This window comes from Neobacillus sp. NPDC093127 (assembly GCF_044754175.1).
Classification (GTDB): Bacteria; Bacillota; Bacilli; order Bacillales; family Cytobacillaceae; genus Neobacillus.
This window is the reverse complement of the sequence record NZ_JBIVOP010000025.1, coordinates 1-57,241: the sequence shown is the minus strand read 5'-3', so window position 1 is coordinate 57,241 and position 57,241 is coordinate 1. Positions and strand designations below refer to the sequence as shown.

60 protein-coding genes, 3 pseudogenes and 1 riboswitch (1 of these 64 cut by a window edge) are annotated in these 57,241 nt (G+C 39.2%); of the genes and pseudogenes, 38 read left to right on the top strand and 25 right to left on the bottom strand.

The features are described 5' to 3' along the window. Positions 1–79: the 5' end (the start) of a DUF6530 family protein gene (locus tag ACIQCO_RS24290; protein ID WP_400433918.1), read on the bottom strand. Its footprint begins 401 nt before the window's first position; only the first 79 of its 480 coding nucleotides appear in the window; its start codon is at positions 77–79; its stop codon lies off the left edge, out of view. 148 nt (positions 80–227) lie between these two features. On the opposite strand from ACIQCO_RS24290, the pseudogene ACIQCO_RS24285 reads away from it, so the two are divergent. The 3 genes and pseudogenes from ACIQCO_RS24285 to ACIQCO_RS24275 form a co-directional block, all read left to right on the top strand. Then, positions 228–386: pseudogene (locus ACIQCO_RS24285) on the top strand (PhnA domain-containing protein); the annotation flags it as partial. A 137-nt stretch (positions 387–523) separates the two neighbouring features. Then, on the top strand, positions 524–1,750 hold the full coding sequence (locus ACIQCO_RS24280; RefSeq protein ID WP_400433915.1) for an RNA-guided endonuclease TnpB family protein: 1,227 nt from the start codon (positions 524–526) through the stop codon (positions 1,748–1,750). A 209-nt stretch (positions 1,751–1,959) separates the two neighbouring features. Beyond that, a pseudogene (locus ACIQCO_RS24275) lies at positions 1,960–2,022 on the top strand (PhnA domain-containing protein); the annotation flags it as partial. 73 nt (positions 2,023–2,095) lie between these two features. Here the strand turns inward: ACIQCO_RS24275 and ACIQCO_RS24270 are convergent. The 3 genes from ACIQCO_RS24270 to ACIQCO_RS24260 all read right to left on the bottom strand — a co-directional run bounded on the left by ACIQCO_RS24270 (position 2,096) and on the right by ACIQCO_RS24260 (position 3,050). After that, complete coding sequence (locus ACIQCO_RS24270) at positions 2,096–2,386, bottom strand: hypothetical protein (protein WP_400433912.1); 291 nt, start codon at positions 2,384–2,386, stop codon at positions 2,096–2,098. 109 nt (positions 2,387–2,495) lie between these two features. Continuing rightward, complete coding sequence (locus ACIQCO_RS24265) at positions 2,496–2,789, bottom strand: RNA polymerase alpha subunit C-terminal domain-containing protein (RefSeq protein ID WP_400433910.1); 294 nt, start codon at positions 2,787–2,789, stop codon at positions 2,496–2,498. A gap of 78 nt (positions 2,790–2,867) precedes the next feature. Next, the gene (locus tag ACIQCO_RS24260) at positions 2,868–3,050 is read right to left on the bottom strand and encodes an SE1832 family protein (RefSeq protein ID WP_400433907.1); all 183 of its coding nucleotides are present in this window, start codon (positions 3,048–3,050) and stop codon (positions 2,868–2,870) included. Positions 3,051–3,200: 150 nt separating this feature from the next. Between ACIQCO_RS24260 and ACIQCO_RS24255 the strand changes: the two genes are divergently transcribed. Next, entirely contained in the window at positions 3,201–3,641 is a 441-nt protein-coding gene (locus ACIQCO_RS24255) for a YaiI/YqxD family protein (RefSeq protein ID WP_400433904.1), read from the top strand. Positions 3,642–3,711: 70 nt separating this feature from the next. Here ACIQCO_RS24255 and ACIQCO_RS24250 read toward each other — a convergent pair whose 3' ends face one another. Next, on the bottom strand, positions 3,712–4,152 hold the full coding sequence (locus ACIQCO_RS24250; RefSeq protein WP_400433901.1) for a YtoQ family protein: 441 nt from the start codon (positions 4,150–4,152) through the stop codon (positions 3,712–3,714). 199 nt (positions 4,153–4,351) lie between these two features. Here ACIQCO_RS24250 and hprK point away from each other — a divergent pair, with 199 nt between their 5' ends. After that, positions 4,352–5,287 (top strand): HPr(Ser) kinase/phosphatase, encoded by a 936-nt coding sequence (gene hprK, locus ACIQCO_RS24245; RefSeq protein WP_400433898.1) that lies wholly within the window; start codon positions 4,352–4,354, stop codon positions 5,285–5,287. Between the two features lie 111 nt (positions 5,288–5,398). Here the strand turns inward: hprK and ACIQCO_RS24240 are convergent, their stop codons facing one another. Genes ACIQCO_RS24240 through ACIQCO_RS24230 form a run of 3 tightly spaced genes read right to left on the bottom strand, consistent with a single transcriptional unit; the run spans position 5,399 to position 8,949 of the window. Beyond that, complete coding sequence (locus tag ACIQCO_RS24240; protein WP_400433895.1) at positions 5,399–7,273, bottom strand: PTS fructose transporter subunit IIABC; 1,875 nt, start codon at positions 7,271–7,273, stop codon at positions 5,399–5,401. A gap of 15 nt (positions 7,274–7,288) precedes the next feature. Continuing rightward, a complete protein-coding gene (gene pfkB / locus ACIQCO_RS24235; RefSeq protein ID WP_400433893.1) occupies positions 7,289–8,203 on the bottom strand; it encodes a 1-phosphofructokinase in 915 nt (304 codons plus the stop codon). Further along, a complete protein-coding gene (locus tag ACIQCO_RS24230; RefSeq protein ID WP_400433890.1) occupies positions 8,200–8,949 on the bottom strand; it encodes a DeoR/GlpR family DNA-binding transcription regulator in 750 nt (249 codons plus the stop codon). The genes pfkB and ACIQCO_RS24230 overlap by 4 nt, the downstream gene beginning before the upstream one ends. A gap of 524 nt (positions 8,950–9,473) precedes the next feature. Between ACIQCO_RS24230 and ACIQCO_RS24225 the strand changes: the two genes are divergently transcribed. Both ACIQCO_RS24225 and ACIQCO_RS24220 read left to right on the top strand, forming a co-directional pair. Further along, complete coding sequence (locus ACIQCO_RS24225) at positions 9,474–9,665, top strand: hypothetical protein (protein ID WP_160725156.1); 192 nt, start codon at positions 9,474–9,476, stop codon at positions 9,663–9,665. A gap of 170 nt (positions 9,666–9,835) precedes the next feature. Continuing rightward, complete coding sequence (locus ACIQCO_RS24220; protein ID WP_400433887.1) at positions 9,836–10,708, top strand: alpha/beta hydrolase; 873 nt, start codon at positions 9,836–9,838, stop codon at positions 10,706–10,708. Positions 10,709–10,871: 163 nt separating this feature from the next. Here ACIQCO_RS24220 and ACIQCO_RS24215 read toward each other — a convergent pair whose 3' ends face one another. Next, positions 10,872–12,173, bottom strand: a complete 1,302-nt coding sequence (locus ACIQCO_RS24215) for an NCS2 family permease (protein ID WP_400433885.1) — start codon at positions 12,171–12,173, stop codon at positions 10,872–10,874. Between the two features lie 100 nt (positions 12,174–12,273). Between ACIQCO_RS24215 and ACIQCO_RS24210 the strand changes: the two genes are divergently transcribed. The 4 genes from ACIQCO_RS24210 to ACIQCO_RS24195 all read left to right on the top strand — a co-directional run bounded on the left by ACIQCO_RS24210 (position 12,274) and on the right by ACIQCO_RS24195 (position 16,369). Further along, positions 12,274–12,402: a hypothetical protein gene (locus ACIQCO_RS24210; RefSeq protein ID WP_400433883.1), complete on the top strand. Its 129-nt coding sequence runs from the start codon at positions 12,274–12,276 to the stop codon at positions 12,400–12,402. Between the two features lie 183 nt (positions 12,403–12,585). Then, positions 12,586–13,791: a hypothetical protein gene (locus ACIQCO_RS24205; protein ID WP_400433880.1), complete on the top strand. Its 1,206-nt coding sequence runs from the start codon at positions 12,586–12,588 to the stop codon at positions 13,789–13,791. Between the two features lie 171 nt (positions 13,792–13,962). Further along, complete coding sequence (locus tag ACIQCO_RS24200; protein ID WP_400433877.1) at positions 13,963–15,201, top strand: Zn-dependent hydrolase; 1,239 nt, start codon at positions 13,963–13,965, stop codon at positions 15,199–15,201. Next, the gene (locus ACIQCO_RS24195) at positions 15,194–16,369 is read left to right on the top strand and encodes an amidohydrolase (RefSeq protein ID WP_400433874.1); all 1,176 of its coding nucleotides are present in this window, start codon (positions 15,194–15,196) and stop codon (positions 16,367–16,369) included. The genes ACIQCO_RS24200 and ACIQCO_RS24195 overlap by 8 nt, the downstream gene beginning before the upstream one ends. Positions 16,370–16,454: 85 nt before the next feature. Here the strand turns inward: ACIQCO_RS24195 and ACIQCO_RS24190 are convergent, their stop codons facing one another. Next, the gene (locus ACIQCO_RS24190) at positions 16,455–17,576 is read right to left on the bottom strand and encodes a 5-methyltetrahydropteroyltriglutamate--homocysteine S-methyltransferase (RefSeq protein WP_400433871.1); all 1,122 of its coding nucleotides are present in this window, start codon (positions 17,574–17,576) and stop codon (positions 16,455–16,457) included. A gap of 275 nt (positions 17,577–17,851) precedes the next feature. After that, positions 17,852–17,953: riboswitch (SAM riboswitch) on the bottom strand. A 171-nt stretch (positions 17,954–18,124) separates the two neighbouring features. Between ACIQCO_RS24190 and ACIQCO_RS24185 the strand changes: the two genes are divergently transcribed. Both ACIQCO_RS24185 and ACIQCO_RS24180 read left to right on the top strand, forming a co-directional pair. Next, positions 18,125–18,412 (top strand): transposase, encoded by a 288-nt coding sequence (locus ACIQCO_RS24185; RefSeq protein ID WP_400433869.1) that lies wholly within the window; start codon positions 18,125–18,127, stop codon positions 18,410–18,412. A 230-nt stretch (positions 18,413–18,642) separates the two neighbouring features. Then, entirely contained in the window at positions 18,643–18,891 is a 249-nt protein-coding gene (locus tag ACIQCO_RS24180; RefSeq protein ID WP_400433866.1) for a hypothetical protein, read from the top strand. Between the two features lie 74 nt (positions 18,892–18,965). Here ACIQCO_RS24180 and ACIQCO_RS24175 read toward each other — a convergent pair whose 3' ends face one another. After that, complete coding sequence (locus tag ACIQCO_RS24175; protein ID WP_400433863.1) at positions 18,966–19,250, bottom strand: hypothetical protein; 285 nt, start codon at positions 19,248–19,250, stop codon at positions 18,966–18,968. 3 nt (positions 19,251–19,253) lie between these two features. Beyond that, positions 19,254–19,454, bottom strand: coding sequence for a hypothetical protein (locus tag ACIQCO_RS24170; RefSeq protein WP_400433860.1), 201 nt, complete (start codon positions 19,452–19,454; stop codon positions 19,254–19,256). 373 nt (positions 19,455–19,827) lie between these two features. Between ACIQCO_RS24170 and ACIQCO_RS24165 the strand changes: the two genes are divergently transcribed. Next, on the top strand, positions 19,828–20,328 hold the full coding sequence (locus tag ACIQCO_RS24165) for a hypothetical protein (protein ID WP_400433857.1): 501 nt from the start codon (positions 19,828–19,830) through the stop codon (positions 20,326–20,328). Between the two features lie 4 nt (positions 20,329–20,332). Here ACIQCO_RS24165 and ACIQCO_RS24160 read toward each other — a convergent pair whose 3' ends face one another. Continuing rightward, positions 20,333–20,716: a hypothetical protein gene (locus ACIQCO_RS24160; RefSeq protein WP_400433854.1), complete on the bottom strand. Its 384-nt coding sequence runs from the start codon at positions 20,714–20,716 to the stop codon at positions 20,333–20,335. A 309-nt stretch (positions 20,717–21,025) separates the two neighbouring features. Here ACIQCO_RS24160 and ACIQCO_RS24155 point away from each other — a divergent pair, with 309 nt between their 5' ends. The 3 genes from ACIQCO_RS24155 to ACIQCO_RS24145 all read left to right on the top strand — a co-directional run bounded on the left by ACIQCO_RS24155 (position 21,026) and on the right by ACIQCO_RS24145 (position 23,909). After that, positions 21,026–23,032 (top strand): catalase, encoded by a 2,007-nt coding sequence (locus ACIQCO_RS24155; protein WP_400433851.1) that lies wholly within the window; start codon positions 21,026–21,028, stop codon positions 23,030–23,032. Positions 23,033–23,229: 197 nt separating this feature from the next. Beyond that, positions 23,230–23,439, top strand: a complete 210-nt coding sequence (locus ACIQCO_RS24150) for a helix-turn-helix transcriptional regulator (RefSeq protein WP_400433849.1) — start codon at positions 23,230–23,232, stop codon at positions 23,437–23,439. Further along, positions 23,436–23,909, top strand: coding sequence for a hypothetical protein (locus ACIQCO_RS24145; RefSeq protein ID WP_400433846.1), 474 nt, complete (start codon positions 23,436–23,438; stop codon positions 23,907–23,909). The genes ACIQCO_RS24150 and ACIQCO_RS24145 overlap by 4 nt, the downstream gene beginning before the upstream one ends. Positions 23,910–23,991: 82 nt before the next feature. Here the strand turns inward: ACIQCO_RS24145 and ACIQCO_RS24140 are convergent, their stop codons facing one another. The 6 genes and pseudogenes from ACIQCO_RS24140 to ACIQCO_RS24115 all read right to left on the bottom strand — a co-directional run bounded on the left by ACIQCO_RS24140 (position 23,992) and on the right by ACIQCO_RS24115 (position 30,065). After that, a complete protein-coding gene (locus ACIQCO_RS24140) occupies positions 23,992–24,789 on the bottom strand; it encodes an AIM24 family protein (RefSeq protein WP_400433844.1) in 798 nt (265 codons plus the stop codon). A 643-nt stretch (positions 24,790–25,432) separates the two neighbouring features. Next, complete coding sequence (locus ACIQCO_RS24135; RefSeq protein WP_400433841.1) at positions 25,433–26,140, bottom strand: ABC transporter ATP-binding protein; 708 nt, start codon at positions 26,138–26,140, stop codon at positions 25,433–25,435. Beyond that, complete coding sequence (locus tag ACIQCO_RS24130) at positions 26,133–26,912, bottom strand: ABC transporter ATP-binding protein (RefSeq protein ID WP_400433838.1); 780 nt, start codon at positions 26,910–26,912, stop codon at positions 26,133–26,135. Before ACIQCO_RS24130 ends, ACIQCO_RS24135 begins: the two co-directional genes overlap by 8 nt. 1 nt (position 26,913) lies before the next feature. Beyond that, positions 26,914–27,849: a branched-chain amino acid ABC transporter permease gene (locus ACIQCO_RS24125; protein ID WP_400433835.1), complete on the bottom strand. Its 936-nt coding sequence runs from the start codon at positions 27,847–27,849 to the stop codon at positions 26,914–26,916. A gap of 10 nt (positions 27,850–27,859) precedes the next feature. Then, positions 27,860–28,739: pseudogene (locus tag ACIQCO_RS24120) on the bottom strand (branched-chain amino acid ABC transporter permease). Between the two features lie 153 nt (positions 28,740–28,892). Then, positions 28,893–30,065 carry an ABC transporter substrate-binding protein gene (locus tag ACIQCO_RS24115; RefSeq protein WP_400433832.1) on the bottom strand — a complete coding sequence of 391 codons (1,173 nt, stop codon included), beginning with the start codon at positions 30,063–30,065 and terminating at the stop codon, positions 28,893–28,895. Between the two features lie 660 nt (positions 30,066–30,725). On the opposite strand from ACIQCO_RS24115, the gene ACIQCO_RS24110 reads away from it, so the two are divergent. The 6 genes from ACIQCO_RS24110 to nadA all read left to right on the top strand — a co-directional run bounded on the left by ACIQCO_RS24110 (position 30,726) and on the right by nadA (position 37,107). Next, positions 30,726–31,418: a GntR family transcriptional regulator gene (locus ACIQCO_RS24110; protein ID WP_400433829.1), complete on the top strand. Its 693-nt coding sequence runs from the start codon at positions 30,726–30,728 to the stop codon at positions 31,416–31,418. Positions 31,419–31,590: 172 nt separating this feature from the next. Further along, positions 31,591–32,616, top strand: a complete 1,026-nt coding sequence (locus ACIQCO_RS24105) for a zinc-dependent alcohol dehydrogenase (protein WP_400433826.1) — start codon at positions 31,591–31,593, stop codon at positions 32,614–32,616. A 13-nt stretch (positions 32,617–32,629) separates the two neighbouring features. Further along, positions 32,630–33,379, top strand: coding sequence for an SDR family oxidoreductase (locus tag ACIQCO_RS24100; RefSeq protein ID WP_400433823.1), 750 nt, complete (start codon positions 32,630–32,632; stop codon positions 33,377–33,379). 372 nt (positions 33,380–33,751) lie between these two features. Next, positions 33,752–35,332: an L-aspartate oxidase gene (gene nadB, locus ACIQCO_RS24095; RefSeq protein ID WP_400433820.1), complete on the top strand. Its 1,581-nt coding sequence runs from the start codon at positions 33,752–33,754 to the stop codon at positions 35,330–35,332. Then, positions 35,301–36,146, top strand: coding sequence for a carboxylating nicotinate-nucleotide diphosphorylase (gene nadC, locus ACIQCO_RS24090; RefSeq protein WP_400433817.1), 846 nt, complete (start codon positions 35,301–35,303; stop codon positions 36,144–36,146). Before nadB ends, nadC begins: the two co-directional genes overlap by 32 nt. A gap of 1 nt (position 36,147) precedes the next feature. After that, positions 36,148–37,107, top strand: coding sequence for a quinolinate synthase NadA (gene nadA / locus ACIQCO_RS24085; RefSeq protein WP_400433814.1), 960 nt, complete (start codon positions 36,148–36,150; stop codon positions 37,105–37,107). A gap of 75 nt (positions 37,108–37,182) precedes the next feature. Here nadA and ACIQCO_RS24080 read toward each other — a convergent pair whose 3' ends face one another. Then, positions 37,183–37,971 carry a nucleotidyltransferase domain-containing protein gene (locus ACIQCO_RS24080; protein WP_400433812.1) on the bottom strand — a complete coding sequence of 263 codons (789 nt, stop codon included), beginning with the start codon at positions 37,969–37,971 and terminating at the stop codon, positions 37,183–37,185. Between the two features lie 412 nt (positions 37,972–38,383). Here ACIQCO_RS24080 and ACIQCO_RS24075 point away from each other — a divergent pair, with 412 nt between their 5' ends. Further along, a complete protein-coding gene (locus ACIQCO_RS24075) occupies positions 38,384–38,920 on the top strand; it encodes a CueP family metal-binding protein (protein WP_400433809.1) in 537 nt (178 codons plus the stop codon). 155 nt (positions 38,921–39,075) lie between these two features. Here ACIQCO_RS24075 and ACIQCO_RS24070 read toward each other — a convergent pair whose 3' ends face one another. After that, positions 39,076–39,618, bottom strand: a complete 543-nt coding sequence (locus ACIQCO_RS24070) for an NADPH-dependent FMN reductase (protein ID WP_400433806.1) — start codon at positions 39,616–39,618, stop codon at positions 39,076–39,078. A 586-nt stretch (positions 39,619–40,204) separates the two neighbouring features. Further along, positions 40,205–41,101, bottom strand: coding sequence for an RCC1 domain-containing protein (locus ACIQCO_RS24065; RefSeq protein ID WP_400433803.1), 897 nt, complete (start codon positions 41,099–41,101; stop codon positions 40,205–40,207). A gap of 249 nt (positions 41,102–41,350) precedes the next feature. Between ACIQCO_RS24065 and ACIQCO_RS24060 the strand changes: the two genes are divergently transcribed. Further along, positions 41,351–42,025 carry a uracil-DNA glycosylase gene (locus ACIQCO_RS24060; RefSeq protein WP_400433971.1) on the top strand — a complete coding sequence of 225 codons (675 nt, stop codon included), beginning with the start codon at positions 41,351–41,353 and terminating at the stop codon, positions 42,023–42,025. 447 nt (positions 42,026–42,472) lie between these two features. Here ACIQCO_RS24060 and ACIQCO_RS24055 read toward each other — a convergent pair whose 3' ends face one another. Then, the gene (locus ACIQCO_RS24055; protein WP_400433800.1) at positions 42,473–43,417 is read right to left on the bottom strand and encodes a hypothetical protein; all 945 of its coding nucleotides are present in this window, start codon (positions 43,415–43,417) and stop codon (positions 42,473–42,475) included. 598 nt (positions 43,418–44,015) lie between these two features. Here ACIQCO_RS24055 and ACIQCO_RS24050 point away from each other — a divergent pair. From ACIQCO_RS24050 to ACIQCO_RS24025, 6 genes are all read left to right on the top strand, one after another. Next, complete coding sequence (locus tag ACIQCO_RS24050; protein ID WP_400433797.1) at positions 44,016–44,339, top strand: hypothetical protein; 324 nt, start codon at positions 44,016–44,018, stop codon at positions 44,337–44,339. Between the two features lie 71 nt (positions 44,340–44,410). Beyond that, entirely contained in the window at positions 44,411–44,611 is a 201-nt protein-coding gene (locus tag ACIQCO_RS24045; RefSeq protein WP_400433794.1) for a hypothetical protein, read from the top strand. Between the two features lie 3 nt (positions 44,612–44,614). After that, positions 44,615–44,935, top strand: coding sequence for an HNH endonuclease (locus tag ACIQCO_RS24040; protein WP_400433968.1), 321 nt, complete (start codon positions 44,615–44,617; stop codon positions 44,933–44,935). A gap of 49 nt (positions 44,936–44,984) precedes the next feature. Continuing rightward, positions 44,985–45,398, top strand: a complete 414-nt coding sequence (locus ACIQCO_RS24035; RefSeq protein ID WP_400433792.1) for a hypothetical protein — start codon at positions 44,985–44,987, stop codon at positions 45,396–45,398. A gap of 2 nt (positions 45,399–45,400) precedes the next feature. After that, complete coding sequence (locus ACIQCO_RS24030) at positions 45,401–46,630, top strand: hypothetical protein (protein ID WP_400433789.1); 1,230 nt, start codon at positions 45,401–45,403, stop codon at positions 46,628–46,630. 456 nt (positions 46,631–47,086) lie between these two features. Further along, positions 47,087–48,208 (top strand): NADH-dependent flavin oxidoreductase, encoded by a 1,122-nt coding sequence (locus ACIQCO_RS24025; RefSeq protein ID WP_400433786.1) that lies wholly within the window; start codon positions 47,087–47,089, stop codon positions 48,206–48,208. A 141-nt stretch (positions 48,209–48,349) separates the two neighbouring features. Here the strand turns inward: ACIQCO_RS24025 and ACIQCO_RS24020 are convergent, their stop codons facing one another. Further along, positions 48,350–48,850, bottom strand: coding sequence for a hypothetical protein (locus tag ACIQCO_RS24020; protein WP_400433783.1), 501 nt, complete (start codon positions 48,848–48,850; stop codon positions 48,350–48,352). A gap of 222 nt (positions 48,851–49,072) precedes the next feature. Here ACIQCO_RS24020 and ACIQCO_RS24015 point away from each other — a divergent pair, with 222 nt between their 5' ends. The 4 genes from ACIQCO_RS24015 to ACIQCO_RS24000 all read left to right on the top strand — a co-directional run bounded on the left by ACIQCO_RS24015 (position 49,073) and on the right by ACIQCO_RS24000 (position 52,773). After that, on the top strand, positions 49,073–49,840 hold the full coding sequence (locus tag ACIQCO_RS24015) for a DUF5995 family protein (protein WP_400433780.1): 768 nt from the start codon (positions 49,073–49,075) through the stop codon (positions 49,838–49,840). Positions 49,841–49,910: 70 nt separating this feature from the next. Next, positions 49,911–51,653, top strand: coding sequence for a hypothetical protein (locus ACIQCO_RS24010; protein ID WP_400433777.1), 1,743 nt, complete (start codon positions 49,911–49,913; stop codon positions 51,651–51,653). A gap of 223 nt (positions 51,654–51,876) precedes the next feature. Beyond that, on the top strand, positions 51,877–52,512 hold the full coding sequence (locus ACIQCO_RS24005; RefSeq protein WP_400433774.1) for a hypothetical protein: 636 nt from the start codon (positions 51,877–51,879) through the stop codon (positions 52,510–52,512). Positions 52,513–52,518: 6 nt separating this feature from the next. Further along, complete coding sequence (locus ACIQCO_RS24000) at positions 52,519–52,773, top strand: zinc ribbon domain-containing protein (RefSeq protein ID WP_400433772.1); 255 nt, start codon at positions 52,519–52,521, stop codon at positions 52,771–52,773. Positions 52,774–52,990: 217 nt separating this feature from the next. On the opposite strand, the gene ACIQCO_RS23995 is transcribed toward ACIQCO_RS24000, so the two are convergent. Next, positions 52,991–54,229, bottom strand: coding sequence for an MFS transporter (locus ACIQCO_RS23995; RefSeq protein ID WP_400433769.1), 1,239 nt, complete (start codon positions 54,227–54,229; stop codon positions 52,991–52,993). A gap of 552 nt (positions 54,230–54,781) precedes the next feature. On the opposite strand from ACIQCO_RS23995, the gene ACIQCO_RS23990 reads away from it, so the two are divergent. From ACIQCO_RS23990 to ACIQCO_RS23980, 3 genes are all read left to right on the top strand, one after another. After that, the gene (locus ACIQCO_RS23990; RefSeq protein ID WP_400433766.1) at positions 54,782–55,975 is read left to right on the top strand and encodes a glycosyltransferase; all 1,194 of its coding nucleotides are present in this window, start codon (positions 54,782–54,784) and stop codon (positions 55,973–55,975) included. 235 nt (positions 55,976–56,210) lie between these two features. Next, positions 56,211–56,432 (top strand): hypothetical protein, encoded by a 222-nt coding sequence (locus tag ACIQCO_RS23985; protein ID WP_400433763.1) that lies wholly within the window; start codon positions 56,211–56,213, stop codon positions 56,430–56,432. A gap of 432 nt (positions 56,433–56,864) precedes the next feature. Beyond that, positions 56,865–57,241: IS110 family transposase (locus ACIQCO_RS23980; protein WP_400433760.1), on the top strand; the 377-nt coding region annotated here is incomplete at its 3' end.

Here is a 57,241-nt window from a genome sequence, read left to right as displayed (position 1 = left end):
AAGCATTTCTGCCGTCCACATTTTCATAATTATCGGAAACAATAACTGGTTTATGTTTTAAAGTAGTTGGAATCTTCATTATTTAGCTCCTTGTCATATTTACTGATTTAGTAAATTAGTAAATTACTAATCAAAATTTATCACTTTCAAATAAAAATGTCAATTTTCGGAAAGGCTCCACGTCCTAGTTTTTGGAATATTCATCTAATTTTTTTAAAAAGAACTTAGAAACTGAATATAATGAAGATCAAAAAGTATTCAAAGATGCAAATGGAAATGTTTTAACCGATGGGGATTCTGTGTCAGTAATCAAGGATCTAAAAGTGAAAGGCAGCTCATCCGTTTTAAAAGTAGGTACGAAAGTTATAAATATCCGTTTAGTTGATAATTAGTGCCCGCACACTCGTGACTTCAGTCGTGAGTTAGGGCAAAATTTTTTTGAATTAAAAGGTGAATTACAGGACAAGTGTTCGGTTTTCTGGTAAAATATTCTTATCAAATAGATTTCGGAGGTGAACCAAAAATGGCTAGAAAATCAACCAAACAAAAGAATGAAGAATTAGCGAAAGAAGGAAAAGTTCTACGTCATTATGGACTCAAACTCCGAATGAAACCAAATGAAAAACAAAAAGAACAAATCCATCAAACCGTTGGATGTTCACGTTTTACGTTTAACTTCTATCTCGGCGAACGAAAAGAAGTTTATCAACTAACTCATGAAACCTTAAATGTGGGAGAATTTAAAAAATCGTTTAATGTTTTGAAAGAACATTCCATGTTTTCATGGTTAAAAAAGGTGGATAAATTTGCCTTGGAGACTGCTATGGAAGCAGTAGAAGATGCATTTCAACGGTATTTCAAAGGCCAAAATGGATTTCCTAAATTTAAATCGAAGCATAAATCGGAACAATGTTACACCACGAAAGAAACGAATGGAAACATCAAATTAGATATCGGTAAACAAACGATTCAATTGCCTAAATTGGGTCAAGTCAAAGTTCGTCTTTCTAAGAGACATCATCAGTTGTTTAAAAATGGGTTGGACGGAAAAATTAAAACAGCCACAATTAAATATCATAGTAGTGGACAGTATACGGTTTCTTTAAAAATGGAAGAAGTGATCGATTTACATGAAATAGTAGATTTTTCTACTGTTTCGGAAGATAAGATCATTGGTTTAGATTTAGGATTAAACCATTTTTACATCGATTCCAATGGCAAAAAAGTAGACAATCCAAAGTTTTTAAAAACTAAACTAAAGAAATTAGCCAAGTTACAACGACAGTTGAAAAATAAGAAGATTGGCAGCTCCAATTTTAAAAAATTACAACAAAAAATAAGCAAATTACATCTACATATTGCCAACATGAGAAAGGACTTTTTACATAAAGAATCTCGTAAACTAGTGAACGAAAACCAAGTCATAGTTTTGGAAGATTTGAATGTAAAAGGAATGATTAAAAACAAAAGGTTGGCAAGAAGTATTGCCGATGTAAGCTGGTCCAAGTTCAAAACGTTTGTCTCTTATAAAGCTGCTTGGGAAAACAAAAAGGTCATTCTCATTGACCGTTTCTTTGCTTCTTCCAAGCATTGCAATGGTTGTAAAGAGAAAAATACCCTTTTATCTCTTTCTGACAGAGAATGGGTTTGTCCAAAATGTGGGACCACACATGACCGTGATATTAATGCAGCGAAGAACATTAAAGAAGAAGGAATTCGCATTTTACGAACACCTTTATTAGTCATATAGTTTCATCTTTACCGCAGGAACTGCGGGGTGTGCCTGTCAGTATCGAAGATACTGTTTGTCGAGCTTTTGGACAATGGAGAGAGTGTAAGACGCTTCACAGTGAAGTGCAGTTCTCAATGAAGCAGGAATCCCACTCGCTTGGTAGTCTTTAAAAGGGTTTTAGTGTCCAAAAGGACATTAGAATCCTGCGACTTTAGTCGTGGGAGGTTCAATGCAAAATAGAAGGTTTTGGTGCAATTAAATTAAAATCTGAATTTGTTAAAAAGGTTTAAATGATGTAGTGCATGAGCGGTGCCTGATCCCCAATGCAATAAAGTATTAACGCAACGGGGGCAGGCACTTTTTTCAATATAACTTCACGAATTTTTGATGTTCCTGAATAACAAGACGGATAAATTTTTCTTTCTCATCTTCTTTGCTTTTGAGAATCTTTACATTTTCAGGCTTGCTTAAGAAACGTTTAACCTTCCTATTATGCCAAATGATATAATTATATCGATAATCATTATTCATTTGGGAAAACCATTCCTCTCCCATTAACTGATTAATATTTTTTTCAAGTTTAGACTTTGAGGTAGGAATAATCGATTGCAAAAGACTACTAAGTAACTCAACAATAAAATCACTAATCAGCATCACTACTACCCCTTCTCATTACACTTTCCTGGGAGACTGGAAAGGAACATTGTATTGTGTTAAAGAAGTAAAATCTTTGCTGTGGGAACCACAGCATTAAGGCAGGGTTTTAGCTTCTGAATGATAATCCATTTTCCTGCAAAGCAGATCTAAGTTTAGGTAACGAAGCAGGTCCCAAGCCATGAAATTGCAAAATATCTTTTTCGCTATATTTTGATAGCTTCTGTAAAGAAGTGATTCCATTGTTTTCTAATGCTCGTCTTGCTGGTGCCGAGAGTAATGAAAGAAATCCATGATTTGGTTTGCGCTCTTGCTCACAAGATGGACAGGTTGGACAATCGCTGCTTTTATAATAGTTGTGTCCATTGTTGCAAGTTCTTAAATCTTTTTCCGAAGTTGCCATTGAAATATCCCCTTTTCTTAAGAAATTGGCAAATACTTAATTTACGGCTCTCCATAACTTATCTCAGCCTTTTTAAGGTTACAATTCCTTTTTTCGCAAAGTTTCGTTAAGTGAATGGAGTTCAGTCTCGATGTCTGCTAATTGTTTTTCTAGAGGAGATAGATTCCCTTTTACATTTTCCAATTTTTCTAAGTCATTCTGCAAGCGAACATATTCATATTTCAATTCGCGAATTTTATATTCAATTTCTTTTTTCTCCATCTTCATTCTCCCTCGTCACTTTTGTAAGTTAAAATGATTATAACATTTAAAATAACGAGCAAAAACACTACACTTAGGGTCAGTTTTGACTTATGTAAAATTTTTCAATAGTATCATTAACAATTCCATGTATTTATAGGAGAGATAAAAATGAAAATTTATGTTGATGCAGATGCTTGTCCGGTAAAAGATATTATTATCTCAGAAGGAACGAATGCGGCAATTCCTGTCATCCTTGTTACGAGCTTTTCACATTTTTCCAGTGCTGAACAACCGTCAGGAGTGGAAACCATTTATGTTGATTCTGGTGCAGACGCTGCGGATTATCGGATTATGAAGTTAGCAATAAGAGGAGATATCATTGTTACGCAAGATTATGGACTTGCTTCGCTAGGTTTAGCAAAAGGGTGCAGGGTCCTCCATCATAAAGGCTTTACCTATACAAATGAAAACATTGATCAATTATTACAAACACGTTATTTAAGTGCCATGGCTCGAAAAAGCGGGAAGCGTACAAAGGGGCCAAAGCCTTTTACATCAGAAGATAGGGAGCAATTTAGGGAGCTTTTTAAAAAAGCCATTTCTCACTAAACATAATACGATGTGAAAAATTAGAGGAACAGATGGGCTATAACCAAAGGTGGCCTAGCCCCATGGATTCCTATTTAAAAATATAACTTATTACCTCTATTGCTTGCTCAACCGTTTCTACAGTTACATTTGCTTTATTAGAAAGTTCTTTTAACGGATGAATTAACGATTTCGGCCTTATGATAATAGTGGGTTTATTCATTGCGATTGCTGTGCTGGTGTCCATTGCAGTATTCCATTGTTTATACTTCTCGCCAAATAAGGCGATAACTATATCTGATTTCTGCATTAATACCTGTGTTCTGAAATTGTTTATATCGGAAGCTGCATCATCCTTATATAGATTTCCAGGCTGTGTTCCCAGAATTTCTTCGCCGATGTTGTCTGAACGTTCGTGGTTTGTTTGAGGTGCGACAAATACTAACGGCAGATTTTTTTCCTTTGCCTTTTTCTCCACTTCGTCTCGCCAATTATCATGAATCTGTCCAGCCAAATAAACGGTTAACTCCATCATAACCCCTCCAATATTTATTTGTTCTACCCCTATACTAATAAAATTATTAAAATTTTCAAAGGAATTGTACTTTTACATAGGGTTAAACTTGGAACCTCGTCGAATATGAAACCCATGATTATTTTTAACGTAATGACGATTTCGATGTTCTTAAGTATAATTCAAATATAAGGACTATTCTGGAGGTGAATATAGGGTGAAAAAAATAACAGTCGAAAACGTAGTTCGGAAGTTTTCATTGAAAGTAGTGGCCGGTAAAAGTCAACTGCAGAAAATAATAACGCAATCACGGGTACATCGTCCGGGCCTAGAATTTGTTGGCCATTTTGATTTTTTTCCGACAGAACGAGTTCAAATTTTAGGAAAAAAGGAAATTACCTATTTACATAAGTTAAGTCATGAGGAACGGAAAATACGAATCGGAAATATCGTCCATTATCATCCGCCATGTTTTATCGTAACGGCTGGGGAAGAAGGACTTACCTATTTAACTCACCATTGTGTAGAACAGGGTATCCCTTTGTTAGTAACAAGCAAGCCTGAGTCCACTTCAGATTTTATCACAAAATTGGATGCGTATTTGGTGAAGGAATTAGCACCAGAAATTGCTGTCCATGGAGTTTGTATGAATGTGTCCGGCATAGGGATCCTGCTTCGCGGTCATTCAGGGGTAGGGAAAAGCGAGACGGCTCATACGTTAATTCGCCGCGGACACCGGCTGGTAGCTGATGATATTGTTGTCCTAAAGAAGCTCAGCCCGCAAACCATTCTTGGTACGCATGATGGAAAAACAAAGGAGTTTTTGGCTCTTCGCAGTATTGGGCTGTTGAATGTGGTTCGCTTGTATGGTCGTAAGGCTTTTCAAGATGAATCACGAATTGCATTAGATATTAATTTGACGAAATGGGAAAAAGATGCCTTGTATAATGATTTGGATCAGGAACTTCAATATATCGAATATATGGGTGTTAAGATTCCATCCATGGAAATCCAACTCCAGCCAGGTCGTGATGTGGCGGGGTTAATTGAGGCAGCTGCTAATAACTGGTATTTGAAGCAGCAAGGATACAGTGCAGCAGAAGAGTTCATGAGCAGGATTGAGGCCGATATTACAAATTCCGGTACGGAATAACGATTAATGAAATTAGCTAGACTTACTAATTTAGAGTTCTCCTATTCTAACCGTAAGCGGGGTAAAAGCCCAATCCCCCATTTTAATCACAGGGAGATTGGGCTTTTTTAGTTAATTCGCGGGTACGGGCTTTTTCAAGATTCCCATTAATACGGCAGAAACAATCGCTCCAATTACAACTGCCAGCAGATACAGAAACCAATTGCCATCAACGAGGGGAATAACGAATACTCCTCCGTGCGGGGCACGAAGTCCAATACTAAACATCATCGATAACGCGCCGGTAACTGCTGAACCAGCCATAATAGAAGGGATCACTCGCAGTGGATCCGCTGCAGCAAATGGAATCGCTCCTTCTGTGATAAACGATAATCCCATAATATAGTTTACTTTTCCTGCTTCACGATCTTGTTGGCTAAACTTTTTCTTGAATAAGGTAGTTGCGATGGCAATTCCTAATGGAGGAACCATTCCAGCTGCCATGATTGCAGCCATTGGTTCGTAGACCCCATTTGCTAATAGACCAGTACCAAACACATAAGCAGCCTTGTTTACAGGGCCACCCATGTCAAAAGCCATCATTAGCCCTAAAATAATTCCTAGTAAAATAGCATTGCCAGTTCCTAGACCTGATAACCACTCAGAAATGGCTGTATTTAACGCGCCAACTGGCTTATTTATGACAAATAACATAATAAAACCGGTTAATGCAATTCCTAATAAAGGATAGATTAAGATCGTTTTAATTCCTTCAAGCGAAGATGGCAAACTAGCAAACAACTTTTTCAAGCCAACTACTAAATAACCTGCTAAGAAGCCTGCCACAAGTCCACCTAAGAAACCTGCTCCGCCGCTTGACGCCAACATCCCTCCGACCATACCTGCAGCGAAACCTGGGCGGTCAGCAATACTCATGGCGATAAATCCTGCTAATACTGGAACCATTAATCCGAACGCATTTCCGCCGCCAATCGTCATTAACGCTTCAGCAATCGGATGAAAGCTTGGATCATCGGGATTAGAGGCATTGAAGCCAAACATGAAACTGATTGCAATTAAGATACCCCCGCCGACAACGAAAGGAAGCATGTTAGAAACACCGCTCATTAAGTGCTTATAAATGGTTGCTCCGATGCCCCTTCCTGATTGTTGACTTTCTTGACTAGACTTCCCACTTCCACGGTACACGGGAGCATCTAGCTTTAATGCTCTCTCAATTAATTGCTGTGGTTTGCGGATTCCGTCTGCAACGGCTGCCTCAATGACATGTTTTCCATTAAAACGGTTCATTTCAACATTCGTATCCGCTGCAACAATGACTGCGACAGCGTTTTCAATTTCTTCTGCCGTGAGGACATTTTTGGCACCGCCCGACCCGTTTGTCTCAACCTTAATATCAACACCCATTTCTGCTGCTTTTGCTTTTAATGCGTCTGCAGACATATACGTATGGGCGATCCCCGTTGGGCAAGCGGTTACGGCGACAATAAATTGTTTCTTTCCAGCCATTGACTGCTCAACTGGTTGTTCGTCTATGTCATGACGGTCAATGATACTTAGGACATCATTGGCTGATTTAGCTGCTAAAAGCTGGTTACGTACATCGTCCTTCATTAAAATAGAAGAGAGGCGAGCAAGTGCTTCTAAATGTGTATTGTTTGCTCCTTCTGTAGCTGCAATCATAAAGAAAAGATGAGCAGGTTGACCGTCGAGCGACTCAAAGTTTACGCCGCCGGTCGACCTCCCAAAAGCAATTGCCGCCTGCTTGACCGCGGTTGTTTTTGCATGGGGAATCGCAATTCCATCTCCAATCCCCGTTGTACTTTGTGCTTCTCTTTTAAAAATCTCCTTTTTAAAATCGAACCTGTTTGTTAGTTTGCCGGCGGCGTCTAATACATGTACTAACTCTTCAATGGCATCTGATTTTTGAACACCTTTTAATGAAAGATTAATCGTGTCCTTGGTCAATAGCTCCGTTATTCTCATCTTCATTCTCCTTTTTTATGAATGCATTTTAATGGTTACCTGTGGAAGTAAGCTTTCCACTTTTTCACGGGTACATAAGCCAATAGAAAAAGCAGTAGCACTACCGGCTGCAACACTGAAACGAAAAGCCTCTTCAATCGATTTTGTTCTTGCATAAGTTGCGATAAATCCAGCTACAAGAGAATCTCCTGCACCGACAGAACTTATCACTTTCCCTTTAGGGACAGTGGCGATTAAAGTGATTTCGTTATTGATGAGTACGGCACCTTTTTCAGCAAGAGAAACAATCACATTTTGAACACCTTGGTTAATGAGCTCTTTTCCATACGGGATTACCTCTTCACAGGTAGTAATAACGGTATTGAATAAATCTCCAAGCTCATGGTGATTCGGTTTAATCAGGAATGGTTTTAACGGGATCACTTTCCTTAATAAATCCCCCTCGGCATCAACGACAAATTTTGTTCCGTTTTCATTGCATATTTTCACAAGCTCTTCATAGGTATGATCGGGCATAGAAGCTGGGATACTCCCTGCTAATACGAGAATATCCTTACTTGTAAGCCCGCGGATTTTACTCTTCAATGCTTCGTAGTTTTCCTTAGTAATGCTGGGTCCTTGTGCGTTTATTTCTGTTTCTGTTTCAGATTTAAGCTTTACATTTATTCGTGTATCTTCTTTAATTCGGACAAACTCTGCCTGGATATCTAGTGATTTTAAGAATCCTTCAATATAGTCGCCGGTAAACCCCCCTAAAAATCCAAGTGCTTTACTGTCAACGTCCAATCTTTTTAATACCTGGGATACATTAATCCCTTTTCCACCAGGAAATTTAGCTTCATTGTTTGTTCGGTTTAATTCGCCCAAGGCTACTTGATCAAGTTCTATCATGTAATCAAGAGAAGGGTTTAAAGTTAATGTATAGATCATGAGGTCACAACCCTTATCTTTGTTTTATTAATAAATTGCTCTTCGATATCAAGGTCAATTTCATTTGTTATGATGGTTGCTAAATGTAGATCAGCTATTTTTGCAAAAGCTATTTCTGAAAACTTTGTTTCATCCGCTAATACATAAGCTTCTCGTGTTAAAGAAATCGCTTGTTGTTTGATCATTGCTTCTTCTTGATCTGGTGTTGTATAGCCAAATTGGGGGTGAATTCCATTTACTCCCATGAAGCATTTATCAAAACGATAATGTTCAAGACTTTCTAATGCCCCTCGACCTATCATGGCTTTTGTTGTTGGCTTTACAAATCCACCGACTAAAAAGGTTTTTATATTTTTCTCGAGAAGTTCATTCGCATGCATAAGTCCATTTGTTACAACGACAATGTTAGTTGGAAGATAAGGAATCATTTCAAAAACAGTTGATCCGGCATCTAAATAAATACAATCGCCCGCTTCTACTAAATTCCCGGCATACTGAGCGATCTGCCGTTTTGCTTGAAGGTTTTTGGAAGATTTCTCTGTCATGCTCGGTTCTTGGAGTTTCCCTTGGAGTCTTGCCGCACCGCCATGAACCCTCTTAAGAAATTTTCCTTGTTCTAACTGAGTTAAATCACGACGAATGGTTGATTCTGAAGCATTAGTTAAGTCTACGAGTTCCTGAATTTTGACCGAATTCTTTTCTTTTAACGCTTCTAAAATAATTTGATGGCGTTCTGACTCTAACATAATCCGCCCTCCTAAAACGCTTTCATTTTGTGATTAATATCATCATATGGCATTTCATTTAATAAATCAATCAAAATCTTTCAACTTCAATCAGAAAATCATTCATTTCATTCCAAAGATGAGCAAATTCATTCACATCAATAAAATAACTGGTTAGAAAAATAACTCAAACATTTAGGAGGGGGAAAATTGGGAATACTGCCCTAATTCAATTCATTTATTATATAATTAAAGTAAATTGTAGGATTTTCCTACTTTTGCTTGCTTCGGAACCATTTCCATTTCAAGAAAAACATATAGCAGAATTTCAATCATTTCTACCAAATACAAAAATCTTTTTAGTCGACGGTGAAATGTTTTGGTATGGAGCGAAAATGGTTATAGCAGGGTTATATTTAAAAAAATTAACAAAAGAAATAGAGAAGAGCATTGTGTAGGATTTTCAATAAAAAGTTTTTTTTCAATAAAATTTAAACATGCTATACTTGGGGAACTAATAGGGGTTCTGAAAGGAGTTAAATATATTGAAGTATATAAAATCGCAAATGCAACAGCTAATCAAGGATAATAAAGAATTGCATACACGGTTAAAAGAGTTGAAGGCAGAACATGGCCTTGAAAAAAATAATGCCCTCAAGGCTTTGTACCATTCAGAAGTTGCTGACGGGGGAAAGTATCAGTTAGCTTACCAAGCACTTGACCAGCCAAAAAAGTAGACTTACTTTAGGCTTTAAGGTGAAATATGAGGATGGTTCTATTGTTTAGTGAACCGTCCCTATTGATGATTATGGTAGCCAACTAACCAATAATCAATGTCTTGTATCTGTATTTTGGCCAGTAACAAATACATTTTATCTGATTGTTAGCATCAGGAGGATTGCGTGAAATGATAACAGAAGGGACATTTAATGGTGTCGATGGAATAGAGCTGTTTTTTCAAGTAATCGAACCATTAACGGCTCCAAAAGCAGCAGTTATAGTAGTGCACGGCCATGGGGATCACAGCGGAGGGCTTCAAAATATTAGTGCAAGTTTGGTTGATAAAGAATATATTGTGTATGCCTACGATTTGCGCGGTCATGGTATGAGCACTGGAAAAAGGGGATATATACAGTCTTGGGATGAATATAGAGGAGATTTACACGAGTTTCGAAAGCTCGTTTCTCTCGATCAGCCCGAATTGCCCTTGTATATCGTCGGACACAGCATTGGGGGCCTGATGACTCTCGAGTATGCTTTGGACCATAGTGCGGGTATTTCAGGAATTATGGCGATTTCACCTGCCATTTCTTATGAAGTAACACCAATTGAACAGTTAGGTATAAGACTAATGGGGAAGGTTAAGCCAGACTTTAGTATCAAAAAAACGGGCAGGATTCGATTGCTAAAGAAAAAGTCAGCGATGCAAGCTAAATACGAATCTGACAGTTTACGTCACAATATCGTGACACCTGGTTTAGGACGCAGCTTAATCCAAACGATTTCACGGGTAGTAAAAAAAGCACCGGCGATTACTCTGCCAATTTTATTACAATACGGCCTGGATGATAAAATTACTCCCCCAACAAAGCTGCGCCACTTCTTTAACCTTGCTTCCTCATCGGATAAACAGCTATATGAATACCCTTCAGCTAGGCATCGTCCGTTTGATGAAGCAGGAAAAGAGAAGTTTTTAAGCGATTTAGCCGACTGGTTAGATCACCAGTTTGATAAGCAACAAAAGGTAACTTGCAGAAAGTTTGTTAAAGGTGCCTGTTAGAGCATGATTCTCAAAAGGTGGGTTCCAAAATAAATAAAAAAGGTTCCTGACCCGATGTGTTAAAGATTAAACACACTGGGGGTCAGGAACCTTTTTGGCGTTAAGTAACCCATGAGTTTGCCAGCAGATTACTTAATTGCCAGGAAATGAGGAGGAATGTCGACTAATGCTGCAGGAATGCCAGTTGATAAAAAAACAACAGCGCAAACAAGTAAAGCAGTGGATGAACTTCACGCCATTTGCCTTTCACTGCCTTTAACAGTGGGTAGCTAATGAAACCCAGGGCGATTCCCGTTGATATGCTAGAAGTGAGCGGCATGCTAAGGATAATTAAGAATGCTGGGAAGGCTTCTTCAAGTTTGTCCCAGCGGATTTTTGAGATGCTGCCCATCATTAAGCTGCCAACAATAATGAGAGCTGGTGCGGTAATCGCAGAAAGACCGGACACTGCGCCAACGAGCGGCCCAAAGAAGGCCGATAGAATAAACAAAATGGCAACCGTCAGGGAGGTTAGACCAGTCCGGCCGCCGGCAGCGACTCCTGAAGTCGACTCAATAAAAGCAGTTGTCGGGCTCGTTCCAAACATTGCGCCAATGGTAGTACCTATCGAATCGGAAAGTAAGGCTTTACGGGCACGCGGTAATTTGTCGTTCTTCATTAACCCCGCCTGATTAGCGACACCAATCATGGTGCCAGTTGTGTCAAAAATCGTGACAAGAATGAAGGAAAATACAACGGTATAAAGGCTGTGCTGAATGACATCTGTCAGCGCTGTTATTGGATTGGCAACAATTAGTCCTTCGGGAAGAGAAGGGAACGACATAATTCCTTTGTCGAAGGAAAGTTGGTTGGTAAAGTAGGCGATTAGGCCCGTAATGACCATTCCAAAAAATAAGGCACCATTCACCCCAAGTACCATTAATACAAGGGTGACGGCTAGTCCAACAAGCGCCAGAATTACTTCCGGAGAGTGAAGATCCCCCAAAGTGACTAAGTTGGTCGGATGGGCCGTGATAATTTTTGTAAGGCGCAGACCGATAAAAGCAATAAATAAGCCAATTCCAGCCGTAATCCCATGTTTGAGGTTCTCCGGGATTGCCTCCATTAATTTTTCCCGAAACGTAGTTAACGATAAAATGACAAAGATAATCCCAGCAACAAAAACGGCTGCAAAGGCCGTTTGGTAGGTGATTCCGTGATGGGCTCCGACGACGGAATAGGCAAAGTAAGCGTTAAGTCCCATTCCCGGAGCGATAGCGATGGGGTAATTGGCAAAAAGCGCCATCCAAAGTGTACCAACAACTGAGGCGATAATGGTCGCTGTGAAGACTTGTTCAAACGGAACACCTGCATCAGAGAGAATAATCGGGTTTACAACAACAATATAAACCATGGTGAAAAAGGTTGTGATTCCGGCAATTAATTCCGTTTTGGTATTTGTTTGATTTTCTTTTAACTTAAACATCAGTTTTTCCTCCAAAATACGAACTATTTTTTAAGAACCTATATATATTATTCGTTTTTAGGCGGAATTTCAATAGTTAACTATTATATTGCCCATTTCGATGGCGTTTATTTTGGGGATGCCTAACTCCTTATGCGTTAAAGCTTTAACATGCTGGGTGGCAGGCGCCGCTTCTCCAGAAAAATTACTGGCGAGTAAGAGTAATTTACTGGCGGATAAACAACAATAACTGGCGTGTTATTTTAAAATAATAAAATATTGAATTTGGTAGCAATAGAGTTGTTGGAAACGGTTGCAATAAAAATTAAAATATTTACAATTGACAGAATAATAAAACTATAATACTATTTTAATATAAATTAAACCTTCGTAACACGAAAAAAATACATCATAGAAAGTGAAGGTAATCGTTATGTCACAAATGCTAGCTTTAGTCATTGTCGTACTTATTCTATTAATTGGGGACTGGGTAGCGGTACGAACCAAAGCCTGGGTGCCGTCAATCTTTATCTCAGCCGTTTTATTTCTTATTGGTTATTGGACATTCTTTCCAAAGGAAATCGTTTCAGTAGCAGGGATACCGCCGGTTGTTGCAACCATGCTGATGTACCTGCTTATTACGAATATGGGAACATTGCTATCTCTAAAGGAATTGAAGGAACAATGGAAAACCATTGTCATTGCCCTTTCGGGGATTTTAGGGATTATTGCACTATTGTTTGGGATTGGAACCTTTATTTATGGGTTTGAAACAATTGTTGTTGCCATCCCGCCATTGGTTGGCGGTGTAGTATCGGCGTTGATCATGTCCGAGGGGGCCAAGGAAGCGGGCCTCGCATCCCTATCGGTGTTCGCTATCGTCATCTACGTTATGCAGGGGTTTGCAGGATATCCACTTACCTCAATCATGTTGAAAAAAGAAGGGAAAAGACTTCTTACCCAATATCGCCAGGGAGATTTAGCAGTTAAAGGACAACCCGAAGCGGCTGCAGAAGTAGCAGCATCAGTTGAATCTGCTATACCTGAGCTTAAGCTATTTAAAAAGCTGCCTGAAAAATATAACACGGAGTACTTTAAGTTTTTTAGACTTGCTTTAGTTGCTTTTCTAGCCTACTTGGTTTCCACTCTATTGGCACCTATTGTTTCCATTAGCCCGTTTGTTCTTTGCTTATTGTTTGGGATTATTGCAAAAAGCATTGGTTTTCTGGAGAAGCAAGTCTTACAAAAGGCAAATGCATTTGGTTTTGCCTTAATGGGTCTTATGCTGTTTGTATTTGACGGGTTAAAACAAGCAACACCAAGCATGATGCTGGAAATTATTTATCCGCTTGTGGGTACAATTGTGATTGGCGTAATCGGTATGTACATCTTCTCCTTTATTGCAGGTAAAATCCTAAAAGTAAGCAAGGAAATGGCATTCGCAGTATCCTTAACGGCATTATATGGATTTCCAGCTGACTACATCATCACAAACGAAGTAATTAAATCATTAACAAATGATGAGAAAGAAAAAGAGATGCTGACAAGCCACATGCTGCCGCCAATGCTGGTCGGCGGGTTCATCACTGTTACGATTGTATCGGTTATACTGGCAGGCATCTTTGTGAAATTTTTATAAGAAAAGTGGAAGCGCCCTGGTCAGCGGCGTATGGCCCGGAGCGCTCCAACTGAGATAAAGGAAACACGGTGAGCATAGCGAACCGATGTTGACTTATCGTAGGGCGGAGAGCGAAGGACACTAGCCGCTAGGGCGCTGGAGCAAGACATATATAATAAGGAGGCGATTTGAATGGAGACCCTTCAACTACGAATTGAAGAACATATTAACAAATTAAGTCATTTCACAGCCACACCCGGAAAAGGGACAACAAGGCTGACATATAGTAAGGAAGACAGGCTGGCTAGGAACTATATTATTGAAAAAATGAAGGAATACGGATTGGCTGTCAGTGAAGATGGAATGGGTAATATCTTCGGAAAGCTGGAAGGTACTCTAAAGGACGCGCCGAGCGTTCTAATCGGTTCCCATTTTGATTCAGTTCCAAATGGAGGCTCTTATGACGGCCCTGCAGGTGTAGTCGCGGGGCTAGAAGTGGCTGCACTTTTTGCCGAAAATAAACTAATACCCAGATACCCATTAGAAATTATTGCACTTATCGAGGAAGAAGGTGCACGATTCGGCGGCGGGCTGATGGGCTCTAGAGGTATGACCGGTTTGCTGAGTGAGGATGAATTTAAAAATTTAAAGGACAAAAATGGGATCTCCACAGAAGAAGCGATGGTAAAAATCGGATTGGATCCATCGCTTCCCAAAAAAAGAGATCCTAAAACAATCAAGGCATTCCTAGAAATGCATATCGAACAAGGGCCAATTCTCGAGGAAAAAGATATTCCGATTGGCGTAGTAGAGGCTATTGTCGGGCTGACCCAATTTGAAGTAACGGTGGAAGGGCAGGCAGGACATGCGGGTACCACACCGATGGATCGCCGCTCGGATGCACTTGTTACCGCTGCTAAGATGATTGCTCAATTTCCTGGCCTCGCCATCGAAGAAGGGAAAGGAACAGTCATTACAACGGGGCAATTAAATGTTTTTCCAAACGGTGCCAATGTCATCCCGAAAAAGACCGTTTTTACAGTAGATATACGGTCCGGCAAGGAAGAACATATCCAGAATGTCATTCGGAAACTGAACGAACTAATAGAATTATATAGTACGAATGGAATTAAGATTACGGCTGAACAGCAGTTATTTATGCAGCCAAAAGCTATGAACCAAGAGATTGTCGCTCTTATGAAACAAATCAGCGGTGAATTGGAAACACCATATTGTTCGATTAATAGTGGAGCAGGTCACGATGCGATGGTCTTTTCCGATGTTACAGCTGTAGGGATGCTGTTCATTCCAAGTAAAGATGGCCTGAGCCATTGTCCTGAGGAATGGTCAGAATCTAAGCATATCGCAAATGCCGTACAGATTTTTTACGAAACAGCAAAGAAATTAACGGAGGCTTCGTCAAATGATTAATGAAAAAATAAAACAAGCGATACAACAATATAGTGAGGAATTAACAGCCATTCGGAGAAAGCTTCATAGTGAGCCTGAGCTATCTTGGGAAGAAGAAAACACAACCGCTTTTGTCTGCGACTATCTTGAAAATCTAGGAATCTCTTATCGAAGAGCTGTACCAACAGGTGTCATTGCCACAATCGAAGGCGGAAAACCAGGTAAAACAGTAGCATTAAGAGGAGATATGGATGCCTTATCGGTGGAAGAATTGAATAAGGATCTGCCATATGCATCAAAGACAGATGGCAAAATGCATGCATGCGGCCATGACGCCCATACTGCGATGCTCTTGATTGCTGCCAAAGCTTTAAATGAGAGCAAGGAAGAACTGCCAGGCAATGTCCGGTTATTGTTCCAGCCTGCTGAAGAGGTAGCGGAAGGTGCTAAAGCATTCGTAAAACAAGGGGCTGTTGACGGAGTGGATAACGTTTTCGGTATTCATATTTGGTCACAAATGCCTACAAACAAGGTTTCTTGTCCAGCGGGGCCATCCTTTGCGTCAGCGGATCTTTTTACGGTAACTTTCAAAGGAAGAGGCGGACATGGTGCACTGCCGCATGCTTGTATTGATGCAGCGATTGTAGCTTCATCGTTTGTGATGAATGTACAAACAATTGTTTCGAGAACGGTTGATACCCTAAATCCTGCTGTTCTTACCGTTGGGAAAATGACAGTCGGTACCCGCTTCAATGTTATTGCAGAAAATGCGGTAATTGAGGGAACTGTCCGCTGCTTCGACCCTCAAACTAGAGACCATATTGAAGCGCAGCTCAAGCATTATGCAGAACAGGCCGCGGCTATGTACGGTGCAACGGTAAAAGTGGATTATATCCGCGGTACTCAGGCTGTTAATAACGATGAGTACAGTGCTAAATTGGTTCAAAAAGTGGCCGCAGAAGCATTTGGCGCAGATGCTGTCTATTTTGAAAAGCCGACAATGGGCGGTGAGGATTTCAGCGAATATATGGCTGAAGTACCTGGCAGCTTCGCTCTTGTGGGCAGCGGCAACCCTGAAAAAGATACAGAGTGGGCGCACCATCATGGTAAATTCAACATCGACGAAGACGCACTCGTTACCGGTGCGGAATTATACGCGCAATATGCTTGGGCTTATTTAACTGAATAAAGCTGATGCCTGACCCCGCGCATCGGGGGTCAGGCACCATTTTCAATTTCTCATCGAGCTTGTATTATCTAAAACAAGCCCCACTTTAGCCCCAAACACTTTCAGCAATAGCAATGACGTGTTTTATCTTATTCCATTGATCTTCTTCGGTTAATTTGTTGCCTTCCTCGGTACTTGCAAACCCGCATTGAGGACTTAAGGATAAGTTTTCTAAAGGAATAGAATGGCTTGCTTCTTTAATTCTTTCTTTAATCGTATCAGGGTTTTCTAGTTCCGGGAATTTAGAAGTTATTAATCCTAGTACAACTGTTTGGTCAGCGCGTTTAAACCTTTTTAATGGTTCAAAATCCCCCGAGCGGCCGTCATCATATTCTAAGAAGAGTCCATCTACCTTTAAATCAGCAAATATGGCATCAGAGATCTGATCGTAACCGCCGCTAGTTATATATGTAGACCTGAAGTTTCCACGGCAAATATGCATCGTGATAACCATATCTTCAGGTTTTTTAGAAATGGCTTCATTTAAACAGCGTACTCTTGTTTCGATGATATCCTGTACTCCCATATTAAGTTTTTCAACGACTGCTTGAATCCGTTCTTCCGAAACAAAATCAATCCAAGAAGTATCATCTAATTGTAAATATCGGCACCCTGCGTCATAGAAGGCTTGAATGGATTTTTGGTAAGCCGCAACTGTATCATGAAAGAACTGTTCGCTGTTATCGTTATAATATTCATCCCCCTGAATTCTAGTAAATAACATATTAGGGCTTGGAATCGAGAACTTAGCCACTTGACCGCCATCGCCATAGCGGTCGACTGCCTGTTTTAAGAACTTGAAATGTTCTAACATATAATGATCATTGAAGTCTACTTTACCAACGACTTTAATGGCTTTATTTTTAGTTTTCGCTCCTTGGAAGTTACTAATATATTCCGTTTCAAACTCTTCTACGCCATCTAAGCCTGATAAGAAATCGAAGTGCCACCATGAACGTCTAAACTCACCGTCAGTGATGGAGTTAAGGCCAACTTCGATTTGTTTTTGAACAAGTTTCTCAATTTCTTGATCCTCTATCTTCTTTAAGGTATCTTTATCAATTTCTCCTTTTGCAAAAGCTTTTCTTGCCTCTTTAATTGGTTCTGTTCTTAAAAAGCTGCCTACATGATCGGCTTTAAATGGTGCTTTCACTGCTGTCTTTGTCATGTAAAATTCCTTCTTTCTTTAATAATTTGGCGGTGTTAAAAGTGAATGTTGATTTCCGTTCCAGGCGCTTCGCTTTCCGCGGGGCGGGCGGTGAGCCTCCTCGGCGCTAAAGCGCCTGCGGGGTCTCACCTGTCCCGCTGCTCCCGCAGGAGTCTCGCGCCTTCCACTCCAATCAACATTGTGATCAAAATCAACAATATTCTTTAACACAGCCAACAATTAAAAAACCTCTTCTCACAAATAAGAAGAGGAAATCATTATCGGCACTGGTTCTCTTCTTATCTTCAAGCAAATCGCTCCTGGAATTGGCACAGTACTAACGTAAGTCTGCTGCCGAGGTATCGCGGGGCCAGTCCCTCCACCTCTCTTGATAAGAGTTTTCTAAACTATTTAATTATTAATTACCTTACATTCGTTTTACTATTCTGTCAAATAGGAAGTAAATCATGACATCAAAAATCAAAAGGTAAAACTCTGTAAAATCCAGTAAATTGAAAAGAATGATTTAAACCAGCTTACTTTGTCTAAAATGGTAGAGAGGTGATTTGATGAAATTTCTATTAATCTTCGGAAGTATTTTTGCACCAGGTCTCATGTTCTTTGTGATGAAAATCAAGCCTAAATTACGTGTGGTTTTTAATATATGCGCCATTGTATCTGCACTAGTTTTTGGGAATATTTCCTCTCTCGCCATTTACGAGATTATTAAAGATAAAACCGTATTCATGACCAATATCCATGGTATATTCCTAAATCCACTTTTCTTACTAACGGGTTCCTATTTGGGTATATATTTTATCAATCGAATGGTGCTATGGATGGTAGATGAAATATAGAGAACAGTGTCTTAATACTTTTGCCTGAGCCCCGATGCCTTAACGCTTTAACACACTGGGGGTCAGGCATCGGTTTTCCAGAAAAGTACCAATCGATGGATATGGGAATTGGAACCCAAACCTGAAAAAAGGTGAAAGAAAGCTGTCCAAAGTCCCCGCTTTCACAGAAGTAAATTTTAAACATAAGATGGATTACAGAAAAGAATGAGAATGAAGGGGAGGACTATGGAGTGCCTTCAGTCATTAATTTAGGAATATTTAATGTCAACTCTCCACAGGCCAGCTCAGCCATCTTTATTGGTGAATCAATTGTTACCGGGATGGACGCCAATAGAAAATATAATTTAGGCTTTGGGGGTATTTATGGAATTGGAAACGTGCAGGCCGGAAACTTAGCCAATAATCTAGATAGCTTTGAGGTTATTGACGGGGCAATCTTTGACAATGATATTAAACCAAATCTTGGTGCGAATATATAATATTTAAGCGATATTCCCCAAAATATTCCCTTTGCCCCGTTCTGGAAAGAAGAAAAAAACAACAAACCCATATTTTAACTGGGGTTTGTTGTTTTTTTGGTCCTGGCATTTTCTTCCGCTTGTTCTTGTTTGATTCCCTTCTTTTTCTTCGGCACACGCTCGTAATTGGTTAATGAGGCAGTAGCATGATCAAAGGTGTTCCGATCTCCGTGGATATTCCCTAAGCCCTGGTTATGTTTTTTGCTGCTTTTAAAGTCTTCAATAAAATTGTTTCCGATACTAAAGCAAGAAGCCTCTTCAATGGTCCCGATTTTGATGGTCCCGATATGAAAGGTCGGGGATAAAATGGGGGAAGACATGAACTATTCATCCTCCCATGTTTCTTTGTTTTTCACCCAACAATTATAGGTTAACTTATTTTCATTTCCAGACAAGGTTCCAACCGCTTCGTTTATCGTCGTTTGACAAGAAAATTGTTTGTGTCGGTTTTTTTCACCAATGAAAATACCGGCAGCTGTTTTCAGTTGGTCTACGGTAATATTCCCGAATGTCATTTCGATCATATGCAGGAGCTCCTTTCCTTTCTTTAAAATATCAGAATTTATATCATTGGACTTTGAGAAATGTCCAGCTCCAGCGCCCTAGCGGCTAGTGTCCTTCACACTCCGCCCTACGATAAGTCAACATCGGATCGCTACGCTCTCCGTGTTTCCTTTATCTCAGTTGGAGTGCTCCAGGCCATACGCCGCTGACCAGGGCGCTTGCGCTTTTCTTAGTACCTTATTCAATGATTTGGGCGTTTGACACCTTTGTTTGCTATTTCTTAGGCAATCGTCACCATCCTAAATCCAAACACATAAGGTACATTAAATAGAAGGAAAGGTGTATAGGAACGATACATGAACAAGATCTTAACGGAAACGTGGTGATCAGGATTTGAAAAATACGTCACAATTTAATTTTATCGGAGATATCAATGTCCAAACCATGCAAAGGCAATCTGGTATTTTTATAGGGGAAGAAAATAATGCCATCGGCTGGAGTACCCATGGCAAAGAAAATAATGTGATTGGGGGGATTAGTGGTCAGTCTAATCTTCTTTTTCAAAATATCTCTATTCTAAATGATCCTGATTTTATCGATACTCCCATTGATGACCGTGATATTAATATTTCATTTGCGAATCCAAGTAAGGAAGATGCTTCGAGCATCACGCTTGGATCCGTTAATGTTAATACGATGGAGCAAAATAGCTCTGTATTCCTTGGAAATGCTCATGTGACGGGGATGGACGCCAATGAAAAAGTGAATTTTTCACAAGGTGCTGTATTTGGAAATCAAAATCAATTTTTGAATAATTTAAATACAAATAATGATCAAGATTTTATTGATGGCATTATGGAAGATCAAGATATCAAGATTGCTAATTTAAAGTGAAAATTCAATGATTACTGAAACGATAACCTTTAGCTGTTTTGGTTATTTTTTTTTGACTTGGTGCGTTAGTTTCTGACATTGTTTCTTGTTTCGCCTTCTCTTTATCCATTTTTAAAATGTAAGGGTGGGAAAGGTCTTCCGTGCTTCCAATATTATTTCCAATAATAAGTTTTCCGCTCAACTCGTCAATTTCTAGATTGTCTAGTCGGAAAATAATGTTTTCTAAATAATCAATTTGAACATGATCAAATTGAATGTTTTTTCCAACCTCCTCCTTTTGTTTTTGCTCAAGCAGTTCAATAATTCGATCTAATTTATTGAGAAGAAGAGAGTCTATTTTATTTTCTTTTTCGATCTGTTTCTTTTTAAAAGAAAAAAATTTAAACATAAACTCCCTCCAAACGGTTCAATGGGGGAACTTAATATCAATAGGAGTCCGTCCATTTTCCGCTTTTTGCATGATTATGTACAGGCTGAATTTTTCGTATCGCGTAAGACACCTTTTTTTAATTTATGCGGTGGATAGTAGACATATTCCGGTGCCTGACAATACCTGAGAGGGAACAGTGTAATTGTTTTAGGGGGCAAACAAATAATGTTTTATTGTTAGTAAATAGGGTATCGAGAAGAGTGGGTAATTAAATTTACCTGCTTTTTCATTTTAAGAGGTACATATTTTCGTTGGGAGGTTCATTTTATGGAAAATAAGAAGGCAGTACAGTTAAAGAAATTTACCATCGATAACGAAGAACAAGCAGGTTTAACGACTAACCAAGGATTAAGAATGGCGGAGGATGAATTTTCTTTAAAAGCCGGTTTAAGAGGCCCTACCTTGATGGAGGATTTTCATTTTCGAGAAAAAATGACGCATTTTGATCATGAACGAATCCCAGAACGTGTTGTTCATGCGCGCGGAGTGGGGGCACATGGCATCTTTCAGCTCTATGAATCTTTATCCGAATATACGAAAGCTGATTTTCTTAATGACACCTCTAAAACAACCCCGGTATTTGCACGCATTTCCACCGTACAGGGCTCAAGAGGGTCAAGCGATACAGTTCGAGACGTCCGTGGATTTGCGACCAAATTCTATACGGATGAAGGCAATTTTGATTTAGTTGGTAATAATATGCCTGTTTTCTTTATCCAAGATGCGATTAAATTCCCTGACCTTGTACACGCTCTAAAGCCTGAGCCTCACAATGAAATTCCCCAAGGTGCCAGCGCCCACGATACGTTTTGGGATTTCATTGGCCAAAATCCTGAATCCGCCCATATGATTCTGTGGTTAATGAGTGACCGCGCGATTCCAAGGAGCTTACGTATGATGGAAGGCTTTGGTGTCCATACGTTCCGACTTATCAACGCTGATGGTAAAGCACATTTTGTGAAATTTCACTGGAAACCGCTGCTCGGTATCCATTCTCAAGTCTGGGATGAAGCACAAAGGGCTGCCGGTAAAAATCCTGACTTTCACCGTCAAGACTTATATGAAGCAATTGAAAAAGGTGATTTTCCTGAATGGGAGCTAGGTTTACAAGTGATTGCTGAAGAAGATGAATTCAGCTTTGATTTTGATATTTTAGATCCGACAAAATTATGGCCCGAAGAAGAAATCCCTGTGAAAATCGTTGGTAAAATGACATTAAACCGTAATGTCAACAACTTCTTTGCAGAAACAGAACAAGTCGCTTTTCATCCTGGACATGTTGTACCAGGCATCGATTTTTCCAACGATCCTCTTTTACAAGGACGGTTATTTTCTTATACGGATACGCAGCTTTCCCGTCTGGGAGGGCCCAACTTCCATCAAATTCCGATTAATCAACCTGTGTGCCCTTTCCACAATAACCAACGGGATGGAATGCACCAAATGACGATTCATCATGGTCAAACAAGCTACCATCGGAACGGTTTAAATGCCAATCAACCTGAACCTGTGCCAGTTGAACTGGGCGGTTATGATCATTATCAAGAAAAAATCGACGGGCGAAAAATTAGGGGCCGCAGTGATAGTTTCCTAGACTTTTACTCGCAAGCGAAGTTATTCTATAACAGTCTCGCTCCCTTTGAACAAGAACATTTAATAGCTGCATGCAGCTTTGAACTTGGCAAATGCAAATCAGACTTGGTAAAAAATAATGCTGTGGCCCTGTTCAATCATATCGATCGACAACTGGCACAAGAAGTTGCCGATAACATAGGCGCAGAACTTCCTGAAGAAAATCTTGAAGTTAAATCCGATAAAAAATCGCCAGCTCTTAGCATGGCAAACACGGTTAGCAAACCTGATACAAAAACTGTGGCCATTTTGTTAAATGGTGAAACCGATGATGAAAAATTAACAGAATGGGTTAAAACATTAGCACAGTATAATGTAAATTATAGTATTGTTGCTAAAAGGATTCGTGCCATTAATGCTGTACTAAAAGTGACAGATACCTTTGATACAGCAGAATCAAGTCTTTTTGATGCTGCATTATTAATCAGCACGGAGCCTGAAATTGAAACGCCTGTATTGGAATTCATTGAAACCACCTTTAAACATTTTAAACCATTGGCTTTAGCTATAAGTAATAGCCAAGCATTGGAGCGGAGTCGTGTCCATTTAAACACGGCCGGTGTTTACGATTTATCACAAGCGGACATTCACCAATTTGTTGAAGGAATTGGACAAGGCCGATTTTGGGAACGCCAACTTTGAAGATTTTTTTAAGATAGAATTTAGATCATTGTAAAAACGGTGCCTGACACCCGAAATAGGTGCCTGCCCCCCAGTGCAGAAACGCCTTAACACTGGGGGGCAGGTACCTATTTTTAGAATAAAAGTAAAGTTAACTTTACAAAATGAACACTTTACTTTACAATGAATGTAATCAAATGGAATTTGAGGTAATTACTATGGTGATAAAAAATCGGGTAAAGGAATTAAGGGCAAGGCATGATTTTACCCAGGGAAATCTTGCCGACCTTGTCAATGTAACGAGACAAACGATTATTGCATTAGAGAAAGGAAGCTATGTACCATCGCTAATGCTTGCGATGAATATTGCCAGAACTTTTAAGCTGCCAATTGAAGAAATCTTTTATTTGGAGGATGAGGAATCATGAATATTTTTCGCCAGGGGTCCGCTATTATTGCAATGTTGATGTTATTTGGGGGTGCAATGTCAGCATTTTATTATGCATCCGTTGATATTACTGAATATTTCAAAGATCCATCACGGGATTATCTTTTTGAAGTAAATGTTGTACCTTTTATACTCTTTTTTGTTATTGGCGGTTTATTGACCTTTTTTTCATACCGGAAAAAGAAAGGGCAGAATAAAAACTTTGCGAAGATATTCTGGCTTCCGGATGAGTTTGAAGAAAAGGACGAACGTGAACAACAGATTACAGCACGAGCTTGCAGGGCTGCTTACATTAGCATGCTGTATGCTTTTCCAATCATAACTGCATTGTTACTGCTTTATCCTTTTATTTCCAAAGTGGTTCCCTATTATCCCATCCTTGTATTTACACTCCTTCCTTTAACACAGATTATGACCTATTTAATTTCTTGGCAGAAAAATAATAAATAACTTTAGACAAAAAAAGTTGGTGCCTGACACCCGATGTGATAATCCTTTATCAATTCGGGTGTCAGGCACCGTTCTAAATTTTTTATTTTGATGATGGGGCTGGGTTAAAAATATGACTTAACTTTTCATATACGGGTAATGTCGGTGCGATAATAACTTTCCCGGTACCTCTAAACGTTTGAAGCAGACCCTCGCCGGAAGCAACAGAGCCGAAAATGCTTTTTGTTGATTTTTCAACGGTAAAATCAATGTTTCCAAGCCGGAATAGCGTGAAATTCCCGTCCACTTGCACCATTTCATTTTGAAGTTCAAACTCCACCAGTTCCTCTTCCGGAACAGGGATTTCAAATAGGCAAAATCCGCTTCCAGATACTTTTGTTTGGAATAATCCTTCACCGCCGGCAATGGCAGAGGAAACATTTTTCATTGCCTGAACAGAAACAGAAACGCTCGATTCGCAGCAATAAAAAAGACCCTTATCCGCAATAATTTCTTCGTTATTAAGTTCTACTATCATATAGTGTTTAAAACTTGGTTCTAAGTAAATAATCCCGCTGCCTTGGTATTGCGGTTTAATCATCGATTCATTGGCTAAAACACTGGAGGCTAATCCCTTTAAAAACCCTTTTGCACCCGTTCCACCTAAACTTTTTAACGTAATATTCCCTTTCATAAACTGCAGTGCACCAGATTCAGCGGTAAGGGAGCTATTTTTGAGTGTAACCCTAACTTGTCTCAACTTAATATTTGATTTTTGCGCAAAATAAAGCTTTTCGGCAACATTAAAATTATCATTACCGCCTAAATTCTGGTATTCTAAAACCTCGATTTTTATATTTTGATTTTCGACAAAACTAACCACTTGATATGCTTCAGACATCTCAATTTCTCCTTCTTCATTTTATATATTTTGAGTAAATTTCATCATTCTAAACTTTGGTTTGCCTAAGTATTCAAGAGAAAAAAAGGAGAATCTACCCAATATTTCAAAATGTATAGTGATCAAACTCCACTTAGAGATGGGAGGAAAAACCTCCCTATATCTTGTATTATAGTACAAGAAGATCCATTTTTCATGGAGGAATGGAAATATACAACGCCAACAATCTTTGGAAGTAGAATCCACATCATGCCAATGATAGACTAATCGGTTTAAAAAAATGCCGACGATTTGTCCATCATCATGTCTAATTTCCCAGCTCCGGTGTCTTATATTCTTAAAAGCTAACCAATACGGACGATTTCCTTGGCATCGGACTCTTATAGGCCTTATAAGCTACCCAACTTGGACTAACTTCACGGCTTCGGTCGCTTATAGCTCAATTAGGACATTCACCGTTTAAGTCGCACTTGGCCCAAAATAGGAAGGAAAATCCCTTATCAGTGAGTATGAAGGACTAATCTTTAGCAGAAAGCCAGTGATTAGTCCTTCATAATCTAAGTATCATTATATATACAAAAAGCAGAGGAGGTTTATTCATTCGAATAAACGTCCTCTGCTTTTGTTAAATAACCGCCTGTCTCTATAGTCCCCCAAGATAGGCTTTTTTAATTTCTTCACTTGCCTGCAATTCAGCCGCGGTCCCTGAAATTTCGATGCGGCCGGTTTCGATGACATAGGCGCGGTTGGCAATTGATAATGCCATGTTGGCGTTTTGTTCAACAAGCAGGACGGTCGTTCCGTCCTTATTGATCTGCTCAATAATGTTAAAAATTTGTTTTACCATTAGTGGTGCCAATCCCATAGAAGGCTCGTCGAGGAGCAGTAGCTTTGGCTTGGCCATGATGGCACGGCCCATTGCCAGCATTTGCTGTTCTCCACCGGAAAGTGTACCGGATAATTGCTTGCGGCGTTCCAAAAGTCGAGGGAATAGCTCATATACTTTTTCCATATCCTTGCGAACCCCGCTGGCATCCTTTCTTGTATAGGCTCCCAATTCCAAATTTTCCTCTACTGACATGTTGGAAAAAACACGGCGTCCTTCTGGGACGTGTGAAATTCCGGCCTTTACAATCGCCTGAGGAGCCTTGGAAGAAATCGGTCCGCCTAAGTATTCAATCGCACCTGATTTTGGCTTGAGAAGGCCGGATAAGGTTTTTAGAAGCGTACTTTTTCCTGCACCGTTTGCACCGATTAAAGTAACAATTTCGCCTTCCTGTACCTCTAATGAAATTCCTTTGAGTGCATGAATGTTTCCATAAAATACATTAATATCGTTGACTTTAAGCATGCTTGCTTGGAACCTCCTCTCCTAAGTAGGCCTCAATCACCTTCGGGTGGCTGCGAATTACCTCTGGTGTTCCTTCTGCAATCAACTGGCCATGGTCGAGTACATAAATTCGTTCACAGATGCCCATGATTAGCTGCATATCATGTTCAATTAACAAAATCGTTAGACCAAACTGTTTACGAATAAATGAGATTAGTTCCATTAGTTCGTGGGTCTCTTGCGGATTCATCCCGGCTGCCGGTTCATCCAGCAGCAACAGTTTCGGACCTGCAGCTAAAGCACGGGCGATTTCTAATCGACGCTGCTGCCCGTATGGTAAATTTTTAGCCATTTCATTCTTTAAACCATCTAGGTTAAAAATTTTCAAAAATTCGAGCGCTTTATTCTCCATATTTTTTTCCTCAGAAAAATGGGAAGGCAGACGGAAAATGGAACTCAAAATTGAGTTTTTCGCTAACGAATGATAAGCAACCTTTACATTGTCTAACACGGATAGTTCACTGAACAGGCGAATATTTTGAAAGGTACGGCTGATTCCGCTTTGGGTCACCTTGTAAGGAGGCAAGCCGTTCAGCTGCTTTCCGTTAAATAAAATCTCACCCTCAGTTGGTACGTAGACACCTGTTAACAAATTAAAGCTTGTCGTTTTCCCGGCGCCATTTGGCCCGATTAGACCAACCAGTTCACCTTGATGCAGTTCCATATTAAAGCCAGAAACAGCTTTTAATCCGCCAAACTGAATGCCGGCATTTTTTACTTCTAGCAGTGCCATTCTAATTGCCTCCTTTTGCCGGTTTCCACTTAAATAAATCTGTGATTTCACGTGTACCCATCAAGCCTTGTGGACGGTACAGCATGACGATTACCAAGACTAAGCTATAGATAATCATTCGTGTTTCCGGATATTGCGCTAAAAACGCTGAAACAACGGTTAATAGGATGGCTGAAAGCACCGACCCTGTCAGGCTGCCAAGACCACCTAAGACAACGAAGATGAGAATATCAAATGATTTTAAGAAACCGAAATTGCCGGGCTGTAAGATATAGAAATTATGTGAAAATAACCCGCCGGCAATTCCGGCAAAAAATGATCCGATGGCAAAAGCAAGAACTTTATAATAGGTAGTATTGATTCCCATGGCATCGGCAGCAATCTCATTTTCCCGAACCGCAATACATGCACGTCCATGTCTGGAATTGGTAAAGTTGGCGATCACCAGAATCGTAATAAATAGACAGACAAACGTGATGGTCCAGGTGGTAAGATGGGAGACCTGCATCCCAGCTGCTCCGCCAACATAGTCAATATTAAATAACACAATCCGAATGATTTCCGCAAAACCGAGGGTGGCAATGGCCAAATAGTCCCCTCGCAACCTTAAGGTAGGAATCCCTACAATAAGACCAGTAAGAGCGGCAACTACTCCGCCAATTACGATGGCGAGAATAAACGGCAACTCAAATTTCATCGTGGCAATGGCCGAAATATAAGCCCCGACTGCCAAGAACCCAGCATGGCCGATGGAGAACTGGCCGGTAATGCCAATGACCAAATGGAGGCTGACTGCTAAAATAATATTTATTGAGATTGTAATGAACAAGTTACTATAATATTGATTTAATAATCCAGAGGCGATGAAAAATTGGACGACTCCATACACAATCGCCGCTAGAATCACAAATGCCCAAAATGGTTTTGATTTCTTCATTATTTTTCACCTATACTTTCTCTCTTGTATTTTTACCAAAGATGCCTGATGGTTTAAAGATCAGTATGAGAATCAGAATGATAAAGGCGGCTGCATCTCTCCATAAAGAAAATCCTGCGGCACTGACCATTGATTCGACGGAACCGAGGATAATTCCGCCAACCATCGCTCCCGGAATGCTGCCGATACCGCCCAAAACAGCTGCAACGAACGCTTTTAACCCAGGAATCACACCCATTAATGGTTCAACTTTTGTATAATAGGCCCCCGAACACGACCCCGGCCGCTCCTGCTAATGCCGATCCAATGGCAAATGTGAAGGAAATCGTTTTGTCAACGTTTATTCCCATTAAGCGGGCAGCATCCATGTCAAGAGATACAGCACGCATCGCTTTACCCATTTTTGTGCGGTGAACAATAAATTGTAAAATAATCATTAGGATGATAGAGGTTAATAAGATAAATAAAGACTTGCTATTAATTTGGGCACCAAATAAATGGATGGCTTTGTTTGGTAAAACGTCAGCAGGATACGCTTCTGGCTGTGCTCCACGTATATAAATCATTAAATATTCAATCAACAGAGACATACCAATTGCTGTAATCAAAGCAGCGATTCTCGTAGCATTCCGAAGCCGTTTATAGGCAATCCGTTCAATTAATACTCCAAATACAGCACAGACAGCCATTGATATAATGAGTGCGGGCAAGAAGCTTAATCCCCATCCCGTAATCGCATAGAACCCAATAAAGGCACCTACCATAACTACATCACCGTGTGCAAAGTTGATCAATTTAATGATTCCATACACCATTGTGTATCCTAATGCGATTAAGGCATAGATGCTGCCGAGTGAAATTCCATTTATTAGCTGTTGTAACCAATCCATGCGTGTTTTCTCCTTTTTTCTAGGGCATTGTTACCCTTGTCTGTTCATTTGCGCTCCTATCAATATAGTGTGTGAAATCAACCATTTTTTAGAAAAGCCTTTTTTAAAAAAGTAAAATGGAAGGATAATCCTTCCATTTTACTGGTCTGTTTATTAAGGATTAATTTTTGTGTTAAACACTTGCTTACCGTCTTTGTACTCTAAAATTGTTGCAGTTTTAATTGGGTGGTGATTTTTATCAAGTGATAATACCCCAGTTACAAGGGATAAATCTTTGGTTTTTGCTAATTCTTTTTGAATTTTAACGGAGTCTGTGCTGCCAGCACGCTTAATGGCATCGGCTAAGAAATATACTGTGTCATAACCAAGTGCATTGAAAGCGTTAGGGGCATCACCATTGTTCTTATCTTTGAATGCTGTAACAAATTCTTGAACCTTCTTATCTGGATCCTCAGTAGAATAGTGGTTGATTAGGTAGGTGTTATTTAATGCATCAGCACCGGCTAAATCAACTAATTTAGGCGAATCCCAGCCATCAGCACCCATTAATGGAACGGTGATACCTAGCTCGCGGGCTTGCTTCACAATTAAGCCAACCTCTTCATAATAGCCTGGGATAAAAATAAATGATGGATTTTTCGCCTTGATGTTAGTTAATGTAGCACGGAAGTCAGTATCCTTTGCTACATATGATTCTTCTTTAACGATTTTACCGCCGGCTTTTTTAAATGTTTCCTTGAAAGCATTGGAAAGTCCTTTTGCATAGTCACTTGAGTTGTCGGAAAAGATGGCTGCATCTTTAACTTTTAAATTATTCAAAGCAAAATTGGCTGCAACTGTACCTTGAAATGGATCAATGAAAGATGTACGGAAAACGAATTCTCTTACTTTTCCTTTTTCATCTACAGTAACAGTTGGGCTTGTTCCCCCTGGCGCCATAAGAACTGTCTTGGTATCATTTGCAATCTGCGCTTGTGCAACGGTATTTCCGCTTGTTGCGGCCCCAATTACAGCATTTACTTTGTCTTGGCTTGTAAGTTTAATGATACCGTTTGTAGCTTCAGCCGCTTCTGATTTATTGTCTACTTTAATGACTTTGATTTGTTTCCCCTCAACGCCGCCAGCCTTGTTAATTTCAGCTACGGCCATTTCAACACCTTTGGTCATTGATTCACCATAGGATGCAACGTTACCGGAAAGCTCCATGTTTACTCCAAGCTTGAAGTCCTTGGAATTACCGCCGTCGCCACCGTTCGCTGAACAACCGGCAAGGATTCCGGCAGCTAAAGCTGATGCCATAAACACCTTACTAAATTTCATTTTCATCTCTAGTTCCCCTTCTGAAAGTTTTTGATTTTTCTGACACTATTATCCGAAATGGAGTATCGGTAAATGATAGTTAGAAATGATTTAACAATTAGTATATTAAAACAATTTTTTTCTTTCGTCTAGTATATTATTTCAATATTTCAGAAATTTATAATTTTTTGGAAATGATTGTGCTTTCATGTTGAAAATGATAGTAAAAACGAGAAAAATCATATATCATTACTAAAAATGACATGGATTAACAAAGGTGGAATTAGAGTTAATAGAATTTGAATAATAAAATAGTGTAGTTAAATTATTCTAATAGTATTGGAACGGGAAAATGGATTGGGAAAGTGGGTGCCTGACTCCCGATGCGTTAAAGCTTTAAAACACTGGGGGTCAGGCACCGATTTTAGAGAAAAAAGGAGAACCTCCTCAACATTTCAAAATGTATAGTGATCAGACACCACTCAGAAATGAAAGGAAAAACCTTTCTATATCTTGTATTAAAGTATAAGAAAGTCCATTTTTCATGAAGGAGATTGTTCATCTGAAATATTTTCATAGCGCTTACAATGAGACTATTTACAAAGTTAAAATGATTCAGTAAAATGAGGATAATGTTGTATACAAGTACACAAAAAAAGATTTAACTAATAGGGGAGCTGAGTAGCTATGCAGTATCCTGCCTCATGGTTACAAGGGGCTTCACTTGGAGAGAAAATTGCTTGTGAGTTACGTCTGCAAATTGTAAGTGGAACTATTAAACCTAACACTATATTATCCGAAAACCAGATTGCAGATGAATTTGGTACTAGTAGATCTCCGGTTAGAGAAGCTTTAAAAACACTTTTTACTGAAGGTTTAATCCGCTTGGAACGTATGGGAGCAGTAGTACTGGGGTTGACTCCAAAGGATATTGAGGAAATATACGACGTTCGTTTTTTTATTGAAACGTTTATTTTGGAACGACTTTCGAAAATTCAACATGAAAATTTAGTCACTGCACTAAATCAAATCATTGATAAGATGGAAATGGCAGCTAAGCACCACGATTTTATCGAGTTCGCTTATCAAGATCTACATTTCCATGAAATTATGATTTTAGAGGGTGATCACACAAGAATTCTTCATTTGTGGAATAATATTCGCCACATTGTACTTGCGGCGCTGTTAGTGGCAACAGAAAAAAGGTTCACAGCAGAAACACATGAAATTAAACCTTTAATAGATAAACACCGATTGATTGTAAACGCTTTAATTTCAAAAGATAGCAGCAATATGAAACAGGTAATCCAAGAGCATTTTGAAGATACTCGACATACGGTAAATAACACTGTCCTTAATCATAAAATACATGAAAGATAGGCAGAACCAAGATGGAGTCTTCATACCAATTGGATATAAAAAATGTATTCAAACACATCTTGTCGACAAGTACACAACATTCGATTATTGAAGTTGTCGACAAGTACACCAGGTTAATGATTAGTTATTTTACACTTTTCATAAATAAATCAATTTTTAGGAGGAAAAAGAAATGACTGTTATGAAAGCCGGATTGTATCTATCTGAAAAAAATGTGGTATTAGGGACTTTAGAAAAACCAACATTGAAACAGGGAGAGGCATTAATAAAGGTATCCTCCGCAGGTATTTGCGGCACTGATATGATGATTTATTTTGGAAAGCACCCTAGAGCCAAAGCTCCTCTGGCAATGGGCCATGAATTCAGTGGAGTGATTGAAGAAATCAATGGTGATTCCACATTTACTGTAGGAGATAGAGTTGTTGTGGAACCTACGATTAGCTGCGGTAAGTGTGATGCTTGTCTATCAGGAAATTCCCATGTTTGTAAAACGCTTGGATTAATCGGGATTGATTCACACGGCGGTTTTGCGGAATATGTAGCTGTTCCATTACATCGGCTGCATGAGGTGCCAAATACGTTATCCGATGAACATGCCGCACTTGCAGAACCCGTGGCTGTTGGGATACACACTGTACGGCGCTCGAATGTTAAAGTAGGAGATACAGTGTTGGTACTAGGAGCGGGTCCAATTGGTTTATTAATTGCTCTTACAGCAAAATTAGCAGGAGCAGATAAAATATTTATTTCTGACATTAGTCCGTATCGTTTAGGTAAGGCGGAAGAACTTGGCTTTATTGTTTTGGATAGCAAAAAAGTAGATGTAGTAGAAGAAGTGAAGGCTGCAACAAATGGAAATGGCGCAGATGTTGTTTTCGAGGTTGCAGGCAATAACATCACAGCGAATCAGATGATTCATGCTTGTCGAACACAGGGTCAAATCGTTGTTGTAAGTGTTTTTAAACAACCCCCAACCATTGATCTTGCAGCGATGCATTTCCGAGAACTGTCGCTAACGACGACACGATGCTATAGCCATTCAGATTTTGCAACCGCCATCAGTATGATGGCAAGTGGACAAATTGATGTCACGTCATTGATTTCACATCAATTGCCGCTTAATGAAATCGAAAAAGGATTTCAGCTTATGACAAACCCGGAAGAGTCTTTAAAAATCTTAATTCAGCCAAGCTTGTAAGGGGGAATACCAGATGTTTCGATTAGATGGGAAAGTAGCTGCTATTACAGGGGCTACAAGAGGAATTGGAAGACAAATGGCCATTGCACTCGCGGAAGCCGGAGCCAAGGTCGCCTTGCTTCAGCGGAATGTAAATGACCACTCCGTACAAAAGGAAATTGAAGCACGGGGACAAACGTGCATCATTGTTCCTTGCGACCTAGAGGATCAGTCACAAGTAAAGGCAGCGATACCGACGGTTGTGAATGAGCTTGGGCAGATTGATATTCTCGTCAATAATGCGGGCATTCAACGTCGTTCACCATCCGTTTCATTCTCAGAAAATGACTGGGACGATGTAATCAATGTGAATTTAAAATGTGTTTGGCTTTTATGTCAAGAAGCTGGCAAATTCATGGTTCCTCAAAGGAAAGGGAAAATCATTAACATGGCGTCTTTATTATCATTCCAAGGCGGCTTAACGGTACCAGCTTATGCTGCCGCGAAGGGCGGGGTAGCGCAATTGACGAAGGCGCTGTCAAATGAATGGGCAAAAGAAAATGTCAATGTAAATGCGATTGTTCCTGGATATATTGCAACAGATATGAATGAGGCACTGCTTCAGGATGAAACGCGAAATCGTCAGATTCTCGAGCGGATTCCAGCGGGCCGCTGGGGAACACCAGAAGATTTTATGGGAACAGTGATCTTCTTGGCATCCGATGCATCGAATTATATCCATGGCCACCTATTAGCTGTTGATGGCGGCTGGTTAGGCAGATAAGAGAAACGAAGCAAGTGCAATGGAACAATAAGAACTGAGAATTCAATAATTTTTTCGAGAGCATATCCTGCCTGGCCCCTTGTGCAACAAAATATTTACATTAGGGGGTCAGGTGCCTTTTGAAAAATCTATAAACCTTCTTTCTTCCCCGATTAACTTTTTCTGACCTGTCATAGAAACACTCCTATTTATTAATCAAATATAAACTCCATCGATTCCTTTTGGGTTATAGATTCAATGTCCTGAAAAAGGAAAGCTACAAACATCCCTTTGTTTTTATCTATATTTTTCCTGTTAAAAAATCTTGTTTTTAGTTTGAATCTATGTAAATATATATGTCAAGACAGTTGTTAACCTTTGGGGGTATACACTATGGGAAAGAGTGACGTTCTAATTATTGGCAGTGGAGTTGCGGCCTTGCAGCTGTCCATTTTACTTAGTCATGATAAGAATGTGAGAATCCTCACAAAGTCACATATTAAGAATGCAAATTCTTATTTGGCGCAAGGTGGGATTGCTGCTGCCATCGGGATTCAAGACGACCCTTTGAAGCATTTCGCTGATACGCTTGAGGCCGGAAGATTTCATAATAATGAGGATACCGTTCGTGAAATAGTGAACGAAGCTCCCAAACTGATTGGTGATCTTGCTAAACAAGGTAATATTTTTGACAAAGATCAACATGGAAATTTGCAGCTTGGATTGGAAGGGGCTCACAGTGAAAAAAGAATTGTTCATAGCGGCGGCGATGCAACAGGAAAAAATGTAATAGAATACTTGATTAGTAAACTTCCTGAAAATAGTAAAGTCGAAGAGAATGTCTTTGTTTACGAATTAATCATTGACCATAAGCAAAAACGGTGTATTGGCGCCAAAGCGAAAACTGAAGATGGCACCATCCATTATTTTTATGGAGATTATGTGATCCTTGCGACAGGCGGCTGCGGCCAATTATATCCCTATACCTCAAATGCCCCTACTGTAACTGGTGATGGGATTGCCATGGCCTATTTGGCAGGAGCTGAAATTGCCGATATGGAGTTTATTCAATTTCATCCAACAATTTTGTATATAAATGGGGAAACAAAGGGCTTAATTTCTGAAGCAGTTCGAGGGGAAGGGGCCACTTTAGTGACGGAAGATGGAACACCGATTATGGAAGGTGTCCATCCTTTAAAGGACCTCGCCCCAAGACACATCGTTTCTCAGACCATATTTGATTATATCGAAAAAGGCCATGAAGTATTTCTGGATATTAGAAGCATTAATGACTTTGAAAAAAGGTTTCCTTCCGTTACAGCGATTTGCCAGAATAATAGGGTGAGTTTGTCAGAAGGGAGAATTCCGGTTGTTCCTGGCAGTCATTTCTTAATGGGCGGTATAAAAACGGATGTAATAGGGCGTACGTCAATAAATGGGCTATTTGCGATTGGAGAGGCGGCATGCACAGGTCTTCATGGTGCGAATCGCCTGGCCAGTAATTCATTATTAGAGGGCCTTTACCAAGGTAAAAAGCTTTCCCAATGGATTAATTCACATTCGAAAAAAAATCCAATTCCTGATTTTCCAAGACCTGTTCCTTTCCTTCAAGAAAAACGTGTTTTTCTTCCTGATGTCCAGGTTTTAAAGGAGCGGATGATGAAAAGGGTCGGGATTGTCCGTTCCAAAGAGCTCTTGGAAGAACAACAAAGTTGGCTCGAGCAGCTGCATGTAAACGAGTTAACGGAATTTGACGCTTATTCGACTGAAGACCTTACCGCAATTTTTATGTACGTCAATGCAACGCTGATTACGAGGTCTGCCTTAACCCGGACAGAAAGCCGCGGCGGTCATTTTAGAAGTGATTTTCCAGATGAAAATGATGAAAACTGGTTGAAGAAAATAATCATTCAAAAACACAAAGGGGAAGTGGCAATCAATCGTGAATACGTTGAAACTGCGCTCGCTAATTGAGCAATTTTTTATCGAGGACATTGGAGAACAGGATGTCACAACCGATTTAATCTTTTCAAACCAGACCAAAGGGCAAATCGTCTTTATAGCAAAAGAAGATGGAGTTTTTTGCGGGGAAGAAATTATTAAGACGGGATTTCACTTGTTGAATTCGCAAATTGACATCGATTTATTTGTCAAAGATGGCTGCAGATTCGAAATAGGGCAGCGATTAGCTGTGGTGTCAGGGGAGGTTTCCGCTCTTTTAAAAGGAGAAAGGGTCATCCTTAATCTTGTTCAGCGCATGAGCGGAATTGCTGCCTTAACAAAAAAAGCAGTGGAGACGCTGAATAGCTCTTCTACAAGGATTTGCGATACAAGAAAAACAACACCAGGACTTCGAATGCTCGAAAAATACGCGGTTCGATGTGGCGGCGGCTATAATCACCGTTATGGACTTTATGATGGAGTCATGATAAAAGACAATCATATCTCTTTTGCTGGCTCTATTAAACGTGCAGTCGAGTTAGTCCGTGAGAAAACAGGACATATGGTTAAAATCGAAGTGGAGACCGAGACAAAAGAACAAGTAATCGAAGCGGTCGAAGCAGGCGCGGATGTTATTATGTTTGATAACCGGACTCCAGATGAAATAAAGGAACTTATAAAACTAGTGCCTGACACCATTATTACGGAAGCCTCAGGCGGAATTCAATTAGCCAATTTGGCCGATTATCGTGATTCGGGTGTTCATTATATTTCGCTTGGTTTTTTAACTCATTCATACAAAGCGCTTGATATTAGCGTCAAGGTCTTACTTGGGGAGGAACAATAAAATGACAGTTACTGAAATGCAAAGCCGCATAATCGAGGAAATTCAAGAATGGAAGAAAAAGCGCAATGCCATTCTGCTCGCTCACAATTATCAACTTCCAGAAATTCAGGATATTGCAGACGTGCTGGGTGATTCCCTTGCACTTGCTCGTGCTGCGGTAAACACTTCTGCAGATGTTATTGTATTCTGCGGTGTTCACTTTATGGCGGAAACGGCTGCAATGTTGAACCCAGAGAAAACTGTGCTCCTTCCAGACTTGGATGCAGGCTGCTCCTTGGCTGATTCTATCACAGCAGACCAGCTTCGTGAATGGAAAGCTGAGCATCCCGGAGCTGTTGTCGTTGCGTATGTCAATACAACTGCTGAAGTAAAGGCAGAAAGCGATTATTGCTGCACCTCTTCGAATGCGGTGGATATTGTTCGTTCCATTCCTGAAGATAAAGAGATCCTTTTCTTACCGGATATGTTCCTGGGTTCTTTTGTGAAGAAGGAAACAGGCCGTGAAAACATGCATATTTGGATGGGGGAATGTCACGTTCACGCAGGGATTGCCCCGCATCAGGTAGAAGATGTGCTTACAGAGCATCCCGAAGCCGAACTGCTTGTCCATCCAGAATGCGGCTGTTCTACTTCCAGCATGTATTTAATGTCTGAAGGCGTACTGCCAAAGGATAAAACTCATATTCTATCAACGGGTAATATGCTAAAACATTCTAAAGATTCACAGGCAGATGAATTCATCGTCGCAACAGAAGTAGGGATTATTCATCAAATGGAAAAACAAAATCCTACCAAACGATTCGTCGCAGCCAATCCAGAAGCCATTTGTCCATTTATGAAAATGATCACACTTGAAAAAGTTTTAGCTGCTTTAAAAGAAAGCAAACATGTGATTACAGTTCCTGACGATACAGCCGAACGTGCAAAGCTTTCAATTGAACGAATGGTATCCATTGGTTAATTTTATTGAATATAGGTGCCTGTCCCCCGATGCGGTAACGCTTTAACACTCTGGGTGTCAGGCACCACTAGTCAACTACCCTTTCCATACCTCTTCGAGAGTATCCCTGAATAGTAAATCTAGTTTGGGTGTAAAGTTGGGTATATCATTATTAAGTGTGTTAGCATATTCTCGAAGACGTTCGATTTCCTCATTTAGAAATTTATTGATTACTTGGATTTTAGGTTCCTTATCCAGTTCTTCTCCATCCAATTTTCTTTTTAATAGTGTGTTTATTTCATTCTTTAGTGAACCTTCTGGAACTAAATGATTCACTAATGTTGAAAATTCTAATGGAGGAAACTCATTATATTTTTCAATCCATTCTGCAGCTAAAACGGGCCTAAGTACATAAAAATATTTTTTTATTTTCACTTCTTCCGCTTGTAAATATTCTCTGAAATTATTGGTTGCCATATTAAGATAGTGATGTAAACAAGAGTTGGGAGCGAAAATGCTTTTGCTTAGCTCTTGCATCTGCTCAATGGTTGAATAAGCTTGATAGTATACGATTCCTGAATGCAGCCATTCCATTAATGGGGGATTGGACTTTCTAAATAATCGTAAGGCTTTCGTCAATTCCCAACCTGTAATATCAAGTAAGTCATTTATCGGTAATTCAATTACATCACGTTTGGATCCAATACCGATTGGGTCGATGGCTAGATACTCTTCCTTTTTATGTACATAAATAAATCGGACATCATAGTCACTATCTTTTGATGGGAACTGCCAAGCTCTGCTCCCTGATTCACATGCAAAAAGAATTTTAACGTGAAAGTCTTCTTCGATTTTTTTCAATGATGTTAAAATGATATCTCTCAATTAATACCCCACCTTTTACCTTAAGTAGATTACTTCACAGCCTCTTTTTCCCCATATGTACCACTCCTTCAAACTGGATTAAGCTTATACCATCACAGTTTTATTATATTAATATTAGAAGTTGTCCTCAATAAAATTTCAATGATTAGAAAAAATGCATTCGCGTGACCATGTTGTAATGAACTAGTCAATCTGCTTAGTACTGTGGGATGCAGGATTAGTTTGAACACCGTTCGCTTTACTGCCCATTAAATTACTGCCCCCCGATGCGGTAACACTTTAACACACCGGAGGCAGGCACCATTAATTTGAAAAAGATTTAATTATTGAAGACTTTGTGACTATTATAGGGTGGGGGGGTTTAGTATGATATAATGATTTATATCATGAGACAAGGAGGGAATACCGTTAAATGAAATTTAAAACCATTGCTTTTACTTTATTGGCTGCCGTTATTTTAGCCGCTTGTAGTGGAAAAAGTACTGATGAAAGAAGTTCTTTAAAAGAAAATACACCAAGTGACATTAAGGGAATGGTTAACGAATATAGTACGGGAAAAATAAAAGCCCAAAATGCCTCTATTACATCGCAGCAACTTATAGTGACTGACAAAAATGGAAAAGAGTCAGCCTATGACTTGCCTAAAGAAGAATTTTTTGTGTCTATTGCTCCTTACGTCGAACAAACTCATCCTTGAACGAATCATAGCTTGACAGGTTGTCAGGGTGAACTAGCGAATAAAGAGTTTCAAGTCTACATAGAAGATACGGAAGGCAATGTGGTGCTGGACGAAATCGTTAATACCCAATCTAATGGATTTATCGATTTTTGGCTGCCACGTGATAAAACGTATAAGATAAAGTTTGAATATGACGGAAAAAAGGCAGAATCAAAAATTGCCACATTTGAAGGTGATCCTACTTGCATAACAACCATGCAGTTGAAGTAGTGGATTACTTAATTAATATGAGCAGTAAATATGAACTAAAAAAAGGGTCAGTCCATGTGCGGGAACTGACCCTTTTATAAACAGTTTTTTGAAATTTGCTTTCATCTGCTGGATTAAACCTACTGTTCACAGTGGTGCCTTACTTCGATATATAATTATTGAAAATTCTTCATCCAAGTCGTGAAGTTGTCAATCACAGTGTCTAAAAACTTCACTGTTCCTTCGTCTGTTAGGTTGCCTTCACTATCGAATTTCGTATGTGCAGCACCTACATATACTTCATTGCCAATGAGTACTGGAGAAGCAACGCCGCCAGCGAATAAAATATCACGTAAATGCATTTGCGCTTTCACTGTTCCTAAATTTCCCATTGAAGCACCCATCACAATCGATGGTTTCCCAATCATCACTTTATCTACTCGAGATAACCAATCAATTGCGTTTACTAAAACGCCCGGTACTGTTCCGTTATATTCAGGTGTTACCCATAAAACAGCGTCGGCTGCTTTTACTTGAGCCTTGAAATCAACAACCTCTTGTGGCGGTTCATTTTCAATATCTTGATTGTACATAGGAATCTCATTTAAAGATAAAACTTCAAGATCGAATTTGTTAATATAACGAGATTTAATATACTCAGCTAATTTTTTGTTTAATGATTCCTTGCGAATACTACCTATAATTGCTACCACTTTCATATATATTGCCTCCCATGTTGTTGGTTAATTAATTGGAGTCATTCCCCAATCCTTTAAAGTAACACAGTATTTATAGTATCTCAAACCAATGAAATTATAAATTAATTTGCTCTTCCCATGCGTACCATGAAAAAATTGAAGTAAGAGAGCAAAAAGTTATTGAGGTTAGGAGACGACTCCAATGAAAATTGTTATGCAGGAAGGGTTTACCAATTGTGACCAGGATGTGGAATCAGCATGGTTTGATAAATAAGCGGAGAATTTTCTCTTATTTAGGAAAAAGCACTGAAAATAGATTAAATAGACGGAAGGATTCCGACTATATACTTGAAAAACGTAAAAATGGGTAATTTTGCTTTGCTTAATCGGAAAACCTCCGCTTATTTACCCCAAACCGAGCACTATTCTGTGGACTAACCGGAAAACCTTCGCTTATTTTAAATATCACTGTTTACTAAATTAAGAATAATACTTTATCTTAACATATATATCCAATTATTATGTGTTGTGTAGCATTTTTTGAAAGACGAATTGGATACCAAATTGAATGCAAATACGTTTTTCGCTGGTTTATTGTTATTAAAAACTAATTGACAAGCAGTTGGATGTCGCTCCAGCCGCTTACATCGCATTGGCCATATTCATTATCACCCACTGCAACTACCGTGCCGTCCGATTTAAGCCCGACAGTATGGGCGCACCCCGCTGCAATCGCCACGATATCGACCCAATCACTTACATTACACTGGCTATACTTATTATCACCCACCGCCGCCACGGTACCGTCCGATTTAAGCCCGATAGTATGATAACTACCCGCCACAATCGCTACGATACCGCTCCAGCCGCTTACATCGCATTGGTCATGTTTATTCAAACCCACAGCTGTCACAGTACCGTCCGATTTAAGGCCAATTGTATGGAGATAACCCGCTCCGACGGCCACAATATCGAACCAGTCGCTTACATTGCATTGGCGATACCGATTATTCCCCACAGCCGTCACCGTGCCGTCTGATTTAAGGCCGATGGTATGCCAGTCACCCGCCGTGACCGCCACAATATCATGCCAGCCGCTTACATTGCATTGACCTTCATTATTTCGCCCCACAGCTACCACCGTGTCATCAGATTTAAGCCCAATGGTATGACGCCAACCCGCTGAAACGGCCACAATATCGCGCCAGTCGTTTACATCGCATTGGTTATGCTTATTCCAACCCACAGCCGCCACAGTCCTGTCCGATTTAAGTCCGATTGTATGAGCATTACCCGTGTTTGTTGCCCTATGAACATTACCAGCTGCAACCGCCACCATATCACGCCAGCCGTTTACATCACACTGGCCATATTTATTATCACCCACCGCCGTCACCGTGCCGTTCGATTTAAGCCCAACGGTATGCCGACGACCCGCCGCAATGGTATCTTTAGGCCACCGTTTCATCTCTAACACCCCATCTTTCGGTGAATAGAAATCCATGTTTTACCTCCTTGAATATATGCACCCTTCCATTTTTTGATAAGTATATGTAACTTAATGATTGCTCGTTAAATGGAAGAACTGTATGGTTGTGATAACGGAAGTATATCAAATTGTCCGTATAATTTATTCCATTATTGGACTGGGTTGTTGTAGACCGCTTTTATCCGATTAGTTTGTTAAAGTAAAATATTAATATGATATATGGGAATTGAATGAATTTCAACAATAGAAATGAGAGTGGAAGAAATGGCTATTTTGAAAAATGATTGGGCACCATTGCTTGAAAAAGAATTTGAGAAACCCTATTACCAGCGATTGAGGAATATACTGCTCGAAGAATACCAAACAAAAGTGGTTTATCCGGAGCAAAATGATATCTATAATGCACTGCATTTTACTTCATATAACGAAACGAAAGTAGTCATTATTGGTCAAGACCCTTATCATGGCCCAGGACAGGCCCATGGTTTAAGTTTTTCAGTTAAGCCAGGTGTACGGATTCCTCCATCATTGAAAAATATTTATCAGGAGCTGCAAACAGATTTGGGTTGCTCGATCCCTAATAATGGATACCTAGTAAAATGGGCGAAGCAGGGAGTATTGATGTTGAATGCGGTTTTAACCGTACGGGCAGGAAGTCCAAATTCACATAAAGGCCTTGGTTGGGAAGAGTTTACTGATAAAGTAATTGGAGAATTGAATCAAAGAGAGAAACCAGTTGTGTTTATCCTCTGGGGAAATTTTGCCCAACAAAAACAACAACTCATCTCTTCCTCAAGGCATTTCATCATAAAGTCGCCGCATCCAAGCCCATTTTCCGCCAATAAGGGCTTTTTTGGGAGTAAACCATTTTCTCGAACCAATGCGATTTTACGCGATTTAGGGATGGAGGAAATTGATTGGCAGATACCAGATTTATAGAATGGGCTTCTTTTAGTACTTATACATTCGTCAATCATGCTGGCATCGTATGAATAAAAGAATTGCAGATCTATCGGAAGAGGAGTACAGAAGAATCCTTGTTATTAATCAGGTATCCGTATTTCTTGGTATGAAAGCAGTTATTCCGAAAGGTTATCACTAGTATTATGGATCTCCTGTCACAGGAAATTCCATCCCCGTCTAAAACATGAGGGTCATAATATGGCCCGCCATTTGCCTCGAAAAATAACTGTGTATCTTCCTGTGTTTCGAAATCACTTCAATCGTGTTCAATATGTGTTGCGGAACAAAGTTTACCTGCCGTAGCTGTTGTTTCCTGATCCACTGAATCTTCGGTCCTTAGTAAAGGACAAAACTAATGAGATAAGGTAATAGGTGAAACTCCTTTTACTGGCCATAAGTGGTCTGTTAAAGGTGTTTCTTTTTTTACAAAGGAACATTAATATACATTTGCTCACCCGATTTTTCGGGTAAAACACCCAGAAAACTCCAGCAAGATAAAACGACCTTTCCAAGTCTATCTAATTGATATACATCATTCCAATTTGGATATGTTTCTATTAAATTGTTAAGCTCCTCTTTCAACTTGTTCCATATCTGAAATAAATAAGTATTAACAAACAATTCATCTATTTGGGCCTCAACTTTATTTTTCCCATCTGAAATCGAAGAAAGGCCGTGAATTACTCCGACTAAATTTGCAGATATTTTTAATAACAATAAACATTCCTCTTGTACAATTGAAAACAATTTATCAATGTCTGCATGAAACCTATATTGTGAGATTTCATTTTTAACATTCTCTTCTACTCTTTCAATTAATTGTGTTATATGGTCCATAAAGCTGCTTATATGAGAAGCAGTTACTGTTGGTGATGATAGCCTCTCCGCAATATATTCGCTCCACACGGCATCAGCGTGAACCCTTAAAATATGATCTAAAACATGATCACCGATTCCTTGTCTAGCCTTCTCAGAGTATATTTTACATTTTTTATTATATTCATCGTGTACATGTACCAGCTCATGATTAATGAAATGAAATGAACGTTGTGCAATTTCTTCTTCTAAAAATAAACCTTGAGCAATAAAATCAGATAAAAAAACTACTTGCTTATAGCTGTCTGATTTATCAATATAATCTAACACTTTCGCTATAGCGGCTTCATTTGAGGTTTTAGTAGCCCCAATTTCTCGCTTTTTGTGCTTTGTTTGAAACTCAATAATATCCTCAAAAAAGTTTTCACAAATAGTTATACCTTCTAATGAAGTTAAATCAAGGCCCAATTTATATAGATTTGAATCGAAAAAAGAAATGATGGATTCTTGTTGTTGAGCAGGGATATTATTAGTTTTAAAAATGATGTCCAATTTGATTCTCCTTTTCCTTAGTAATGGTAGGAATGAATCTAGATGTATAATGCTTCTTTTATTATATAATAGATATTCAAAATTAATATAAATTCAATTTAATATTGTGAAATGATTCGCTTAATTTTCTGGGTGCTTTAGTTAGAGAAGGCCATCGCAAACGATGGTCTATTTTTTATGGCTCAAACATCAGCATAAGCATAGAAGTGTTCTTTGAAACGAACGGAACGTACATTTGTGGTAGAATGAAAATAAGGGTTTTAGTCATGTTAATAAAAAATGGTGGAGTCTGATGTAGCATGACAGAACAAGGCTGCTTATGGCCATTATCCCTAGGGCGTTTAAGGAGTACCCCGATTCATCGCCGATTCCCCCCAATTTATCTTTTAGGTTGGAAGAAAGATAAATGCCCCATCTTTCCGTGTTTGGCCGTAAACAAATGAGGACCCTAATTAGAGGGTCCTTTCATGTCCGCGGATTTTTTATTATAACTAATTTCTTTTCAAATTCTACTAAGTTTTATTTCAATTCCCAATCCCAGAAGTGTCCCTAACTTGCCAAGGTTCCGCTGAATATATCCGCCAGAACATTCACCTGGGTGGCAGCACAAATGGGCTATCCTAACTTACCTCATTCTAAATGGGAAGAATTTTATAAGGAACAAGAAGAGAAAGTTTTCGATTGCCACGATTGGGACACTTTTTTACTAAAAGGTTTTGAGATCAAATCAAACAGTGGAAGTTCTAACTCTAATACTACTAATCTAGAAGAAATCCTTAAAGCTAAGGATTACTTAAAAGGAAATCAAACGAAGTATAACATACTAACTATAAAAGATTTTTTTGAAACGCAACATCAAGGACCCTTCCGATACCATGTACTAATACTGGAAAATGACAAGCTTATTAAAAGCAATTGTTAACACCTGCTAAAAGAAAAGGAATTCAGCTTCTATTGGAACATTTTACACAAATAACGTCTAAAGTTGTTACCATGACCCACTATAAACCAGATAGACAAGGTTCAGAGCTATGGGAAAAAGAAACTATAACAAGTTTGGAAGCATTAATTAAGGAAGAACGTTTTCAAATACTAAGTCAAACGGTTAAAAATGATATTGATGCTGAAAAATCACAACAAGATTTTTATTATAAGGATGGAAAGGTTATAGAATACTACGGTACAAGATATTAACGTATTCCTATTAATAGAGCTAGAGCAATTGAGATCCATGGAACTATTTGCAAGGCTTGTAGGTTCAACTTTCAAAAAGTTTATGGGGAACGTGGGAGAGGATTTATAGAATTCCATCATATTAACCCGTTATTCTCAATAGATAAAGAAACAGAAATTAACCCAGAGACTGATTTGGTACCTGTTTGTTCGAACTGTCATAGAATGATTCACCGTAAGAAGAATACTGTTCTAACTTTGGAAGAGCTTAAATTGTTATTAAATGAAAAAGCTGACATTATCTACTCATTGAATAGGATGGATAAAAATATATATGGATTTTAATGGGAAAAGAGCTTAGAATTGTTTTATCGATTAGTTTTGGGGGCATACTGTGGCTGATAGAATAGGCAAGATAATCAAATTCTTTGAATATATAAATCCAAATGTACATATAAGTGTGTATAGAAGCTCTCAAGATCCTGGAGTGAGGTCACTTTTATCTTTTTTTGGAGCAGAGGGCGCCGCATCACTGAACCTTGATACAGGAGCAGTAGATATTTCAATTAATGACGATGTTTTTAGAAAAGCCATGATTTATGAAGAGTTAGGACATGCATTGCAATATAATAGGGATGGGCATGTTGATGTTGGGTCTATCGATTATTTTATGCGAGAGATTGAGGTAGCGGAGTGTTTAATTGAGAGGGCTTCCAAAGATAGAATAAAATTATCTGCAGACGAAGTTAAGCAGACTGAAATAAATTTAGAGATTTATCAAGAAAAACTTAGAAATCTGGAGGGATAGTGATGGTTAACCGAATAGCGGGTTATGTTGACAATTCAATGAAACTATCCCCTGGAGAATATATAGTAACAGGTTCTTGGATTAAGTCTAAATTACTAAGTGGGCATGAGCAAACTATTAACCAGTATAGAAATGAAATGCTAATTAGTTCTTGGAAAATCACATCAGTTATAAATTTTACAACTAATAATGGGTCCAAGATTGGATTGAAGCTTTCCTCAGAGAGTAAGGAAGCATCTTTTGAAATCGGAGATATAGTTGTTGATACAGAATTAAATATAGAATTCTTTAACGTGAGGATGTCTGATGAATATAATGGCAGAAGCTTAGTGGGACAAATAGAAAACACTAATGCGGATGCAGTGATATACACTAGCCTAAGCGGCCTTATATTGGCTGCTGTTTCAGAATCCGATGTAGGTTCATTGCAAAGTAATATTATAATTAGAAGTCAAAATGGTTTATTTAAAGTCGAAGTGTTTGGGGAGAATATAACCGTAAACGGAGAAAATCCTCTTGAAATAAGGGTAGATACAAATCCTAATATACTATTAAATGAACTGTTAAATACAATGAATCCATTAAGGGCTTTCATTGTTGGTGTTAGCAAGGAATACAATAGTATCGATAAAGGGAAGAAGCAACCATTATCGGAGCCAGCAGTATACTTAAAAGCTGGAAGTATACGTATAATGCTATCTCCAAATAATGAAGGACAGCTAAGTTTATTCGATACTCCACCAAGTCTACCCTATTTATTATTATATAAAGTGTTGGCAACAGCAGAAACTGGAGACGTCCATTCAGTTGTTCAAATGATGAGTAGTAATTTAATTAATGCACGTAAGCATATGTATAATTTGCTATCTATGGTAAGGCCCTACTATAAAAAAGGCACCATCGAAGTTTCTCTTGCTGGTTATAAAAAGCTTAAACTAAATGAAAGGACTTTCCATACAATCAAAGATGCAATAAAACAAATATCTACAAGAGAAGTTGAGATAGTAGGAAAAATATATGCAATTGATACGATAAGAAGATGGTTTAAGATTATTGATATTGAAACTGATATAGACTGGAAGATAATATATTCGAAGCAATTTGAAGATCAATTTGATTTGAGTAGTATTGAAAATACAACCATAAGTGTAAATACGTCAACGTACACTACCCTTGATGCTAAAAAGGGTATTGCAGAATATATTAATCATAGAATCAAGGGAGCTGAATAGCCCCCTTTTTTAATTTATGTTTACCCTATCCAACTTTACGGTGAGCCTTATCATAAACAGAGGTAGTTTTTCCTATTAATTCCCAATAGTACAACAATAGTTTTTAATTAAATAAGTGCCTGTCACCGCCCGTGTTTTGTCAAAACTTTGACATTATTCGGGGAGTGGCAGGTGCTTTTTTGTTGAAATTCTAAACTGTAAATTATAGTATTACAGTATCTTTTCAAAAGGATAAAAATAACCGTTATAGAAAGCTTGAACACCATGAAAGTGCGTTTGAGCTTTTTTTATAGGTAAACTGTTGCTGGTGTTTTTTTATAACAAAAGATAAGAATAGGTTCAAGAAAAACTCATGACATTACGAGTGATGCGAATGAAAACAAGCAGGATAAAATGCTTTATTCAGCGCAAAATAGACTAGGTTCTATAGGAATATTAATGAGGAGTGCATATACAATGAATTCAAAGTATCAACCACTATTCGAGGAATTTACCTTTAAAAATAATACTAGATTAAAAAATAGAATTGTAATGGCACCAATGACCAATTTTTCATCCCACCCTGATGGGACGGTTTCAGATCGTGAGGTCGATTATTATATTCGCAGGTCCAAAGGTGTTGGAATGGTTGTGACAGCTTGTACGTATGTGACCCCTAATGGAAAAGGGTTCCACGGGGAATTTGGAGGCGATCATGATGGGATGATCCCTAGCCTAGCGAGATTGGCGAGCAGTATTAAAGAGCAAGGGGCAAAAGCGGTTCTCCAAATTTTTCACGGAGGAAGAGAATGCCCGCCTGAACTAGTGCCAAATGGAGAAACAGTCAGTGCAAGTGCTGTGGCCTCCGAAGGAAGCGAGAATACTCCTCGAGCACTTACGGAAAGTGAAGTAAATGACATTATTAAGGCATTTGGGGAGACAACCCTCCGTGCTATTAAAGCAGGTTTTGATGGAGTTGAAATCCATGGCGCAAACGGATACCTAATCCAACAATTCTTTTCTCCACATTCTAACCGCCGTGAAGACCGCTTTGGAGGAAGCTTGGAAAAACGTTTAACATTCCCGCTTGCCATTGTTGACGAGGTTCAAAAAGTGGTCAGAACTTCGGCGAAGGAGCCGTTTATTGTTGGTTACCGCTTCTCACCAGAGGAACAGTCAACACCAGGCATTACGATGGCAGATACGCTTGAGCTAGTAGATGCGCTGTCAGATAAAGGATTAGATTACCTTCACGTCTCTCTCATTGATTTCTGGTCAGAGCCTAGACGCGGGGTCGAAAATACAAAGCTGCGAATCGAGTACCTTTTAGAAAAAATCAACGGGCGGGTCCCGCTTATTGGGGTAGGTTCTATCCATACAGCAGATGAAGCCATAAAAGCTTTAAATACAGGGGTTCCGATGGTCGCACTTGGTCGAGAGCTGATTATGGAACCAGATTGGGTACAAAAAGTACAAGATGGAAAAGAGTCTGAGATTGTCACCACACTATCGAAAAAGGATCAAGATCAATTGGCCATCCCAGATCCACTTTGGAAAGCGATTATTCATACTCCTGGATGGTTCCCAGTGGTGGATTAATTGCAATGGGCGATTTAACACTAGAGGGCAAGCGTCAAATAACATATTTACCTTCAAGGAATTATTGGAACCATAAATGTGGATAAGAAAAGGTTGGGTAAATCCCAACCTTTTCTTAAGATTACTTAAACATATTGGCCGTTAGGTCCGTTCACGTCCAACCTTTTTATAATTAGTGAAAGAGGAGGCAAAGATTCCTGTTGGCTTTTCCCAATGATAAGGAAGATTTGGTGTCTTTTGATTAAAAATTTGAATCAATTCATCAAAATCTTTCATTTGCCAAAGATCAAATGCAACACCTTCTGTTGTTGTCACTTTAAAATAACTGTTCGTGGTTTCGTTATCTATACCGGAATATCTTTCATAATAGTGCGTGCTTGCCACGTCTTCCCATTTATATTCTTTAACAGAAGTGCTTTTTTGTTTGTTTGTCACTTTGACAGTAAAACCATTTTGGCTGCAGACAACTGTCGTGTCATATCTTACATTGCGCTTGAAAAAGAGTAAAAGGACTCCGACCATAACAGCCAGTATCCCCAATAGACCATTAACGAAAAAAAGTACGATTCCGATAAGAATAAAGATACCGCCAGTCATAAATGAGCTAGAAGAGGATGTACTGTTTGAAAACTCTTTCCCCATCGAAAAATATCCCCTCTTTCATAATTTATTTAAGGTAGGAAATGGGGAAAATTCTTTCCCCACATTCCAATGTATTACTTTCGGACTATTTTAGAACATAACCCCCTTTTTTTATTGGGAGGAAAATCAGCTTGTTTATACGCAATAAACGTTGAATTCCATCATAGAAATAGACGTAGGCTATTTGGCTCATTCTGCTTTGGAAGGGGTGATTGGGTGGTATTGGCGGGTAAACAGGGTGACAAATTTCAAACGATCCAGCAGGTATTGGACGTCATGACAGAGAAACTTCTGGTTCTCCAGAGGAATGAAGATCACCGGGTGGTATTTCATCATGTCTATCTTTTAATGACAAAAGAAATGCAAAAACGTCTTTCATCTGGATTTTTCTTGGATTCAGATTGGATGGAACGTGTTCTAGTTGGATTTGCAAATTTTTATTTTCATGCTATCGATGCCTACGAGGCGGGATTACCCTGCCCTCCAGCTTGGGATCTTGCCTTTCGTGTGGCATCTGAAAAGAAAGGTTTAGTCTTGCTGGACGCATTACTGGGCATTAATGCTCATATCAACAGTGATTTGCCCGTGGTAATGTATGAGATTCTTAAAGAGGATCAGGCGTGGCCGGATGCCCGGATAATGCTGCGGCGCCATCAAGACCATAATCGAATAAACGACGTACTGAAGGATTTAATTGATATTGTTCAAGACGAGTTAGCCCTTCATTACGACCGTTTTATTCATCTGATTGACTTATTGATGGGGCGGCGAGATGAATCTTTTGCTTCATTCGTTCTGAATCACTGCAGGACAAATGTTTGGTACAATACGGAGCTGTTACTTGATGCATCTAATGAGGATCAAAGGAATTTTCTAAGGCAGCAAATTGAAAACGATGCCCACACGATTGGTTTAAAGATTGCCGACTCCCGTCCCTTAAAAATTACAAAATACCTTTCATTTTTTACAAGAAAGAAGCGGTGGCTCTAACCCAGGCCTATTCTAGTTCAAACGTTTATTAATAAATGATTTGAGATTCATGGGGGAGGATTACATGATAATGGGTGAAACACAAGTTTCTAAAAAAAGGTTGCAATCCAATTTTCTTTTACTATTGAATCGACATCATCAATCTCTCTTTTTATATGGACTTATTCAGATTGCCGCAGCTGTGATCATTTCTTCTTTGTCATGGACAACAAAAGAACAGCTGATCCTTCCGGAAACGAAAGAAGTTTTTAGCCATCCTACTCTGATTGTTTTATTTATTGCAGTGCTTTTAATCAATGCAATGGTCTTTGCCTTAATCGGTGCTACATACGGCGCCCTCTGGTTTCGGTTAGGCATTACTAGTATTGTTGCGATTCTCCTCCTAGTATTTGGCTGGAGAATCGGGGCATTTTCCTTCATAGTACTTCCAGTCGTATTCATTGTGGGGTATGTCATTTGGAGGGGTTCACGGCCTATAGCTGATCGTCCTACGGTAAAAGATCTTGTTATTCTTTATTCGATTATGATCATAGGGTGGTTTCTGGTTGTTGTCTTTGGAATTCGTGTCAAAGATATGTCCATTTTCGTTACCTTGTACTTTGGCATTTCTCAGTTACTTGTGTTCGCTTCTATCCTTCCTATTCCCCAAATATTAATGTCTGGTGTGGATTTGGCAGATTTAACGCATACGGTTGTAGAAAGGATTACTTCCCTATGTGCCCGAATGGGGAACCATGGGGTTATTGTTGCTCTTCTTGCTACTTCAATGGTGAAAGTAGGTTTCATTGTTTGGAATGGCGGATTGAGTTCGTTCAGCAGTTGGATTATGCCCGGCATATTTTTACTATGCTTCGTTTGTATAGTCTTATTTTGTCCAAAACAATTACTCGATTTCAAACCTCAATTTAAACATTGGTTGTTTTTGACTGGATTTATTTTTCCGATTCCAATTGGTTTCTTCCTTATCTTTGTTATGCTTGGCGGGTATGTATCCACCGATTCAGTTGGTCCACTTCTAATTGCTGGAATCGGACCAATCGGTCTGATTTTATCTGGAGTGCTTGCCTTCTTTCCTAAAAAGCGCCCTTTTTCCATTTTTATTATGCTAATGGCTATATGGGCACTGCTTACTTTCAGTTTTGATCCACTTTGTAAACTTATTTTCGGTACAGGAATGAAAGGTTTGAATCTTTGGGATCTAGATGGAATTGCTGCGACTTTCTTCATTCTATGGAGCATTTGGCTGCTTTACCAGCGGAAATCATCCACTCTGCTTGCAACTGCATTGAAATTTTCCCTGTTCTTAAGCGGCTGTTTTTTGCTTGACCAAATGTTGAACCAGCAATTTGCCATTGCCGAACTCTATTCGGTCTTCCAAATATTGACCTATCTTGCCATTTATCAGTTTATTGCTAGTCCCAAGCACCTAAGGTGGTCCCAGGTACTCTTGTGGCTCGTATCCATTGTCCTGTTGGTTCATTGTATATGGATCAAGATTTTTCCGGATGGGCTAATCAATATAATTATGATTATGATCTTAATTGTCTCCATGCTCTGGGATGTCCTCATAGCTGATGAAAAAATAACTGGAAAAAAGGTCAATGGATCTTATCGTCTAGGTCTTCTATTCCTTTATCTAGGAGTAGCCACCTGGACAATTGCTCAGATTGTATTTGCCAAAACAGGTAAAGGGACTGCTGTGTTGGAATGGGAGCCTCTTTTACTTTTGGGTCTGTTTGTTGTTGGAATGCCGTGGGTTTTTTATAGCTTTTTAATTGAAATCAAGACGAAACTGGGGGCAGACCCCCAATAAATTTAAAGATAAAGTGTGGGACGAGGGGACAGGAATGAACCTTGTCCCAATTTCTATTTAATGATTTAGGCGATCAGATTGAAGTGCTTGAGCCACAACATATTAGGCAAAATCATTAAAGAAAAAAAATTAGCGATAAATATTAAAATATACGAAATAATGGTGTCGGATTATATGTGGTAATATATGTATAAGAAATAAATTTGATAAATGAGGGATCATCATGTCAGTAGTGAATCTATTAGCTTCTCAACTAAATCGAAATGATGAAGCACCAAATATTGAGCTTGCACATGAATTAGCTAATGAAGAAAATCATATAGGCATAGAAGAAATAATTGAAAACCTATCTAGCAAAGATAAAAACATTCAACAGGATTGTATTAAAGTAGCGTACGAAATAGGGCAAGTTAAACCAGAACTCATAGGCAAGTATGCACTGACTTTTATTGAGTTGTTAAAAAGCCGAAATAATCGTTTAGTCTGGGGCGGAATGACGGCATTAGCAACGATTGCCGAGGTAGCGTCAGAAATCATTATGGCTCACCTTGACACATTAAAAAGTACTATGAAAATTGGTTCAGTTATTACAATTGATAAAGGCATCCTAACTCTTGCGAAGCTAGCAGCTGTCAGTAAGGAAAACAATGATACGATTTTTCCGTTCTTACTCCATCATCTTGAGAATTGCAGAACGAAGGAAATTCCCCAGCACTCTGAAAGCACGCTTTTTGCAGTAACAGATGTAAATAAAGAAAAATTTTTAAATGTGTTACGGAAAAGAGAAAAATATCTAACAGCTTCTCAACTAAAAAGAATAAAAAAAATCTATAAAATACTAGAAGCTATTGAAGCATAATTCGAGGTGATAGAATATCGAAAATGCCAAAGCTGTGCCATGCCATTAAAAAAAATTGAAGATCGTGGAACGGACAGGAATTTAGATAAAAGTTCAATGTATTGTAAGTATTGTTATCAAGAAGGAGAATTTACGCAAAGAGATATTTCTGTAGATGATATGAAACAATTTGTAAAAGATAAATGCATCGAAATGGGGTTTCCGAAGTTTTTAGCAAGGATGTTTGTTAAAAACCTCCATAAATTGGAGAGGTGGAAATAGAAATAAATCCAAGTTTAAAGAGTATTATATTTAGATTACCTCATTTTGGTATATTACAGTGAAATGGACCATAAGTAAATGAGGTTTATTGTTGGAAAAATCAAAAGCCAAAAATAACAAGTTATGAATAAAAATTTGCTAGTTTTTGGCTTTTATTAACTTATACTTAATATTATTATAAATTAGTTAGTCAGATTCTGATTATTTTAATGCATTTTTAGATTTCGTCATCTTCTATTCGAGCTTTTCTCATCGATGAAAGACTGAACCATAATCCACATAAAGCTAGACCAGCTATCGAAATCCATAAAGCCGTTAGGAACCCTAGTCCATCGGCGATTGCACCACCTAGTGGGGCGCCGATAACGATTACACTACGGTTGATGGATCGCATCGTTGCATTCATACGACCATGCAGATGAGATGGCGTGATATACTGCTGATACCCCACTTCGAGAGGACCCTCGATTCCCATGGCAAAGCCGTACAATAGCTGCCCTACAACCGCATAAATGAGAGCTATGTTAAGTGGGTCGAAGTTGTTAGCTGCTGGAGCCAGAGCCATCACAATCACTGCTGGAGCATAGAGAATTCGAGAAAAAGCCATTGCACGCCCGACACCAAAGCGCTCACCGGCTCTAGTAGATAGAGAGGTTCCAGCGACCGCACCGACACCTGCAGCGGCGAGGGCAAACCCAAGGTGCGAGGCATCGAAGCCAAGCTTAATCAAAAAAAAGGATACTAGGACTGTCATCGTCATGCTATGGAAGAGAAACCAGACGTGCGTGTTTAAAGCGAGTGTACGAAGGTATGGGTGTTGGTAGACCCATTTCAACCCTTCCTTGATTTGCTGACCAAGTGGACCAGCCTTCACTTTATCTGAGGGCTGGTGTTTAACAGAGGCCATCAAAACACCTGAAAACAGATAAGATACGGCATCTACAAGAAGGGCAAAAGGTGCACCAATCCATGAGACAAGTCCACCTCCAATGGCTGGACCGCCCGTTTCCGCAACAGCTGCGCTTTGTTCTAGCCGTGCATATGCACGTGTTAATAAAGGACGAGGGACTAATTGTGGCACAAAGGACCGGTGGGCAACATCATTAAAAAGAGACATGGCGCCAAAGAGCACTAGTAGAATCATTAGCCAGCCAATACTGAGTACTCCTTTGACAGCAAATAAGCAAATAAAAGCAAATATAATGCCACGCCCCATATCTGTTACCACCAGTACAATCTTTCGGTGAAAACGATCAACCAAAACCCCCGCTATTAATCCCAACAGTACATATGGAAGCCATCTAGATGCTGAAACCCAGCCAACATCAACAGCACTGCCTCCCAAATTACTAACCACCAATACCTGAAGAGCCAGAGTAGTAATATATGTGCCAAAGTTTGAAGTTGTCGATGCAATCCAAAAACGAACAAAGCTTCTGTGCTCCCTTAATTTCATCGGGGGTTCACCTCTTTTGTCAATTTATCCACCTTATAAATATGGTAATCTATAATCGACTTTCAAAAAAGTGTTAATTTACATTTAATTTTTCTTCAATTAATAGCAAAAGTTCTTCTTCCTTCTCCAAATCAAGTTCATCAAAAATAAATAACCGAAGAATATAATTTTAATAGAGCTTGTTTGTGAGGAATTTTTTCAGTATTTACAATGAATAATCACCTTATGAAAACCCGGGGTTATTCTAATCTGTATTATTTAGAAGAAATTTCTTCTATAATAGAATGTGTTTCAGCAGGGGAGGGATATCCTTTACCCCTGATTTTAATTTGTTAGATAAATCAAAAGTAAAACTAGTTAAGATAATCAATCCTTATTGTTTTCGCACTATTGGAGTGGTTTGGAGAGAGAATAGTTATTTATCATCATCATCCAAAAAGTTCATATCTTATATTCGGAATTTGTATCTTCCAAAAAAATAAGAAAGATAAACGTATGCGATAATCAAGTATGGAAATGGAAGCTTTAATGAGTAGGAATGGGGAAAGAACTTTGAAAAAAAATGTACTGTTTATCAGCAGTTCCATAGGCCTTGGTCATGCAGCGAGGGATTTGGCAATTGCAAGAGAAATGAAAAAGAGAAACCCTGACATAGAAATTTCCTGGTTGGCCGGAGATCCAGCACTTACAGTGATAAAAGAGGCAGGCGAGAAACTGCTGCCTGAATGCGAGCTGCTGGGAAAGGACAGTTATTTAGCAGAAAAGGTGTCCAATGGGTTTGGATTGAATGTAAATAAGTATTTGTTTACGGTACTATTAGAGTGGAGAAAAAGCATAATGGCCATAAGAAGGCTGACAAAAGAAAAAAAATTCGATTTAATTATCGCTGATGAAGCCTATGAATTGATATTAGCATTCTTATTCTTTCCAGGTATCAAGAAGAAAGCTCCTTTCGTAATGATTTATGATTTTTTTGGCTTCGATGCTACAACCAAAAACCCCTTTGAGAAACTGGGTACATACTTTTGGAATTTCGCCTGGGTTACAGGGAATCGTACTCCATGGGTGGAAAATTTGTCACTGTTTGTAGGGAATGCAGAGGATATTGCGGATAAATCCTATGGATTATTCTTGCCAAACGCCAGAAGACACGCTGAAAAGCATTATAAGTTTTTGGGTAACATTTTACCGTTTAACCCGCAGGATTATAGTAATACGGCAGAAGTTAAGAGCCGGCTGGGGTATGGAGCAGGCCATCTTATTATATGTTCTGTAGGTGGAACTTCTATTGGAGTGGACCTTTTAAATCTATGCTCTCGCACCTACAGGATTTTAAAGGATAAGCTGCCTATGTTACAGATGGTTTTAATATGCGGGCCAAGAATTGATTCTAATTCAATTAAAGTTACTGAAGGGATTCAAATAAAGGGCTATGTGCCCAAATTATACGAGCATTTTGCCGCATGTGACCTTGCGATTGTCCAAGGCGGGGGAACGACAACGACGGAGTTAGCCGCTTTAAATAAGAACTTCCTGTACTTTCCTTTAGAAGAGCATTTTGAACAAAAGCTTGTCTCTGATAAACTGAAAAGGCTCGGCGCAGGAGTTAATATGAGGTTTTCCGAAACAGATGAAATCACTCTTTCAAAAGCTGTGTTAGAAAACTTGGGAAAGACAGTTGACCATCAGAAGTTGGATATTGACGGAGCAGTGAAAGCTGCAGAGATCATACAGCCATTCCTTTAAAATAAAGTAAATACAAGTATGTACAACTTACAGTAAACACTTTGCCCGTTTTTTTACCCAAAGAGCATTTTCAGCGTTCTTCTGAGTAATTAAAGCATCTTACCGAAAGTTAACCCGCTATATAAAAATGAATTTACTCTTTTTGAAAAAACGCATTTAGATTTATCGCGGTGAACCTTATCATATATAGAGGCAGTTTTTCTGAAGAATTTGTATATGCCCCCTTTCAATAGCCATGAATGAAGGTCATTTTGCTGGTGGTTTTAAAGAAAGATTTGTCCTTCATGGCTCGGATGAAGGACATTTTTTGGCTTGGAAAGAGAGATTTGTCCTTGATGCGAACGGCAGTAAGCCGGCCTTGGATTTTGTCAAAAATAAAACTGGATTGAGTTGCCCCTTTTTACCAAGGAATCGGTTCAAAAGACTTACTTCAAAATCTGTATCATCTCCACCGTAGTCTTCAATTGTCTTTAATAACTTCATATTAAACTTTCAAGATTTGTGGGATTTTGCGGTGCGGCCCGAGAAAGAAAAAGAATGTGACCAAAACAAACAACCGCAAGCACTCCATCACTAGGGTAAGTTGATGAGTATTAACGGACTAGCTAGTTAAAAATACTTTCCCTTTAGCCATCCATGAAGCGCAAAAAACCGCGCTTCACCACAGAGAATGAAAATGGGTTAGAACCGTCAATACTAATTCTACGGCTGAGAGAGGAAGGTCGCTTAACTATGGTGCGTTAGAGCCCATCCTTTAGTCTGACTCCAACGACCACGGTGCACCACTGACTGTCGCTCCCTTACGGGAAGCACACATGGTAGATTAATCCTATTCTGGTTGTTGCACCAGCCTCTAATTATCATAATCGCCGTAGAAAGGATGTTTTCAATGGATGTAGTCATTGAAAGAGCGTGCGGTATGGATGTCCATAAGGACAATATTACTGCCTGTATTTTGACACCTGAAGGAAAGGAGATTCAAACGTTCTCTACTAAAACTGTATTTCTATTAACGTTGGTTGACTGGATTAAACAACATAATTGTACCCATGTCGCCATGGAAAGCACGAGTGTTTATTGGAAGCCTATTGTGAATTTACTAGAAGCCGAGGATATCGAGTTTTTAGTGGTGAATGCCCAGCATATGAAGGCTGTCCCAGGACGAAAAACGGATGTGAAGGATGCAGAATGGATTGCCAAACTTCTTCGCCATGGACTACTTAAAGCCAGTTATATCCCTGACCGAAATCAACGTGAATTGCGTGA

Coding starts and splice junctions, on each gene's coding strand:
- ACIQCO_RS24280 (WP_400433915.1), top strand. CDS start 524: ATGGCTAGAAAATCAACCAAACAAAAGAATGAAGAATTAGCGAAAGAA.
- ACIQCO_RS24270 (WP_400433912.1), bottom strand. CDS start 2,386: ATGCTGATTAGTGATTTTATTGTTGAGTTACTTAGTAGTCTTTTGCAA.
- ACIQCO_RS24265 (WP_400433910.1), bottom strand. CDS start 2,789: ATGGCAACTTCGGAAAAAGATTTAAGAACTTGCAACAATGGACACAAC.
- ACIQCO_RS24260 (WP_400433907.1), bottom strand. CDS start 3,050: ATGGAGAAAAAAGAAATTGAATATAAAATTCGCGAATTGAAATATGAA.
- ACIQCO_RS24255 (WP_400433904.1), top strand. CDS start 3,201: ATGAAAATTTATGTTGATGCAGATGCTTGTCCGGTAAAAGATATTATT.
- ACIQCO_RS24250 (WP_400433901.1), bottom strand. CDS start 4,152: ATGGAGTTAACCGTTTATTTGGCTGGACAGATTCATGATAATTGGCGA.
- ACIQCO_RS24240 (WP_400433895.1), bottom strand. CDS start 7,273: ATGAGAATAACGGAGCTATTGACCAAGGACACGATTAATCTTTCATTA.
- pfkB (WP_400433893.1), bottom strand. CDS start 8,203: ATGATCTATACATTAACTTTAAACCCTTCTCTTGATTACATGATAGAA.
- ACIQCO_RS24230 (WP_400433890.1), bottom strand. CDS start 8,949: ATGTTAGAGTCAGAACGCCATCAAATTATTTTAGAAGCGTTAAAAGAA.
- ACIQCO_RS24220 (WP_400433887.1), top strand. CDS start 9,836: ATGATAACAGAAGGGACATTTAATGGTGTCGATGGAATAGAGCTGTTT.
- ACIQCO_RS24215 (WP_400433885.1), bottom strand. CDS start 12,173: ATGTTTAAGTTAAAAGAAAATCAAACAAATACCAAAACGGAATTAATT.
- ACIQCO_RS24210 (WP_400433883.1), top strand. CDS start 12,274: ATGGCGTTTATTTTGGGGATGCCTAACTCCTTATGCGTTAAAGCTTTA.
- ACIQCO_RS24205 (WP_400433880.1), top strand. CDS start 12,586: ATGTCACAAATGCTAGCTTTAGTCATTGTCGTACTTATTCTATTAATT.
- ACIQCO_RS24200 (WP_400433877.1), top strand. CDS start 13,963: ATGGAGACCCTTCAACTACGAATTGAAGAACATATTAACAAATTAAGT.
- ACIQCO_RS24195 (WP_400433874.1), top strand. CDS start 15,194: ATGATTAATGAAAAAATAAAACAAGCGATACAACAATATAGTGAGGAA.
- ACIQCO_RS24190 (WP_400433871.1), bottom strand. CDS start 17,576: ATGACAAAGACAGCAGTGAAAGCACCATTTAAAGCCGATCATGTAGGC.
- ACIQCO_RS24185 (WP_400433869.1), top strand. CDS start 18,125: ATGAAATTTCTATTAATCTTCGGAAGTATTTTTGCACCAGGTCTCATG.
- ACIQCO_RS24175 (WP_400433863.1), bottom strand. CDS start 19,250: ATGTCTTCCCCCATTTTATCCCCGACCTTTCATATCGGGACCATCAAA.
- ACIQCO_RS24170 (WP_400433860.1), bottom strand. CDS start 19,454: ATGATCGAAATGACATTCGGGAATATTACCGTAGACCAACTGAAAACA.
- ACIQCO_RS24160 (WP_400433854.1), bottom strand. CDS start 20,716: ATGTTTAAATTTTTTTCTTTTAAAAAGAAACAGATCGAAAAAGAAAAT.
- ACIQCO_RS24155 (WP_400433851.1), top strand. CDS start 21,026: ATGGAAAATAAGAAGGCAGTACAGTTAAAGAAATTTACCATCGATAAC.
- ACIQCO_RS24150 (WP_400433849.1), top strand. CDS start 23,230: ATGGTGATAAAAAATCGGGTAAAGGAATTAAGGGCAAGGCATGATTTT.
- ACIQCO_RS24145 (WP_400433846.1), top strand. CDS start 23,436: ATGAATATTTTTCGCCAGGGGTCCGCTATTATTGCAATGTTGATGTTA.
- ACIQCO_RS24140 (WP_400433844.1), bottom strand. CDS start 24,789: ATGTCTGAAGCATATCAAGTGGTTAGTTTTGTCGAAAATCAAAATATA.
- ACIQCO_RS24135 (WP_400433841.1), bottom strand. CDS start 26,140: ATGCTTAAAGTCAACGATATTAATGTATTTTATGGAAACATTCATGCA.
- ACIQCO_RS24130 (WP_400433838.1), bottom strand. CDS start 26,912: ATGGCACTGCTAGAAGTAAAAAATGCCGGCATTCAGTTTGGCGGATTA.
- ACIQCO_RS24125 (WP_400433835.1), bottom strand. CDS start 27,849: ATGAAGAAATCAAAACCATTTTGGGCATTTGTGATTCTAGCGGCGATT.
- ACIQCO_RS24115 (WP_400433832.1), bottom strand. CDS start 30,065: ATGAAAATGAAATTTAGTAAGGTGTTTATGGCATCAGCTTTAGCTGCC.
- ACIQCO_RS24110 (WP_400433829.1), top strand. CDS start 30,726: ATGCAGTATCCTGCCTCATGGTTACAAGGGGCTTCACTTGGAGAGAAA.
- ACIQCO_RS24105 (WP_400433826.1), top strand. CDS start 31,591: ATGACTGTTATGAAAGCCGGATTGTATCTATCTGAAAAAAATGTGGTA.
- ACIQCO_RS24100 (WP_400433823.1), top strand. CDS start 32,630: ATGTTTCGATTAGATGGGAAAGTAGCTGCTATTACAGGGGCTACAAGA.
- nadB (WP_400433820.1), top strand. CDS start 33,752: ATGGGAAAGAGTGACGTTCTAATTATTGGCAGTGGAGTTGCGGCCTTG.
- nadA (WP_400433814.1), top strand. CDS start 36,148: ATGACAGTTACTGAAATGCAAAGCCGCATAATCGAGGAAATTCAAGAA.
- ACIQCO_RS24070 (WP_400433806.1), bottom strand. CDS start 39,618: ATGAAAGTGGTAGCAATTATAGGTAGTATTCGCAAGGAATCATTAAAC.
- ACIQCO_RS24065 (WP_400433803.1), bottom strand. CDS start 41,101: ATGGATTTCTATTCACCGAAAGATGGGGTGTTAGAGATGAAACGGTGG.
- ACIQCO_RS24060 (WP_400433971.1), top strand. CDS start 41,351: ATGGCTATTTTGAAAAATGATTGGGCACCATTGCTTGAAAAAGAATTT.
- ACIQCO_RS24045 (WP_400433794.1), top strand. CDS start 44,411: ATGACCCACTATAAACCAGATAGACAAGGTTCAGAGCTATGGGAAAAA.
- ACIQCO_RS24030 (WP_400433789.1), top strand. CDS start 45,401: ATGGTTAACCGAATAGCGGGTTATGTTGACAATTCAATGAAACTATCC.
- ACIQCO_RS24025 (WP_400433786.1), top strand. CDS start 47,087: ATGAATTCAAAGTATCAACCACTATTCGAGGAATTTACCTTTAAAAAT.
- ACIQCO_RS24020 (WP_400433783.1), bottom strand. CDS start 48,850: ATGGGGAAAGAGTTTTCAAACAGTACATCCTCTTCTAGCTCATTTATG.
- ACIQCO_RS24010 (WP_400433777.1), top strand. CDS start 49,911: ATGGGTGAAACACAAGTTTCTAAAAAAAGGTTGCAATCCAATTTTCTT.
- ACIQCO_RS24005 (WP_400433774.1), top strand. CDS start 51,877: ATGTCAGTAGTGAATCTATTAGCTTCTCAACTAAATCGAAATGATGAA.
- ACIQCO_RS23995 (WP_400433769.1), bottom strand. CDS start 54,229: ATGAAATTAAGGGAGCACAGAAGCTTTGTTCGTTTTTGGATTGCATCG.
- ACIQCO_RS23985 (WP_400433763.1), top strand. CDS start 56,211: ATGAATGAAGGTCATTTTGCTGGTGGTTTTAAAGAAAGATTTGTCCTT.